General features: G+C 71.7%; 42 protein-coding genes, 4 tRNA genes and 1 pseudogene (1 of these 47 running past the window's edge). 10 read left to right on the top strand and 37 right to left on the bottom strand.

From position 1 onward, the window contains the following. The 4 genes in view from AACH11_RS17900 to ribD are tightly spaced (each overlapping or abutting the next) and all read left to right on the top strand, a layout consistent with a single transcriptional unit that may run on beyond the window. A protein-coding gene (locus AACH11_RS17900) for a PilW family protein (protein ID WP_423228773.1) crosses the window boundary here: on the top strand, positions 1–508 show its 3' portion. The gene continues 254 nt to the left of window position 1, outside the view; 508 of the gene's 762 nt are visible here — the last part of the coding sequence; its start codon lies off the left edge, out of view; the stop codon is at positions 506–508. Continuing rightward, positions 502–1,902 carry a hypothetical protein gene (locus AACH11_RS17895; RefSeq protein ID WP_341375616.1) on the top strand — a complete coding sequence of 467 codons (1,401 nt, stop codon included), beginning with the start codon at positions 502–504 and terminating at the stop codon, positions 1,900–1,902. Before AACH11_RS17900 ends, AACH11_RS17895 begins: the two co-directional genes overlap by 7 nt. Beyond that, positions 1,899–3,287: a type IV pilus modification PilV family protein gene (locus AACH11_RS17890; protein WP_341375615.1), complete on the top strand. Its 1,389-nt coding sequence runs from the start codon at positions 1,899–1,901 to the stop codon at positions 3,285–3,287. Before AACH11_RS17895 ends, AACH11_RS17890 begins: the two co-directional genes overlap by 4 nt. Further along, positions 3,284–4,516 (top strand): bifunctional diaminohydroxyphosphoribosylaminopyrimidine deaminase/5-amino-6-(5-phosphoribosylamino)uracil reductase RibD, encoded by a 1,233-nt coding sequence (gene ribD, locus AACH11_RS17885; protein ID WP_341375614.1) that lies wholly within the window; start codon positions 3,284–3,286, stop codon positions 4,514–4,516. The genes AACH11_RS17890 and ribD overlap by 4 nt, the downstream gene beginning before the upstream one ends. Positions 4,517–4,598: 82 nt before the next feature. On the opposite strand, the gene AACH11_RS17880 is transcribed toward ribD, so the two are convergent. From AACH11_RS17880 to AACH11_RS17780, 21 genes are all read right to left on the bottom strand, one after another. Continuing rightward, the gene (locus AACH11_RS17880) at positions 4,599–4,865 is read right to left on the bottom strand and encodes a hypothetical protein (protein WP_341375613.1); all 267 of its coding nucleotides are present in this window, start codon (positions 4,863–4,865) and stop codon (positions 4,599–4,601) included. A 326-nt stretch (positions 4,866–5,191) separates the two neighbouring features. Then, positions 5,192–5,267 (bottom strand) — tRNA-Glu (locus AACH11_RS17875). Positions 5,268–5,320: 53 nt separating this feature from the next. After that, positions 5,321–5,396: transfer RNA gene (locus AACH11_RS17870), tRNA-Ala, on the bottom strand. A 123-nt stretch (positions 5,397–5,519) separates the two neighbouring features. Beyond that, positions 5,520–5,595, bottom strand: a tRNA-Glu gene (locus AACH11_RS17865). A 64-nt stretch (positions 5,596–5,659) separates the two neighbouring features. After that, positions 5,660–5,735: transfer RNA gene (locus AACH11_RS17860), tRNA-Ala, on the bottom strand. 126 nt (positions 5,736–5,861) lie between these two features. Next, a complete protein-coding gene (gene gltX, locus AACH11_RS17855) occupies positions 5,862–7,277 on the bottom strand; it encodes a glutamate--tRNA ligase (RefSeq protein WP_341375612.1) in 1,416 nt (471 codons plus the stop codon). Between the two features lie 225 nt (positions 7,278–7,502). After that, complete coding sequence (gene purF / locus AACH11_RS17850) at positions 7,503–9,026, bottom strand: amidophosphoribosyltransferase (protein ID WP_341375611.1); 1,524 nt, start codon at positions 9,024–9,026, stop codon at positions 7,503–7,505. A gap of 138 nt (positions 9,027–9,164) precedes the next feature. After that, complete coding sequence (locus AACH11_RS17845) at positions 9,165–9,632, bottom strand: CvpA family protein (RefSeq protein ID WP_341375610.1); 468 nt, start codon at positions 9,630–9,632, stop codon at positions 9,165–9,167. Positions 9,633–9,686: 54 nt separating this feature from the next. Next, positions 9,687–10,538, bottom strand: a complete 852-nt coding sequence (locus AACH11_RS17840; RefSeq protein ID WP_341375609.1) for an SPOR domain-containing protein — start codon at positions 10,536–10,538, stop codon at positions 9,687–9,689. An 85-nt stretch (positions 10,539–10,623) separates the two neighbouring features. Beyond that, positions 10,624–11,949, bottom strand: a complete 1,326-nt coding sequence (gene folC, locus AACH11_RS17835; RefSeq protein ID WP_341375608.1) for a bifunctional tetrahydrofolate synthase/dihydrofolate synthase — start codon at positions 11,947–11,949, stop codon at positions 10,624–10,626. 134 nt (positions 11,950–12,083) lie between these two features. Continuing rightward, positions 12,084–12,956 (bottom strand): acetyl-CoA carboxylase, carboxyltransferase subunit beta, encoded by an 873-nt coding sequence (accD, locus tag AACH11_RS17830; RefSeq protein ID WP_341375607.1) that lies wholly within the window; start codon positions 12,954–12,956, stop codon positions 12,084–12,086. 77 nt (positions 12,957–13,033) lie between these two features. Beyond that, complete coding sequence (gene trpA, locus AACH11_RS17825; protein ID WP_341375606.1) at positions 13,034–13,846, bottom strand: tryptophan synthase subunit alpha; 813 nt, start codon at positions 13,844–13,846, stop codon at positions 13,034–13,036. Next, the gene (gene trpB / locus AACH11_RS17820; RefSeq protein WP_341375605.1) at positions 13,843–15,144 is read right to left on the bottom strand and encodes a tryptophan synthase subunit beta; all 1,302 of its coding nucleotides are present in this window, start codon (positions 15,142–15,144) and stop codon (positions 13,843–13,845) included. Before trpB ends, trpA begins: the two co-directional genes overlap by 4 nt. A gap of 69 nt (positions 15,145–15,213) precedes the next feature. Beyond that, on the bottom strand, positions 15,214–15,942 hold the full coding sequence (locus AACH11_RS17815; protein ID WP_423228774.1) for a phosphoribosylanthranilate isomerase: 729 nt from the start codon (positions 15,940–15,942) through the stop codon (positions 15,214–15,216). Then, positions 15,896–16,672, bottom strand: coding sequence for a tRNA pseudouridine(38-40) synthase TruA (truA, locus tag AACH11_RS17810; RefSeq protein ID WP_341375603.1), 777 nt, complete (start codon positions 16,670–16,672; stop codon positions 15,896–15,898). The genes AACH11_RS17815 and truA overlap by 47 nt, the downstream gene beginning before the upstream one ends. Before the next feature lie 47 nt (positions 16,673–16,719). Further along, positions 16,720–19,383, bottom strand: a complete 2,664-nt coding sequence (locus AACH11_RS17805) for a motility hub landmark protein FimV (protein ID WP_341375602.1) — start codon at positions 19,381–19,383, stop codon at positions 16,720–16,722. A gap of 385 nt (positions 19,384–19,768) precedes the next feature. Beyond that, a complete protein-coding gene (gene asd / locus AACH11_RS17800; protein ID WP_341375601.1) occupies positions 19,769–20,911 on the bottom strand; it encodes an aspartate-semialdehyde dehydrogenase in 1,143 nt (380 codons plus the stop codon). Between the two features lie 99 nt (positions 20,912–21,010). Next, positions 21,011–22,102, bottom strand: a complete 1,092-nt coding sequence (leuB, locus tag AACH11_RS17795; protein WP_341375600.1) for a 3-isopropylmalate dehydrogenase — start codon at positions 22,100–22,102, stop codon at positions 21,011–21,013. Between the two features lie 592 nt (positions 22,103–22,694). Next, positions 22,695–23,342, bottom strand: a complete 648-nt coding sequence (gene leuD, locus AACH11_RS17790) for a 3-isopropylmalate dehydratase small subunit (RefSeq protein ID WP_341375599.1) — start codon at positions 23,340–23,342, stop codon at positions 22,695–22,697. Positions 23,343–23,366: 24 nt separating this feature from the next. Further along, positions 23,367–24,821 (bottom strand): 3-isopropylmalate dehydratase large subunit, encoded by a 1,455-nt coding sequence (leuC, locus tag AACH11_RS17785; protein ID WP_341375598.1) that lies wholly within the window; start codon positions 24,819–24,821, stop codon positions 23,367–23,369. Further along, positions 24,818–25,864, bottom strand: coding sequence for a LysR substrate-binding domain-containing protein (locus AACH11_RS17780; protein ID WP_341375597.1), 1,047 nt, complete (start codon positions 25,862–25,864; stop codon positions 24,818–24,820). Before AACH11_RS17780 ends, leuC begins: the two co-directional genes overlap by 4 nt. Positions 25,865–26,169: 305 nt before the next feature. Here AACH11_RS17780 and AACH11_RS17775 point away from each other — a divergent pair, with 305 nt between their 5' ends. The 3 genes from AACH11_RS17775 (at position 26,170) to nadC (ending at position 33,124) form a co-directional block, all read left to right on the top strand. Next, a complete protein-coding gene (locus AACH11_RS17775) occupies positions 26,170–30,846 on the top strand; it encodes an SNF2-related protein (RefSeq protein WP_341375596.1) in 4,677 nt (1,558 codons plus the stop codon). A 203-nt stretch (positions 30,847–31,049) separates the two neighbouring features. Further along, on the top strand, positions 31,050–32,147 hold the full coding sequence (gene nadA, locus AACH11_RS17770; RefSeq protein ID WP_341375595.1) for a quinolinate synthase NadA: 1,098 nt from the start codon (positions 31,050–31,052) through the stop codon (positions 32,145–32,147). Between the two features lie 89 nt (positions 32,148–32,236). Further along, positions 32,237–33,124 carry a carboxylating nicotinate-nucleotide diphosphorylase gene (gene nadC, locus AACH11_RS17765; RefSeq protein WP_341375594.1) on the top strand — a complete coding sequence of 296 codons (888 nt, stop codon included), beginning with the start codon at positions 32,237–32,239 and terminating at the stop codon, positions 33,122–33,124. 22 nt (positions 33,125–33,146) lie between these two features. Here nadC and AACH11_RS17760 read toward each other — a convergent pair whose 3' ends face one another. Both AACH11_RS17760 and AACH11_RS17755 read right to left on the bottom strand, forming a co-directional pair. Further along, a complete protein-coding gene (locus AACH11_RS17760; RefSeq protein ID WP_341375719.1) occupies positions 33,147–33,932 on the bottom strand; it encodes a response regulator in 786 nt (261 codons plus the stop codon). 300 nt (positions 33,933–34,232) lie between these two features. Further along, positions 34,233–35,156 carry a BON domain-containing protein gene (locus AACH11_RS17755; protein WP_341375593.1) on the bottom strand — a complete coding sequence of 308 codons (924 nt, stop codon included), beginning with the start codon at positions 35,154–35,156 and terminating at the stop codon, positions 34,233–34,235. Positions 35,157–35,410: 254 nt separating this feature from the next. On the opposite strand from AACH11_RS17755, the gene AACH11_RS17750 reads away from it, so the two are divergent. Next, positions 35,411–37,942 carry an ATP-binding protein gene (locus tag AACH11_RS17750; RefSeq protein ID WP_341375592.1) on the top strand — a complete coding sequence of 844 codons (2,532 nt, stop codon included), beginning with the start codon at positions 35,411–35,413 and terminating at the stop codon, positions 37,940–37,942. Positions 37,943–38,002: 60 nt separating this feature from the next. On the opposite strand, the gene nadB is transcribed toward AACH11_RS17750, so the two are convergent. The 14 genes and pseudogenes from nadB to scpA all read right to left on the bottom strand — a co-directional run bounded on the left by nadB (position 38,003) and on the right by scpA (position 56,403). Further along, on the bottom strand, positions 38,003–39,763 hold the full coding sequence (gene nadB / locus AACH11_RS17745) for an L-aspartate oxidase (protein WP_341375591.1): 1,761 nt from the start codon (positions 39,761–39,763) through the stop codon (positions 38,003–38,005). A 43-nt stretch (positions 39,764–39,806) separates the two neighbouring features. Then, a complete protein-coding gene (panC, locus tag AACH11_RS17740) occupies positions 39,807–40,664 on the bottom strand; it encodes a pantoate--beta-alanine ligase (protein ID WP_341375590.1) in 858 nt (285 codons plus the stop codon). A 57-nt stretch (positions 40,665–40,721) separates the two neighbouring features. Beyond that, the gene (panB, locus tag AACH11_RS17735) at positions 40,722–41,537 is read right to left on the bottom strand and encodes a 3-methyl-2-oxobutanoate hydroxymethyltransferase (RefSeq protein WP_341375589.1); all 816 of its coding nucleotides are present in this window, start codon (positions 41,535–41,537) and stop codon (positions 40,722–40,724) included. A gap of 106 nt (positions 41,538–41,643) precedes the next feature. Beyond that, entirely contained in the window at positions 41,644–43,086 is a 1,443-nt protein-coding gene (locus AACH11_RS17730) for a cytochrome P450 (protein WP_341375588.1), read from the bottom strand. Beyond that, on the bottom strand, positions 43,083–43,970 hold the full coding sequence (bioD, locus tag AACH11_RS17725) for a dethiobiotin synthase (protein ID WP_341375587.1): 888 nt from the start codon (positions 43,968–43,970) through the stop codon (positions 43,083–43,085). Before bioD ends, AACH11_RS17730 begins: the two co-directional genes overlap by 4 nt. 98 nt (positions 43,971–44,068) lie before the next feature. Further along, positions 44,069–45,337, bottom strand: a pseudogene (locus tag AACH11_RS17720) (aminotransferase class I/II-fold pyridoxal phosphate-dependent enzyme); the annotation flags it as partial. After that, positions 45,303–46,820: an adenosylmethionine--8-amino-7-oxononanoate transaminase gene (gene bioA / locus AACH11_RS17715; RefSeq protein ID WP_341375586.1), complete on the bottom strand. Its 1,518-nt coding sequence runs from the start codon at positions 46,818–46,820 to the stop codon at positions 45,303–45,305. The pseudogene AACH11_RS17720 and the gene bioA, both read right to left, overlap by 35 nt. A gap of 54 nt (positions 46,821–46,874) precedes the next feature. Next, positions 46,875–47,336: a VOC family protein gene (locus AACH11_RS17710; RefSeq protein WP_341375585.1), complete on the bottom strand. Its 462-nt coding sequence runs from the start codon at positions 47,334–47,336 to the stop codon at positions 46,875–46,877. 47 nt (positions 47,337–47,383) lie between these two features. After that, complete coding sequence (bioB, locus tag AACH11_RS17705; RefSeq protein ID WP_423228772.1) at positions 47,384–48,460, bottom strand: biotin synthase BioB; 1,077 nt, start codon at positions 48,458–48,460, stop codon at positions 47,384–47,386. A 13-nt stretch (positions 48,461–48,473) separates the two neighbouring features. Further along, positions 48,474–50,549, bottom strand: coding sequence for an acetyl-CoA carboxylase biotin carboxylase subunit (locus tag AACH11_RS17700; RefSeq protein ID WP_341375584.1), 2,076 nt, complete (start codon positions 50,547–50,549; stop codon positions 48,474–48,476). 134 nt (positions 50,550–50,683) lie between these two features. Next, the gene (locus AACH11_RS17695) at positions 50,684–52,216 is read right to left on the bottom strand and encodes an acyl-CoA carboxylase subunit beta (RefSeq protein ID WP_341375583.1); all 1,533 of its coding nucleotides are present in this window, start codon (positions 52,214–52,216) and stop codon (positions 50,684–50,686) included. 106 nt (positions 52,217–52,322) lie between these two features. Further along, the gene (gene meaB / locus AACH11_RS17690) at positions 52,323–53,420 is read right to left on the bottom strand and encodes a methylmalonyl Co-A mutase-associated GTPase MeaB (protein ID WP_341375582.1); all 1,098 of its coding nucleotides are present in this window, start codon (positions 53,418–53,420) and stop codon (positions 52,323–52,325) included. After that, positions 53,389–53,922 carry a GNAT family N-acetyltransferase gene (locus tag AACH11_RS17685; protein WP_341375581.1) on the bottom strand — a complete coding sequence of 178 codons (534 nt, stop codon included), beginning with the start codon at positions 53,920–53,922 and terminating at the stop codon, positions 53,389–53,391. Before AACH11_RS17685 ends, meaB begins: the two co-directional genes overlap by 32 nt. A 285-nt stretch (positions 53,923–54,207) precedes the next feature. After that, positions 54,208–56,403: a methylmalonyl-CoA mutase gene (gene scpA, locus AACH11_RS17680; protein ID WP_341375580.1), complete on the bottom strand. Its 2,196-nt coding sequence runs from the start codon at positions 56,401–56,403 to the stop codon at positions 54,208–54,210. A gap of 274 nt (positions 56,404–56,677) precedes the next feature. Between scpA and AACH11_RS17675 the strand changes: the two genes are divergently transcribed. Together AACH11_RS17675 and AACH11_RS17670 are read left to right on the top strand one after the other, a co-directional pair. Then, positions 56,678–57,349, top strand: a complete 672-nt coding sequence (locus AACH11_RS17675) for a GntR family transcriptional regulator (protein ID WP_341375579.1) — start codon at positions 56,678–56,680, stop codon at positions 57,347–57,349. A 202-nt stretch (positions 57,350–57,551) separates the two neighbouring features. Further along, a partial coding sequence (locus AACH11_RS17670) for an ATP-grasp domain-containing protein (protein ID WP_341375717.1) occupies positions 57,552–57,671 on the top strand: 120 nt, incomplete at its 3' end.

The raw sequence follows: 57,671 nt of genomic DNA, 5'->3' as shown, positions 1-57,671 counted from the left end.
CCCATCAAGTAGCGAGTTGACCAACGTACTGGCCAATCCTTACGCCGCCGTCACCCTTGCGAACTCGACGGCTGATACATCCATCGAATATTCGTTCTCCCGTGACGAGGAGTATCCAGACCCGACCTACACCGAGAGCGGCACACAGGATCAAGACGAGCGCACCGGCTTCCGACGAATCAGCACGGGTGGAGTCGGTGTCATGCAGATGAAGCTCAATGACACGTGGCAGGCGTTGACTGATTCAGCAGTTATCGACGTACGAAGCTTCACGGTGGCAATAGAGACAGCAAATGGAGCAGATGGACTACCTGGAGTGGTCCTGCCGTGCGGATCCAACCTGGCGAACTGCCCTCCGCTAGGACCGGGAGGCGGCGCACTCAGACGTTGCCAACGAAGTGCGACCATTTCCATCACGGCCCAAGCCGTCCATGACGCGAGCGTGAAGCGCTCGATCGGGACCACCGTGCGCCTTCGCAACGACCTGATTCGGGAGGGCGCATGTTGAGGCGATCCGATCCAGACGTCGGACTGCGCCGCACGCACTGCCCGGAACAAGGGCTGGCCGCACTCGTGGTGATCATGGGCCTCTTCTTGGTTATGGCCTTGGTCGCTGCCTACGCCAACCGCAACATCATCATAGAGCAACGCATCTCCGCGGGCTCGGTGCGTTCGGAGCGAGCTGCACAAGCCGCGGACAGCGCGGTCGACTGGGTCACCGCAATGCTCAACAGCGGCAACATCGACACACGATGCCAGCCGACCTCCGACACATCTCTGGGAAACTTCCGCTCGCGTTACTTGCTGCGCAACAGTGAGACCAACGGCTACGACTACGTCACGCGATCAATCACCAGCCTGACCAACAAGTACTACGCAGGATGCAGGTTGGTATCCAGTGGTGAGCTCAGTTGTGTCTGCCCGAATTCTGGGAACCCGGGCCTGAATCCGCTGGCTGGCGATGACAACAGCGCAGCCTTCCGCATCAACTATGACGCACCCGTTGCAGCCGGGGGCGCCGAAACTCGCGCCGGAACCATCACGGTCCAGGTCCGCGGCTGCGCCAATGCAGGCACGGCGAGTCAAGGCTGTATTGCGAATGTCGATCATCCGGTGACAGATGCAATCGTCGACGTACGTGCCCACTTGGGGCTGGTCAAGGCACTGCCGGCCGTCCCCGCTGCGACCATCACCACCGGCCGCTATCTGGACGCGTCCAGTGCCACCGCGCTCCACATCGCCAATACTGACCCGACCACAGGCATCGGTATCCAGACGGGCGGCGCAGCAACTTGGCCTTCTGGCACGATGCCGACCGTATCGGGGCCGGCCGGCAGCACATCGACCAATGACGGCCGAGTTCTCGTCCCACCGGACACAGCAGCCTTGACTCAGCAGTACACCGAGAATCCGAGTGGCAGCGGTTGCGAATCCGGCAATTGCTTCTTCCGCCGCTTTTTCACGATGGACCAATCGTTGTACAAGCGACAGCCGGCGGTCGTCCGCCTGTCGTGCAGCGGTGGCTGCGACCTCTCGGACCTGACCACGGCGCAATGGACGGGGCAGAATGCGGGCCGGCCGATTTATATCGACGGCGATCTGACGCTGGCTGACAGCCCGACGGGTACCGTCGGCACGTCAGCCCAGCCAATGCTTTTGGTCGTCAGCGGCACGTTGACCATCTCCGCCGGCATGGATCTGGTGGGCTTGGCGTATGCCCATGACGTCGTGTGGTCTGCATCCAGCGGCAGCCTCCGTGGTGCCTTGGTCGCGGCACAGGACATCACGGTCAGCGGCACGATGACTGCCAGCTACGACAGTGACGTACTCAAGCTGATGAAGGACACGTACGGCTCCTTCGTTCGGATTCCAGCCGGATGGAACCGCGGAGGCAGAGAATGACGCGCCCATTGCCGCAAAACGACAGCATGCGTCGCATGCCTTTACCCGAAATTGGCAAGACCTTGGCGCGGCTTCGCCCGTCGACAGCACAAACACTCCATCGCTCCGGAGTTACGCTGATCGAAGCGCTGATCTGTCTTGTCGTGATGTCGCTGGGCGTCCTGGCGCTGATGGGGCTACAGACCAACCTGCGCTACAACGCGGACGTCGCCCGCCAGCGGGCAGAAGCCTCACGCATCGCGAGCCAAGAACTCGAGAAAGCCCGTGCCTTCGCCAGCATCTCGGGCACCGACTCATGGGACGCGATCAGCACCCGGACGGTCAGTTCCTACGAGCTGCCCGACAACCGCCAGAACACCACTTACACCCTGGTGAGGACGGTGACCACGCCCAGCGATGGCACGCCGCGCAAAGTCATCACCGTCACGGTGAGTTGGGCTGACCGGACAGCCGCAGTGCCAGCCGCAGGTCAAGCCCAGGCACAGAACCAGAGCATCCAACTGCAAGCCCTGGTGGCCGGCATAGATCCGACGTTGAGCGGCCAGTTGGCGGTCAGCCAGATCAGTCCACCCTCCAGTCAACGCAGCGGTCGACATGCGGCGATACCGTCCGAGGCCAAGGATCTGGGTGACGGCCGCAGCGCGTTCAAGCCGTTTAACCAAGGGACCAGCGTCTGGGTTTTCAACAACACGACTGGCACAGTCTCGTCGCTGTGCAGCGGCATCACTACCGACCAAGCGGCGATAACCACCAGTACGGTAGAGAACTGCCAGTCAATCAGCGGTCGACTGGTCAGTGGCAGCGTTCACTTCACGAATGTTGCAGAACCAGGCCTGAGCGAGGCCCGCGATCCAGGGCAACTCTCGCGCGGCGTCCGAATTCTTTCGGCGGACAGCCCGCTTCGAATCGCTTCAGATTCCGGCGTAAATGTTTCCGGAAATCCTCAGTGTGCATCCAATTCGCCGACATCCCGCGCAGGCGTACCCGCTGCCGTGCGACTTAACGACGCATACCTACCCATTCAATATTTCTGCCTTGTTGTACTGACGGATGGAAGTTCAGGCTGGGGCGGAAAGCTTGATTTGGTTCCTGGCAACTACACGGGCGAGACCGCTGAAGACTGGACCAATTCCGGCACCGGAAGCAACGCCTACAAGGTCTGCCGCTACACCCGCTACACCACAACAAACCCGGACTTCGTAGCCAACATTGATCACCCACTGACTTATTGCCGGACCAGTTACGCTGCAAATAGCACGATTTGCACAAACAAGGTCACCCAGAGCCTGACAGAACAGAACTATTTGCTGGTCAAGGCTTCTAGCACTTGCCCCACAGGCGACTCTATCTACAACACCCGGCAGCACCAGCCGGCGCCCCAGTGATCCCGAACGCCGTCTCAGGCGGTGACGGCTACGCAGCGCTCGACGGCCAACGGCTGGCGCAGGCGTTGGCCTTGGCAACGCAGGCGATCGGCCTGTCCGAGCCCAATCCGCGCGTGGGTTGCGTGATCGCCGATGCGCAGGGCCGCATGGTCGGAGAAGGCCACACCCAACGTGTCGGCGGCCCACACGCCGAGGTGATGGCTCTGCGCGCCGCGCGTGCCGCAGCGGGCGACACCGCACTGCGCGGCGGCACGGCCTGGGTCACGCTGGAACCCTGCGCCCACCATGGTCGTACGCCACCCTGCGCCGATGCCTTGATCGCCGCTGGCCTCGCCCGCGTGGTGATCGCGATGCGGGATCCCTTCCCACAGGTCGCCGGACGCGGCATCGCACGGCTGCGCGATGCCGGCATCACCGTCGTCGAGGCACCGCCCGACAGTGACCTGTGCCGCCAGGCCCAGGACCTCAACATCGGCTTCTTCTCCCGCATCGAACGCGGCCGCCCCTGGGTGCGGATGAAGATCGCCGGCAGTCTGGACGGCCACACCGCCTTGCCGGACGGCCGCAGCCAGTGGATCACCTCGATGGAGGCCCGCAACGACGGTCACGCCTGGCGGCGCAGGGCAACAGCTGTGCTGACCGGCCTGGGCACGGTGCTGGCCGACGATCCGCTGTTGGACGTGCGCGCTCTTGCAACCGACGTGCAGCCCTGGCCGCTGGTGCTCGACAGTCGCTGGCAATGCCCTCCTGGCGCTCGGCTGCTTGCGCGTGCGGACTGCTGCATCGCCGGCCTGGACGATGCCGCCCTCGCCGACGACGACGAGGCCCGTGTGCGACGCGAGAAGCTGCGTGCGGCCGGCGTGCGTCTGATCGAGCTGCCGGCAGCGGGGCAGCCCACCCGTGCACACGCCAGCGCGGCCATGCCCCACGCGCACCACACGGACCGACCACGGCCCGATCTGGGTGCGCTGATGCGCACACTGGCCGCATCGCCGGTCAACGAACTGCATGTGGAAGCAGGTGCCATGCTGAACGGCAGCCTGCTGGCCGGCGGTTGGGTCGATGAGCTGTTGATCTACATGGCGCCACGCTGGCTGGGCGAAGGCCGCGGTCTCGCCGCGCTGGCGCCGGATCCTCAGGCGCTGGCCGCGCAACCGGCATGGCACTGGGAAGCCATCGACCGCATCGGCAGTGATGTCCGCCTGAGGCTGCGGCGTACGCAGCCTTGAAACGCGGGTCGCGGACGCCACTCCGAGGCGCTCTGCAGTCACCCGCGTCTTCAGGACGCAGGCGTCAGGCCAGGGATGGCGCTCAGCTCCCCCTCGGCATCCGCGCTTCGCGCAGCACCCAGGGCGTCGCGTACTCACGACCGACGACCCGCTGTGCGCGCAGGTAGTTGTCACGGGCCCGCACACTGAGGCCGGACAGATCGACCTGCCCCGCCGCATCGCAGGGGAACATCAAGCCCCGCCCCTCGACGAACAAGGAATCGAAGCGCAGCAGATAGCGAGCGTCATTGCCTTCGCTCAGCCGGTGACCCCGGGCCGGATCGGTGAACCCACGATCGGAAGCATCCATCGACAACTCCAGTTGTGACCCACGGAAGGCGGGATGAGTTGGAGGGTAGATCGGCGACCAGCGATCGTCATTCAGGCTGCGTCCACGGCACAGCGTCACGGTGGACCATCGTGCTTGTCGGATCGCCGCCATCGGCTGTGGGGCGATCATGATGGGCAGAAGGACAAGTGGACAGCCACTTGGATCAGGGTGCTGAAAAGCAAAAAGCCCGTCGGCAATTCGCGCGACAGGCTCTTCGTTTTCAACACACCGGCCCGACATCATCGGGACCCATCCGCTTCAGCACCGTTGCAAGACACCGCTGACGACTTGACCTGTCAGCTTGTTGGCGTCCCCTAGGGGATTCGAACCCCTGTTACAACCGTGAAAGGGTCGTGTCCTAGGCCTCTAGACGAAGGGGACACGGCGCAAAACGGATGACACATCGATTGCTCAGACGGCCCGACCGGAGTCGGTGGTGGAGGTAAGCGGGATCGAACCGCTGACCTCTTGCATGCCATGCAAGCGCTCTCCCAGCTGAGCTATACCCCCGTAGATCCATGCACCCGCCTTTCGACGAATCCACGGACAGCTGTCAAAGCAATCCATGCTGCCGGCGCTTTCACACCGGACTTCTTTGCCTCTTGGCAAGCTTGCATGTACAAGCCTGCGATTTGGCGTCCCCTAGGGGATTCGAACCCCTGTTACAACCGTGAAAGGGTCGTGTCCTAGGCCTCTAGACGAAGGGGACTTGAAACTTTCAAGATCGGATCTTGCGATCTGATCATCTCCTGAACGACGCCGCAGGCCTGTAGTGGTGGAGGTAAGCGGGATCGAACCGCTGACCTCTTGCATGCCATGCAAGCGCTCTCCCAGCTGAGCTATACCCCCGGTTCGTGCTTTCGCACGCCCTTCAGGCGCCGCGCCACTCGGATTGCTTGGCTTTTCAGCCTTGCTTTCGTTGCGTCGCTTTGTTTGCGTTGCCGTTCAAGCGAGATATGGAGTATAGAACGGTTTTCAGAACGAACGCAAGCGGTCGACGACAATTTTTTTGTCGAACAGCGCGAGCACCGCGTCGACCGACGGCGTCTGCGCCCGGCCGCACACCAGCACGCGCACCGGCATCGCCAGTTGCGGCATCTTCAGACCGTGCTCGCCGATCGTCGCCTTGATCGCGGCGGCGATGGCGGCCTTGTCCCAGTCCGCGGTGTCCAGACGATCCGCCAGGGACTGCACCGCAGGGCGCACCGCATCGGTCAGGTGCTGCGCACGCTCCTCGGCCGAGCCCTCGACCGGCGCGTGGTACATCGCCAGCCAGTCAGCCAGCTCGACGGTGGTGCTGCAACGGTCCTTGAACAGCGCGCAGCGGGCCGCCAGACGCGGGTCCGCCGCATCGGCCGCGATGCCACGGCGCGCCAGCTGGGCCGCGACCAGTCCGGCCAGACGGGTGTCGTCCGCGGCCTTCAGGTACTGGGCGTTGACCCAGGCCAGCTTGGCCGGATCCCACTGGGCCGGGCTCTTCGCCAGATGACTGCCGTCGAACCACTGCACCATCTGCTCGCGGCTGAACAGTTCGTCATCGCCGTGGCTCCAGCCCAGGCGGGCCAGGTAGTTCAGCATCGCCTCGGGCAGGTAGCCGCCCTCGTCGTAGGCGGTGACGCTGACCGCGCCACGGCGCTTGGACAGCTTCAGGCCGTCGTCGCCCAGGATGATCGGGCAGTGGCCGTAGGCCGGATGTGGCGTGTCAGCCGCGATCGCGCGCCAGATGTTGATCTGCCAGGGCGTGTTGTTGATGTGCTCGTCGCCGCGGAAGACATGGCTGATGCGCATGTCGAAGTCGTCGACCACGACAGCGAAGTTGTAGGTCGGCACACCGTCCGGGCGCTGGATGATCAGGTCGTCGATCTCCTGGTTGTTGATGCTGATCGGACCCTTGACCAGATCGTCCCAGGTGACTGTGCCATCGACCGGGTTGGCGAAGCGCACCACCGGCTGCACGCCCGCGGGCACGGCCGGCAGCACCTTGCCCGGCGCGGGACGCCAGCGGCCGTCGTAGCGGGTCTTCTCGCCGCGGGCCTTCTGCGCCTCGCGCATCGCGTCCAGCTCCTCGGGGCTGGCATAGCAGCGGTAGGCGGTGCCGGCGGCGATCATCTCGTCGATCACCTGCTGGTAGCGGTCCAGGCGCTGCATCTGGTAGACCGGGCCTTCGTCATGCGCCAGGCCCAGCCAGCGCATCGAGGCCAGGATCTGGTCGACCGAGTCCTGCGTCGAGCGGGCGACGTCGGTGTCCTCGATGCGCAGGATGAACTCGCCGCCGAAGTGGCGGGCATAGGCCCAGCTGTAGAGGGCGGTACGGGCGGTTCCCAGATGCAGGAAGCCGGTGGGCGACGGGGCGATGCGGGTGCGCACCGGGCGGTTCTGTGCTTGGTTCATGGGATGACGGGGCAGCAGGACCCCGGAAACGGGGACGATGGAATCGGACAGGGCCCACGACGGGGCCCTGATGCTTCATGTCATGACAACGATGACGGTGACGGTGCGCGCCCTGCCCTTCTGCGTCAGGTCACCGGACGCCGGCCTGTGCGCCGGCCCGGGATGCGAGGCCAGGGGATGGCGGCTCATCGGACCTCCTCAGGGCACCGGCCCGGTCGTCGGGGCTCAGCCTTCCGCGCGGCTCTGCAGCGTCAGACGGGTGCGGGCCTCGCCATCCTCGTCGTCCTTGCGGGCTTCGGTGCGCTGGGTCTGGATGGCCTCGAAGTCGGCCGCGCTGACATCACCGGTGATGTACTGGCCATCGAAGCAGCTGGCCTCGAAGCCGACGATGGCGGGGTTCAGCTGGGAGACCACGCGCTTCATGGCGTCCACGTCCTGATAGATCAGCGCATCGGCACCGATGTAGGCGCGGATTTCCTCCTGCGTGCGGCCGTGGGCGATCAGCTCGGTCGAGGTCGGCATGTCGATGCCGTAGACGTTCGGGTAGCGCACCGGCGGCGCGGCGCTGGCCATGTAGACCTTGTTGGCCCCGGCCTCGCGCGCCATCTGCACGATCTCCTTGGAGGTCGTGCCGCGCACGATGGAGTCGTCGACCAGCAGCACGTTGCGGCCCTTGAACTCGGCGGCGATCGCGTTGAGCTTCTGGCGCACGCTCTTCTTGCGCTGGCCCTGGCCCGGCATGATGAAGGTGCGGCCGACGTAGCGGTTCTTGACGAAGCCCTCGCGGTAGGGCTTGCCGATCTTCTGCGCCAGCTGCATCGCCGCCGGCCGGCTGCTCTCGGGGATCGGGATGACGACGTCGATCTCGCTGGGCGGCATCTGGTTGATCACGCGCTGGGCCAGCGTCTCGCCCATGTTCAGGCGCGCCTGGTAGACCGAGATGCCGTCGATGACGGAGTCCGGACGGGCCAGGTAGACGTACTCGAACATGCACGGATGCAGTTGCGGGGCGGCCGCGCACTGCTCGGCATGCACCCGGCCTTCGAGGTCGATGAAGATCGCCTCGCCCGGCGCGACGTCACGCACGATGCGGTGGCCGGTGCCCTCCAGCGCGACGGTCTCGCTGGCCACCATCACCTCGGGACCGTCGGGCGTGTCGATCTGGCCGTAGACCAGGGGACGGATGCCGTAGGGATCACGGAAGGCCAGCAGGCCGTAGCCGGCGATCAGCGCGATCACGCCATACGAGCCCTTGATGCGCTGGTGCACCGCCTTGACGGCCTTGAAGATCAGCGCCGGGGTCAGCGGCACGTCACGCCCGGCCAGCTCCATCTCGTGGGCCAGGATGTTGATCAGCACCTCGGTGTCGCTGCCGGTGTTGATGTGGCGGCGGTCGACGTCGAACAGCTCCTGCTTGAGCGCGTGGGCGTTCGTCAGGTTGCCGTTGTGCACCAGCACGATGCCGTAGGGCGCGTTGACGTAGAAGGGCTGGGCCTCTTCCTCGTTGAACGCGTTGCCGGCGGTCGGGTAGCGCACCTGGCCCAGACCCACGTTGCCCGGCAGAGCCCTCATGTTGCGGGTACGGAACACGTCGCGCACCATGCCGCGGGCCTTGTGCATGAAGCACTTCGTGCCCTGCATGGTGACGATGCCGGCCGCATCCTGGCCCCGGTGCTGCAGCAGCAGCAGCGCGTCGTAGATCAGCTGATTGACCGGGGTGCGCGAGATGACGCCGACGATGCCGCACATGGTGGGGAGATCCTTGGGAGAAGACGGGAAGAAACGATCAGGAGAATTCAGAGCGGGCCGCCGTGACCGCGATCACGACGCGCCATGGACGCGGTGTCACGCGCCAGGGCGCAGCCGCGTCGTCAGTCAGCCAGCCAGTCAGTCCGGCAGGTGGCGCATCAGGGCCTCGGGCAACAGCGGGCGCAGACCATGCAGCACGGTGGCCAGCCAGACGGCGCCCCGCGACTGCTGCCAGGCTTCGGAGCGCGCCGCCGGAGTGGACCAGACCAGCACTGCCGCCAGCAACAGCAGCAGCAGCCCACGCACCAGGCCGAAGACGGCGCCGGCCGCGCGGTCGAGCACCGTCAGCGGCGTGGCCCGGATCACCAGCCGGACCAGCCGGGCGGCCAGCCCCCAGGCCAGCAAGGCCAGCATGAAGGCCGCGGCGAAGCTGGCGCCGACATGCAGCGGGCTGCCGGTCGCACCGACGGGCACCCAGGGCGCGATCGGCACCGTCAACCAGCGGGCCGCCAGCCAGGCCACCAGCCAGCCGACCAGGGACATCAGCTCGAACACCAGCCCACGCCACAGGCCCAGCGCAACCGAGCCTGCCAGCAGCAGCAGCATCAGGCCATCGATCCATCCGGTCCCCGCGGCGGTGTCCATCCTGGCCGGCCGGAATCACAGCTGGAGCAAGGCCGTGGCCAGCCCCGCGTCCTTGAGACGGGCGGCCGCCTTGTCGGCTTCGGCGCGGGTGGCGAAGGGGCCGACCCGCACGCGGGTCCGGGCCACACCATCGACCTCGATGACCTGGGTGTAGGTCTTCAGCCCCAGGCTCTCGACCTTGCGGCGGGCTTCACGCAGCTTGTCCGGATCGGTGAAGGCGCCGACCTGCACGACGATGCGCTGGGCCGCCGCCGAGGCGACGCGCTCCGCCTTCTCGGCGCGCTCCTTGTCCGCAGCACGTTCCTTCTCCGCACGGGCCTTGTCGGCCGCGACTTTCTCGGCCCGCTCGGCCTTCAGCGCCTTGTCGGCCGCGATCCGGTCCGCAGCCGCCTTCTGCGCGGCGGCCTCGTCATGGGCGGCCCGGGTGGAGGTGGCGACCATCTCTCGATCACGGCCATCGTCCTGCTCGACGATCTCGCGCGGTGCCGGTGCAGCCGGCTCGGGCGCAGCAGACGGACGCGGCGCCGTGGCAGGCGGCGTGGCGGCAGGCGCAGGGCCATCGGCCTCGACGGCCGGCATCGGCTCGGAGACCACGGCCGGCGCAGGCGCCAGCGGTGGCGGCGCGCTCTGGGCCTGCGGGGCGGCGTCCTGCCGTGCGATCTCGAAGGCGATGTCGCCCGCCACCGGGCGCGGCCGGGTCTCGAACAGCAGGGGAAAGGCGACCAGCCCGGCCAGCAGGAGCACGGTGGCGCCGATCAGGCGGCGGCGCGCCCGGGCGCGCGCCATCGCCACTGCATCGGGCGCCGGCACGGGCGGGGTGGACGCCGGCGAGCTGCGGCGCTTGAAGACGTTGGTCAGCAATCCCATGAAGGTCTGGACGGCGGCGGAAGAAGACCGCGGGCCACCGGCATCGCGGGGTCGGCCCGCGCGGCAGGCCGGCGCCAGGGCCGGCTCAGCCCAGGTGAGGGGCGCCCAGCCGGGGCAGGCCGTCGCGCAGCACGCCGCCGACGGTGTAGAACGATCCGAAGACCACGATTCTATCAGCCGGGTCCGCCGCCGCTGCCGCGGCCTGCAGGGCCTGGGCCGGCTGCGCATGGTGGTGGATCGCCGGCGGCGGCAGGCTGGCCGGACGCAGGGCCAGGGCCTCGTGCAGGGCGGCCTCGAGCTCGGCCGGCGTGGCCGCGCGCGCGGTCGGCAGCGCGGTCAGATGCCAGTGGTCGACCAGTGCGACCAGCGGCCGGAACAGCTCGACCAGCGCCTTGTCACGCATCGCACCGACCACCGCATGGTTGCGCGGATGGAAGCCCATCTGGTCCAGGTTGAGCGCCAGCGCGCCGACGGCCTGCGGGTTGTGGGCGACATCCAGCACCAGCGCCGGCTGGCCGGGCACGATCTGGAAGCGCCCCGGCAGTTCGACCAGGGCCAGACCGGTGCGCACCGCCTGGGCCGTGATCGGCAGGCGCTCGCGCAGCGCCTCCAGCGCGGCCAGCGCGCTGCCGGCGTTCAGCAGCTGATTGGCACCGCGCAGCGCCGGGTAGGCCAGGCCGCTCCAGCGCCGGCCCCGCCCTTCCCAGCGCCACTGTTGCGGATCACCGCTGACACTGAAATCCCGGCCCTGCTGCCAGACGTCGCAGCCGAGCGCGGCCGCATGGTCGAGCAGCGTGTGCGGCGGCTGCGGATCGCCGACGACCACCGGCCGGCCGGCGCGCAGGATGCCGGCCTTCTCGAAGCCGATCGCCTCGCGCGTGTCGCCCAGCCACTCGGTGTGGTCGAGCGCGATGCTGGTGATCACCGCCACGTCGGCATCGAAGGCGTTGACCGCATCGAAGCGGCCGCCGAGCCCGACCTCCAGGATCACCAGATCCAGCTCGGCCAGCGACAGCGCGCGGGCGATGGCCAGCGTGCTGAATTCGAACTGCGTCAGCGAGATCTCGCCGCGGGCGGCCTCGACGGCCGCGAAATGCGGGCTCAACGCCGCCGCCTCGATCGGCGTGCCGTCGATGCGGCAGCGCTCCTCGAAGCGCACCAGCTCGGGCTTCTGGTAGAGGCCGACGCGCCAGCCCGCCTGGCGGGCGATCGACTCCAGCATCGCGCAGGTGCTGCCCTTGCCGTTGGTGCCGGCCACGCTGATCAGCGGCACACGGAAGACGATGCCCAGGCGGCGCGCGACCTCGACCGTGCGCTCCAGCGACAGGTCCATCGAGGTCGGGTGCAGCGCGGCACAGTGCGCGAGCCAGTCGGCCAGCGGCGAGGTCGCGTTCAGGGGGGAGGCGGTCATGGCGGGCGGCGGCACGGCGGGTGCGGACGTCAAACGGCGACCGGGCCCCGCAGGGCCCGGCCAGGAGGAAGGGCTGAGCCGGTGGCACGGCCCGCGAACGGGACGGCCGCGCCGGCCGGACGCCGGTCCGTGGCTCAGGCCACCGAATCGGCGCTCTGGCGCTGCAGCATGGCCAGCAGGCGGGCGACGGTCGGGCGCAGCTCGCGACGGTCGACGATCTGGTCGACGGCGCCCTTCTGCACCAGGAACTCGGCGCGCTGGAAGCCCTCGGGCAGCTTCTCGCGCACGGTGTTCTCGATCACGCGCGGGCCGGCGAAGCCCACCAGGGCCTTGGGCTCGGCGATCACCACGTCACCGACGAAGGCGAAGCCGGCGGACACGCCGCCCATGGTCGGATCGGTCAGCACGCTGATGTAGGGCAGCTTCGCCTTGGCCAGGCGGGTCAGCGCGGCATTGGTCTTGGCCATCTGCATCAGCGACAGCAGACCTTCCTGCATGCGCGCACCACCGGTGGCGGTGAAGCACACGAAAGGCACCTTCTGCTCGAGCGCGGTGTGCACGCCGCGCACGAAGCGCTCACCCACCACGGAGCCCATCGAGCCGCCCATGAAGTCGAACTCGAAGCAGGCGGCGACCAGCGGCACGCTCATCACCGAGCCGCCGATGACGATCAGCGCGTCGGTCTCGCCGGTGGTCTCCAGCGCGTCCTTCAGGCGTTCGGGGTACTTGCGGCTGTCCTTGAACTTCAGCGGATCGACCGGCACCACCTCCTGGCCGATCTCGTAGCGGCCTTCGGCGTCGAGGAAGGCGTCGAGGCGGGCGCGCGCGCCGATGCGGTGGTGGTGACCGCACTTCGGGCAGACGTTGACGTTCTCGGCCAGGTCGGTGTTGTAGAGCACCGTCTCGCAGGCCGGGCACTTGACCCACAGGCCTTCCGGCACCGAGCGGCGCTCGGTCGGATCGGTCTGCTGGATCTTCGGCGGCAGCAGTTTTTCCAGCCAGCTCATCGGGGGCTCTCCTTCAGGTTCAAACGGATACGGCCCGGGGTGCCGACGGATCACGCCGACACCCCGGGCCTGGGGACTCACACGGCGTCGAGCGCCTGCCGGATCTCGGCCATGAACGCCCGTGCGACGCCGGCCTGGGCCGCGGGCTCGGCGGCATTGAGCAGCTGCACCAGACGCGAGCCGATGACGACCGCATCGGACACCCGGCCCACCGCCTGGGCGGTGGCCGCGTCGCGGATACCGAAGCCTACACCGACGGGCACCGGCACATGGCGGCGGATGCGCGGCACGGCCTCGGCCACGGCCCCGGTGTCCAGATGGCCGGCCCCGGTCACGCCCTTGAGCGAGACGTAGTAGACGTAGCCGCTGGCCACACGGCCGACCTGGGCCATGCGCTGCTCGGTGCTGGTGGGCGCCAGCAGGAAGATCAGATCCAGACCGGCCGCCTTGAGGTCGGCGGCGAAGGTCTCGCACTCCTCGGGCGGGTAGTCGACGATCAGCAGGCCGTCGACGCCGGCTTCAGCCGCATCGCGGATGAAGGCACCGGCGCCGTGCTTCTGGTCGTAGCGCTCGACGGGGTTGGCGTAGCCCATCAGCACGACCGGGGTGGTCGTGTTGTCACGGCGGAAGTCGCGCACGCAGTCCAGCACCTGGACGGTGCCGACGCCCCGTGCCAGCGCCCGCTCGGCGGCCTGCTGGATCACCGGGCCGTCGGCCATCGGATCGCTGAAGGGCACCCCCAGCTCGATGATGTCGGCGCCGCCGTCGGCCAGCGCCTGCATCACCGCCGGCGTGTTCTCGAGCGACGGATCACCGGCACAGATGTAGGGAATCAGCGCCTTGCGCCCCTGGGCCTTCAATGCGGCCAGTACACCGGCGATGCGGCTCATTGCTGCTCCTCCGCGGCCGACACGCCGCGCTTGATCGACTGCCCGGCGGCCGAGGGCTGCTGGTGCAGCCGGATGCCCGACAGGTCGGCCACGGTGCCGATGTCCTTGTCGCCACGGCCGCTGAGGTTGACCAGCAGGTGCTGGTCGGGGCGCATCGTGGCGGCCAGCTTCATCGCATGGGCCACGGCATGGCTGGATTCCAGCGCCGGGATGATGCCCTCGGTCAGGCACAGCCGATGGAAGGCCGCCAGCGCCTCGTCGTCGGTGATGCCGACGTACTCGGCACGGCCGATGTCCTTCAGGTAGGCGTGCTCGGGGCCGACACCGGGGTAGTCCAGGCCGGCCGAGATCGAGTGGGTCTCGATGATCTGGCCGTCGTCGCTCTGCAGCAGATAGGTGCGGTTGCCGTGCAGCACACCGGGGCTGCCGGCACTCAGGGACGCCGCATGCTTGCCGCTGGCCAGGCCATGGCCGGCGGCTTCGACACCGATCAGCCGCGTGCCCTCGTGCGGGATGTAGGGATAGAAGATGCCCATCGCGTTGCTGCCACCGCCGACGGCGGCGATCACCGCGTCCGGCTGCCGGCCGGCGGGGCCGCCGATGTCGGCGATCAGCTCGGGCATCTGCACCAGGCACTCGTCACCGATCACGCGCTGGAAGTCGCGCACCATCGCCGGATACGGGTGCGGGCCGGCCACGGTGCCGATGATGTAGAAGGTGTTCTCGACGTTCGTGACCCAGTCGCGCAGCGCCTCGTTGAGCGCATCCTTCAGCGTCTTGCTGCCGGACTCGACCGGCACCACCGTGGCACCCAGCAGGTGCATGCGGTAGACGTTCGGGCTCTGCCGCTTGACGTCCTCCGAGCCCATGTAGACCACGCACTCCAGGCCGTAGCGGGCGCAGATGGTGGCCGTGGCCACGCCGTGCTGACCCGCTCCGGTCTCGGCGATCACGCGCGGCTTGCCCATGCGCCGGGCGAGCAGGGCCTGACCGATGGTGTTGTTGATCTTGTGCGCGCCGGTGTGGTTCAGATCCTCGCGCTTGAGGTGGATCTGGGCGCCGCCGATCTCGCGGCTCAGCCGGGCCGCGTGGTAGACGGGGCTCGGACGGCCGACGAAGTGCTTGAGCTCACGCCGGAACTCGGCCTGGAACTCGGCATCGTGGCGGTAGTGCTCGTAGGCGGCCTTGAGCTCGTCGAGCGCATGGGTCAGCGTCTCGGCGACGAAGCTGCCGCCATAGGTCTGGCCGCCGACGGGGCCGAAGTGCCCGTTCGCATCGGGCTGGTCGTACTGGAACATGATCGGATCTCGTGCGGATGGACGGCCCGCAAGCGGGCCGCGTGGCATCGGATGGCGGCTGACGAGGTGTCAGCCAGCGGCGGCGATGCGGGCATCGGCCTCGCGCACCGCCGCACAGAACTCACGCATGCGTCCGGCGTCCTTCAGGCCCTTGTGGCCCGCTTCCTCGACACCGGAGCTGACGTCAACGGCCCAGGGCCGGACGCGCGTGATGCCATCGATCACGTTTGCAGCATGCAACCCACCAGACAAAACGACCGGAAGGGGCACGTCGACGGGGATGAGCGACCAATCGAAAGCCTTTCCACCACCGCCGTAGCCGTCCACGTGGGCATCGAGCAGGATGGCCGATGCACCCGACTGGCGGGAGGCGAAGTGTAGCAAGTCGAACCCGTCGTCCATGCGGGCGGCGCGGATCCAGGGCCGGCCCGGGGCCTGGCAGTCCTGCGGCGACTCGTCGCCGTGGAACTGCAGCAGCGCCTGCGGCACGGCCGCCACGCCCTGCTGGATCAGTGCCGGCGTGGCGTTGACGAACAGCAGCACCGGCATCACGAAGGGCGGCAGACGCCGGGCGAGCTCGGCCGCGCGCTGCGCGCTGACCGCGCGCGGACTCTTCGCGTAGAGCACGAAACCGATCGCGTCGGCGCCGGCCGCGACGGCGGCGTCGACATCGGCCTCGCGGGTCAGGCCACAGATCTTGATGCGGGTGCGGGCGTTCATCGATCCGGATTGTCGGTCATGCGACCGCGGATCAGACCGGCGCGTCCATCGCCGGCACCTGCTGCGGCAGGCCCAGATGCGCGTCGTAGTACGGGCCGCAGAAGTAGAGGCCGTCGGGGGCGAAGGTCGGCGCGGCCGCGTCACGGTCGCGGGCGGCCAGCACCTGTGCCATCCAGTCGGGCGACTGCCGACCACTGCCGACCGCGATCAGGCAGCCCATGAGGTTGCGCACCATGTGGTGCAGGAAGGCCGAACCGTCGAAGCCGAAGCGCCAGTAGGCGCCGTGGCGGCTGATCTCGATGGCGCGCATCTGCTTGACCGGACTGCGCGCCTGGCATTCCGACGAGCGGAAGCTGCTGAAGTCGTGCTCGCCGATCAGATGGGCCGCGGCCGCGCGCATGGCCTGCGCGTCGAGCGGCCGGAACACCCAGCCGACCCGCCCGGCCTCCAGCGCCGGGCGCACCGGCGACTCCAGCAGCAGGTAGCGGTACCGACGACCCCGGGCATGGTTGCGGGCGTGGAAGTCGGGCGGCACCGCGGCGGCCCACTGCACGGCGATGTCGGGCGGCAGGAAACGGTTGGTACCGCGCACCCAGGAGAAGGGCTCGCGCTCGACCGGGCTGTCCAGGTGCACGACCTGGTTGTAGGCATGGACGCCGGCATCGGTGCGGCCGGCGCACAGCGTGGACACCGGCTGGCCGATGAAGGCGGCCAGCGCCTGCTCCAGCGCGTCCTGTACCGTGCGACCGCCGGGCTGGCTCTGCCAGCCGAGGTAAGCGGTGCCCCGGTAGGCGACACCGAGGGCCACGCGCCCGCCGATGCGCGGGACGGCCGCGCCGGCCGGGCGCGCCGCGGTCAACCCAGCTGACCCAGCATCTGCACCGCGCGGGCCTTGAGCTCGCCGGTGCCACGGCTGGCGACTTCCTCCAGCAGATCGCGCGCACCTTCCAGGTCACCGATCTGGCGGAATTCCTCGGCCAGCTCCAGCTTGCGCGCCATCGGGTCGTTCGGGCCGTCGAGCATGCCGGCGGTGGTCGTCGGGATGTCGGTGGCCGCACCGAGGTCGGTCGGGTCGAAGTCGGGGAAGTCCAGCGTGCTGTCGCCGCCGGGACGCGACGGCGTCGGCAGACGGCTGTCGTCCAGGCCCATGCTCAGGCTGTGCGGCTGGAAATCCGTCGGGATGCCGCTCGGACCGAAATCGGCCGGCGCGTGGCCGCCGGCCGTCAGCTCAGGCTCGAGATCGAAGTCCAGGCCGTTCGGATCGTCTGCCGCACCCAGCGTCACCGTGCTGGCCGCGAGCGGCGTCGGCGCGGTCGGCGCATCCGTCGGCAGATCCAGATCCAGATCGACCTCGCTCGGCGCGAACGCCGAGGCGCCGGAAATGCCCGGCCCGTACAGCTGCTGGGTGGTCTGGGACAGGTTGGAGGCCGGCTGGGTCGGCGCGTTCAAGGGCTCGATCACCCGGTCACCCTCGACCAGCACGTCCGACGGACGGCCGCCCGGCTGGTAGAGCGGATTCTCAGGATCGATGCCCAGTCCGAGCTCCTGCGTGCGGGCCCAGTCCGGCCCCTGGCCGCGGGTCATCGCGTAGAGCTGGCGGGCCAGCATCTCGAAACCCTTGGTGTCGCGGCGCTTGGCGTAGACCTCGAGCAGCTTGGTGCGCACCGACAGACGGTCCGGCGTGGTGCGCAGCGCCTCCTTGAGGATCTCCTCGGCCTGCAGATCCCGGCCGTAGGCCAGGTAGACATCGGCCTCGGCCACCGGATCGACATCGCCGATGGCATCGAGCTGGCTCAGCGAGTAGCCCATCGAGCTGTTGCTGGCCTGGGCGTCGGCGGTGTCGACGCGCTGGCCGCCGCTGGCACCGAAGAACGAGTCCGGCTGCATCCGGCTCTCGAGGAAGCTGGTCTCCGAGGCGGTCTTGTTGAAACGTCCCCGCATGCGCCAGGCGGCGAAACCGGCCAGACCCAGCGCAGCGACGCCGAGCCCCGGCAGCAGGAAGGGGTTGCCCCCCAGGCTGTCGAGCCAGCCGCCGCCGTCGACGGAGGGCAGCGGGGCCGGCGCCATGACCGGCGCGCTGGCTGGCATCGGCGGGACCACCGGCGCAGGCGCCGGTGGCAGCGCGGCCGACGCCACCACCACGGGTGCGACGGCTGCCGGCACGCTGGCAGCCGCCACCGGCGGCATCACCGGCGCAGGCGGCACCACAGGCGCCGGCGCGGGTGCGGGTGCGGGTGCAGGCACCACCGGCGCGGGCGGGGGCACGGGCGTGCCGGCCGGCGCCTTGGCCGCTGCGGTGGTCTGCTGCAGCTGCTTGAGTTCCTCGAGGTTGCGCGTGAGCTCGGCCACACGGGCCTCGTCCTTGCGCGGTGCGGTGTCGGCGGCGCCCTTGCCCGCCGGCGCCGCCGGACTCAGCTTGAGCTTGTCCGGCGAGGTCTGGCCCGCGGCCTTGCGGTCATCGACCGCGGCGGTGACCTTGCCGGCCGACTGGCGTGCGCCTTCGGCCGCCGGCGCCGTCGGCACCTCACGGGCGAGCTTCTGGCGATAGGCACCGAAGTCCGCGCTCTGGGCGATGATCTGACGCGCCTCACCGGAGGACACCTGACGCATCGATTCGCTCGTGGGAACCTTCAGCACCGCCCCGGCGCGCAGACGGTTGATGTTCTGCCCCAGGAAGGCGTCGGGGTTGGCCCGGTACAGGCCGACCAGCATCTGGTCGAGCGACACGCCCTGCGGCGCGTTGCGGGCCGCCAGACGCGACAAGGAGTCACCCGGCCGCACCGGCAGACGATCGGCCGGCTCGCGCATCGGAGCGGCGGGGGCCGGTGCCGGGGCGGCCGGCGCGCGGGCGGGACGCTCGGGCGCGGCACGGGTGACCTTGCGCTCGGTGGCGGGCGCGGGGACCGGTGCCGCCGCGACCGGCGCCTCGGCCCGCGGCGCACGGGTGTTGACCACCGTACCGCGACCCGTGCCACCGTTGCCGGCGGACGACGCCGACGCGGTGTTGGGAATCACCGCCGGCATCGGTGCCGGAGCCGGGGCGGGCGGCGCGGCGCCCATCACCGGAGCGACCGGAGCAGCGACCGGCGCCGGCAGACGTTGGCCCGGAGGATCGAACAGCAGCGTGAACTCGCGCACCAGGCGGCCATTGGCCCAGCCCAGCTCGAGGATCACCTCGACGAAGGGCTCCTGCACCGCGCGATCGCTGATCAGCCGCACCTGGGCCCGGCCGTCGGTGCGTCGCACGATGATCGCGCGCGACGACGCGAGCACCGGGTTGTAGTCGACCCCGGCCGCACGGTAGGCCTCGGGTGAGGCGATGCGCACCTGCAGACTCGACGCTTCCTCGGCCGTGAGGTTGGACAGGTCGATGTCGGCCCGCATGCCCTCGCCGAGCGCCGACTGCACGTTGAGTCGGCCCAGGCCGACGGCGCTGGCCGTCTGCGGCAAGCCGGACAGCGCCGCCAGGGCCGCCATGGCCAGGGCAGTGCGCGCGAGGAAATTGGGGCTGGTGTTCAATTCGACTCCACGCCCGCCCTGCGCTCGGTCCACGGACAGGGTGACGCGCACCACCGGAAATCCGGGGGTGGCGGGCCGTGGCCCCACCGGACAAGGCAGGGGCACGGTCCGCGACACGGCATCCGTCCATGGCCGTCCACAACAGCGGGCAGGCCTACAGGCAAGCAAAATCCACGATAGCACAGGCAGATACACGGACGATCCCGCATACCGCCTGACCTCCGCACGGATCACGGACCCGTGCGATTCGCACAACCCGCTATGTTGCCACGTCGCAACGCAGCCGGACGCGTCCGTCGCATGTCAGGACTGGGGAGGAACCGGGCGCGGCCCGCCCACCCCTGTCCGGGAAGGACCGCAGCCACAGGCCGCGGCCCCCGACGCATCAACCCTCGATCAGGATGCGCAGCATGCGGCGCAGCGGCTCGGCCGCGCCCCACAGCAGCTGGTCACCGATGGTGAAGGCGCCGACGTACTCGGGGCCCATCGCCAGCTTGCGCACGCGGCCGACCGGAATCGTCAGCGTGCCGGTGGTGGCGACCGGGGTCAGGTCACGGATGGTGGCCTCGCGGGTGTTCGGCACGAGCTTCACCCACGCGTTGTCAGCGGCGATCATGGCCTCGATGTCGGCCACCGGCACGTCCTTCTTGAGCTTGAAGGTCAGGGCCTGCGAGTGGCAGCGCATCGCGCCGACGCGCACGCAGAAACCGTCGACCGGGATCGGCGCCGAGCCGAAGCCCTCGCCCAGACCCAGGATCTTGTTGGTCTCGGACATGCCTTTCCACTCTTCCTTGGATTGGCCGTTGCCCAGGTCCTTGTCGATCCAGGGGATCAGCGAGCCGCCCAGCGGCACGCCGAAGTTGGCGGTCTCGGCCGCGGTCAGCGAACGCTGCTTGGCGATGACCTGGCGGTCGATCTCGAGGATGGCGCTCTTCGGATCGTCCAGCAGCGCGCGCACCTCGGCGTTGAGCGTGCCGTACTGGGTCAGCAGCTCGCGCATGTGCTGCGCGCCGCCGCCCGAGGCCGCCTGGTAGGTCTGGGTCGACATCCACTCGACCAGGCCGGCCTTGTAGAGCGCGCCCACGCCCATCAGCATGCAGCTGACGGTGCAGTTGCCGCCGATCCAGTCACGGCCGCCCTTGGACAGCGCGTCCTTGATGACGGGCATGTTGACCGGGTCGAGGACGATGACGGCATCGTCCTTCATGCGCAGCGACGAGGCCGCGTCGATCCAGTGGCCGGTCCAGCCGGCGGCACGCAGCTTGGGATAGACCTCGTTGGTGTAGTCGCCACCCTGGGCGGTCAGGATGACGGCGCAGCGCTTGAGGGCCTCGATGTCGTAGGCGTCGCGCAGCGTGGTCTCGTTCTTGGCCATGGCCGGGGCGGTGCCGCCGGCGTTGCTGGTCGAGAAGAACAGGGGTTCGAAGTGGGCGAAATCGCCCTCGGCCTGCATGCGGTCCATCAGGACCGAGCCGACCATGCCACGCCAGCCTACCAGGCCGACCAGGGGGTTCTTGGCGAGTGCCATGTCAGATCACCTTTGTGATGTGCTGCTCCGGACCCAGGTTTCCCGGCTCGTTCGCCGGGTCCGGAGTCGGGGTGTACGGGCGAGACGAACCGAGAGCGATCAGCTCTGGGTAATGGTTTTGCCGGTAATCGCCGCGACGACGGCATCGCCCATGGCGGCCGTGCCGACGCGGGTCGTGCCCTCGGACCAGATGTCGCCGGTGCGCAGACCGGCGGACAGCACGGCCTGCACCGCCGCTTCAATGCGGTCGGCGGCTTCGGCCTGGTCGAGGGTGTAGCGGAGCATCATGGCAGCGGACAGGATTGTAGCCAGCGGATTGGCCACGCCCTTGCCGGCGATGTCGGGGGCGCTGCCGTGGCTGGGCTCGTACAGGCCCTTGTTGTTCTTGTCGAGCGAGGCCGAGGGCAGCATGCCGATGGAGCCGGTGAGCATGGCGGCCTCGTCGGACAGGATGTCGCCGAACATGTTGCCGGTGACGACGACGTCGAGTGCCTTGGGCGCCTTGACCAGCTGCATGGCGGCGTTGTCGACGTACATGTGCTGCAGTTCGACGTCCGGGTAGTCCTTGTGGACTTCGGTGACGACGTCCTTCCAGAACTGGAAGGTCTCGAGGACGTTGGCCTTGTCGACGGAGGTGACCTTCTTGCCGCGCTTGCGGGCGGCCTGGAAGGCGAGGTGGGCGATGCGTTCGATCTCGGGGCGCGAGTAGCGCATCGTGTCGAAGGCTTCTTCGGCGCCGGGGAAGTGGCCGTCGGTGGCGATGCGGCGGCCGCGGGGCTGGCCGAAGTAGATGTCGCCGGTGAGCTCGCGGATGATGAGCAGGTCGAGTCCGGCGACGAGTTCGGGCTTGAGCGAGGAGGCGTGGGTCAGCTGCGGGTAGCAGATGGCGGGGCGGAAGTTGGCGAAGAGGCCGAGGTGCTTGCGCAGGCCGAGGATGGCCTGTTCGGGGCGGAACTGGCGCTCCAGCTTGTCGTACTTCCAGTCGCCGACGGCGCCGAAGAGGATGGCGTCGGCGGCCTTGGCGAGGTGGAGGGTGCTGTCGGGCAGGGGGTGGCCGTGGGCGTCGTAGGCGGCGCCGCCGACGAGGGCGGATTCCATCTCGAACGGCAGTTCGAGGACGTTCAGGACCTTGACGGCTTCGGCGACGATCTCGGTGCCGATGCCGTCACCGGGGAGGATGGCGATCTTCATGGTGCGGGTTCCTTGGGATGCGGATGCGGGAGAGGCTGGGAGTGTGCGGCTGGCTGGCGGGCTGATGCGGGGACTGGCGGGTGGCGGGCGGCTGGTCCGCGGCGGGTGCAGGCTGGCGGCGGGGTACTGGCAGGCGGCGGGGTGCTGGCAGGCGGCGGGTGGTGCGAGGCGAGGTCACCGGCGGGCCGGATGACTCCGTGTCCCCCGGGCCTTCGGCCCTCCTCCTTGACCTGCGTCATCCGGCCCGCCGGCGCCCTCGCCCTGCGGCATGTCCGCAGGGGACGAAAAAGCGGCTGCGGCTGCGGCTGCGGCTGCGGCGCCATCATGCCGCGCACCGGGGTGGTGATCGAGCGTCGGGACGGGGTGGCGTGCTTGACGCAGGTAAAGGAGGAGGGCCGCAGGCCCGGGGGACACGGAGTCAAGCACGCCACCCCGGCCCGACGCGGTCGCACAGACCGACACACGCCAAACCACGCCAATCCCACCCACCGTCAAGCCACCCACCGGGCCGCGCCTGATCACACACACACCCGACGCTCCGAAGGACACCGACGGCCGCGATCACGCGCCCACCCGAGCCGCCGACCAGCGATCAGCCCAGCGTGTGCGCCAGCCAGGGCATCTTCGCCAGACGCTCGGCCTCGTAGGCCTTGATCTTGTCGGCATGGCGCAGGGTCAGGCCGATGTCGTCGAAGCCGTTGGTCAGGCAGTACTTGCGGAAGGCCTGGACATCGAACGGGATCTCGGTGCCGTCGCCCTGCACGATGACCTGACGCGGCAGGTCGATCGTCAGGCTGAAGCCCGGGAACGCATGCACGGCGTCGAACAACCGCGCCACCACCGACTCCGGCAACACGATCGGCAGCAGGCCGTTCTTGAAGCAGTTGTTGAAGAAGATGTCGGCGAAGCTCGGCGCGATGATGCAGCGGAAGCCGTACTGCTCCAGCGCCCACGGCGCGTGCTCACGGCTGGAGCCACAGCCGAAGTTGTCGCGCGCCAGCAGCACGCTCGCGCCCTGGTAGCGCGGCTGGTTCAGCACGAAGTCCGGATTGGGCTTGCGGTCGGCCGGGTTCTGGCCCGGCTCGCCCTTGTCCAGATAGCGCCACTCGTCGAACAGGTTCGGGCCGAAGCCCGAACGGTGGATGCTCTTGAGGAACTGCTTGGGGATGATCGCGTCGGTGTCGACGTTGGCGCGGTCCATCGGGGCCACCAGACCCCGGTGCACGGTGAAGGCTTGCATGTCGTGTGCTCCTCGGGTGTGACGTCAGGCGATGCGGCGGACATCGACGAAATGGCCGGCCAGCGCGGCAGCGGCAGCCATCGCCGGGCTCACCAGGTGGGTGCGGCCCCCATTGCCCTGACGCCCCTCGAAATTGCGGTTGCTGGTGCTGGCGCAGCGCTCACCCGGCTCCAGCCGGTCGGCGTTCATCGCCAGACACATGCTGCAGCCCGGCTCGCGCCACTCGAAGCCGGCGGCCTTGAACACCTCGTGCAGCCCTTCCGCCTCGGCCTGGGCCTTGACCTGGCCCGAACCCGGCACGGCCAGCGCCAGCTTGACGTTCGGCGCCACCTTGCCGCCGACGCGGCGGATCACGGCCGCAGCCTCGCGCATGTCCTCGATGCGGCTGTTGGTGCAGCTGCCGATGAACACCTTGTCGATGGTGATGTCGGTCAGCAGCTTGTTCGGCTGCAGGCCCATGTAGGTCAGCGCACGTTCGATGGCGCTGCGCTTGACGTCGTCCTTCTCCTGGTCCGGATCGGGCACGCGACCGTCGACCGGCAGCACCATCTCGGGGCTGGTGCCCCAGGTGACCTGCGGCAGGATCTGCGCGGCATCGAGCTCGACCAGACGGTCGAAGTGCGCGCCCTCGTCCGAGTGCAGCGTGCGCCAGTGGGCGACGGCCCGGTCCCACTCCGGACCGCCGACGAAGCGGCCGCTGGCCGCGTCGGTGCCGGGGGCGAAGGGGCGGCCCTTGACGTACTCCAGCGTGGTGTCGTCGACCGCCACCAGACCGGCGCGGGCACCGGCCTCGATGGCCATGTTGCACACCGTCATGCGGCCTTCCATGCTCAGTGCACGGATGGCGCTGCCGCCGAACTCGATCGTGTAGCCGGTGCCGCCGGCGGTGCCGATGCGGCCGATGATGGCCAGCACGATGTCCTTGGCCGTCACGCCGGGGGCCACGCGGCCCTCGACCTTGACCAGCATGTTCTTCGCCTTCTTGGCCAGCAGCGTCTGGGTGGCCATCACGTGCTCGACCTCGGAGGTGCCGATGCCGTGGGCCAGCGCGCCGAAGGCGCCGTGGGTCGAGGTGTGGCTGTCACCGCAGACCACCGTCATGCCCGGCAGCGTGGCGCCGTTCTCCGGGCCGATCACGTGGACGATGCCCTGGCGGCGGTCCATGAACGGGAAGTAGGCGGCGGCGCCGAAGGCCTTGATGTTGGCGTCCAGCGTGACGACCTGCTGCTTGCTGGTCGGATCGGTGATGCCGTCCAGGCCCAGCTCCCAGCCGGTGGTCGGCGTGTTGTGGTCGGCGGTGGCGACGATGGAGCTGACGCGCCAGACCTTGCGGCCGGCCAGGCGCAGGCCCTCGAAGGCCTGCGGGCTGGTCACCTCGTGCACCAGATGGCGGTCGATGTAGAGGACGGCGGTGCCGTCGTCCTCGGTGTGGACGACGTGGTCGTCCCAGAGCTTGTCGTAGAGCGTGCGGGCGGTCATGGGCTGGCCTTTCGACGGGGGCGGGAGGGTCGCGCCGCGGTGGCGGCGGGGGAAGTCGCCGACGCGCCGTGCCCGGGGCACAGCGCATCGAGGAAACGTTGGACGACGGCCGGCTGCGCGTCCTGGGCGCGCACGGCCAGCAGGTAGTCGCGGCGGGCCCAGGGCTCGTCGAGATCGAGCGGCTGCACCGCGAACACGCGGGCGAAGCGCCGGGCGACGACCTTGGGCAGCACGGCCACGCCGAGGCCGGCCTCGACCAGCTGGGCGATGGCGTCGAAGCCGCGCACCTGGACCCGCACGTTGAGCGTGCGGCCCGAGGCCTGCGCGCGCTCGCGCATCTGCTCGTGCACGGCCGCGCCCAGGTGCAGGCCGACGATGTCGTAGTCCAGCAGGGCGTCGAAGCGCACGCCGGACGGGCGGGGGCTGCTGGGGGTGTCGGTATCGGCGTCGTCGGCGTCGGCGTCGGCGTCGGGGGCCGCATCGCCCACGGCCGGGCCGGCGGCCGGCCGCGCCAGCGCATGGCCCAGCGGCACCAGCACCGCCAGCTCCCCCTGGCGGTAGGGCAGACCGTGCAGACGGCTGTCGTGCTGCGGCGGCACGAAGACGCCGACGTCGGCGCGGCCGTCGGCCACGGCGGCCTGCACCTCGGCGCTGGTCAGGTCTTCCAGGCTGATGCGGATGCCCTGGTGGGCACGGCTGAAATCGGCCAGATCGGCGGGCAGGCATTCGGCGATCGCGCTGGCGTTGGCGGCGATGCGCAGATGGCCCTTGATGCCGTGGGCGAACTCCATCACCTCGCTCTCGAGCGCGTGCAGGCCGGCATGCAGCGCACGCACATGGCGCACCAGGGCGCGGCCGGCCTCGGTCGGCTCCACACCGCGGGCGCGGCGCTCGAACAGGGCCACGCCCAGGCGGGTCTCCAGATCCGACAGGCGTTTGCTGGCGGCGGCCAGCGCCAGGTGCTCGCGCTCGGCGCCACGCGTGATCGACCGCGTCTGCGCGATCGCGAGCACGAGGTTGAGCGTGGTGAGGTCGAAGCGCATGGCGGCGGCGTGCGGTACCGGAACGCTCCGGCGGGCGGGTGACGCGGCGGACCGTTCGCCGCCACGGCGACGGCCGGCGGACGCGGCCCCGGCCGGCATGATGCACGAAGCCTGAGGCTGACGCATACCCGATGCGCCAATCCACTCTTCGCCCATCACGAAGGCTCTTGATGCGGACCCCGGCCGGTGATCGCCCACACCGCGCCGCGCCACGCTCAGCCGGCGTCCGGACCGCCGCCGCGAGGACGGTCCGTACACTGCCGGCCACGCGGAGCCCGTCGGCATCCGCCCTCGAGCGTTTGCCCATGGCCCTGTTTCCTCGCCGGACTCCCTCATCCCCCGCCGCACCGCGCACCGACGGCCCCCTGCCCCTGGGGCCCGAGGACGACGCCGACCTGCACAGGGTCTGGGACGCGCTGTGCTTCCTGCAGCATGCCGCCTATGTCGCCAAGCTGTCCGAGCTGCTCCAGGCCGGCAGCTGGCGCACGCAGCGCGGCACGGCCTTCAACCCGCAGACGGTGCGCGACCTGCTGCGCCAGCTGGAGCAGCGCGATCTCGTGCGCAGCGACGACCAGGGCCGCTGGCATCCGCAGCCGGCGCTGGCCTGGGCCCGCTTCACCGCCCTGGTGCTCGACGATGCGGCGCAGCGCCAGCGTTGGTGGGACGCCTGGCGCGCCCACCTGCGCTTCGAGCAGACCTGGCATCTGGAGGTGCTCAGCGATGCCGCGCTGGTCGGCGTGCTGCGCGTGGTGCTGCTGGCCGGCGGCCGCTGGCAGGATGCCGAGCGGCTGGAGCAGGTGCTGCGCCGGCCGGTGGTCGACGATCCGGTGCTGCTGAGCCATGCGCTGCTGCACCCGTTCGAGCCGGCCCTGATCGAGCGCATCGACCCGGAGCTGCGCCTGCGGCTGCTGCTGCGCCTGACCGGCCTGCCGATGGGCGACACCTCGCCGGTCACCGCGCCGCTGTGGGCCTGGTTGTCGCGCTGCGCGCTGCGCGACGGGCCGCACAGCCTGCACGATCCGCTGCGCCATGCGCTGGCCCTGCACGCGCTGCTGTGTGGCAGCGCCGACGTGGTGCCGGTGCTGCTCGACGGCCTGGACGACGGCGAGGCCACCGCCCTGCGCGCCGGCGCGGCCATCGTGCAGGGCCGGTGGGAGGATGGCGCGCCGGCCTTCGAGGCGGCGCTCAAGCAGCGCGCGACCGAGCTCGGCCGCCGCAAGGACCTGCTGCCCGACGCCCTGCTGTGGCTGCACGCGCTGGCCCAGCTCGCGCGGCAGGAGCCCGCCCAGTGGACGGCCACGCGCAAGTGGCTGGTGGCCACCAGCGGCAAGCGCCAGGCGGACCGTCACACGCTGTGGGGCCTGTGGCATCTGGCCTATGACCAGCGCCTGGGCGATGCGCCGCGTGAGGCCAGCGCCTTCAGCCTGGAGCCGCCGCCGGCCGGTGCGGTGATGCGCCTGCATGCGCTGATGCAGCTGTCGCACCTGCTGCTGGCGGCCTGGCTGGGCCACACGCCCGCCCGGCCGGAGGCCACCCGCGCCCTCGCCCAGGCGCTGGCCGCCAACTGGCAGGCGATCGGCCTGGACTGGCTGGCCGGGCTGGCCATGGCCACCTGCGCCCGGCTGCTGGGCGAACCGCTCCCGGTCGATGCACCGGCCCTGCCGCTGCCGGCCCCGGTCGAACGCTGGCGCGAGGCGCTGCAGGCCATCATCGCCCTCGGCGGCGGGGCCGGCGCGGCCAGCACCAGCAGCGCGCCGGAGGCCGCCCCGCGCCTGATCTGGACGCTGCAGACCTCGCCCGCCGGGCGCATCCTGGCCATCGAGGCCCAGGAGCAGAAGCCCGGCGCGCGCGGCTGGGGACGGCCCAAGCCGATCAGCCTGCTGGCCCTCAGCCGCCGGCAGGACCTGCCGCCGCGCGATCTGGCCGTCCTGCGCGCGATGCGCAAGCAGGCCTGGGGCGGCAAGCTGGAGCTGGACCTGCTGCAGGCCGCACCGGCGCTGATCGGCCATCCCCATGTGGTCTGGGACGACGCGCCGGAGACCTTCGTCCAGGTCCAGGAGGCGCTGCCGCGGCTGGAGGTGCTCACGCGGGACGGCCAGCTGCAGTTCCAGCTGATCGACGCCGTGCATCCGGACGACGCCCTGGCCCGCGAACAGGCGGCCCGGCGGCCGGCACGCCCGGCCGGCACCGGCACCGACAACGGCCCCGACGACCCCGCCGCCAGCCTGGCCACCGCGCTGGCCGACGCCCGCGCCCGGTACCCCGATCTGGCCCCGGACAAGCAGCTGGGGCTCGCCCACGCGCTGCTGGAGGTGCGCGCCGAACGCCGCGCCCTGCGCGAGGCCGCCACCGGCCGCGCACCCGCCCCGTCGGCGGTGACGGCGGACGGCGGCACCGCCCCGGCGCTCACCGCCGACGCCTGGGCCGTGCGCCTGCTGCGTGACGCCCCCGACCAGGCCCGTCTGCTGCGCATCAACGCCGCCCAGCTGCGCGTGGCCGAGCTGGTGCGCCAGGGCTGGCAGGTGCCGGCCGCCGCACGCGACGAGATCACCGCGGCCCTGCGGGTGCTGGCCGGCCATTTCCAGCTGGCCAGCGATGCCGATGCCGGCCAGCAGGTGCCGGCCAGCGCCGTGCTGCGCGCCAGCCTGAGCCCGCAGGCCGACGGCCTGCGCCTGACGCTGCGGGCCCTGCCCTTCGGCGACTTCGGCCCGCGCCTGTCGCCCGGCCGCGGCCGCCCACGCGTGACCACGGTGCACCAGGGCGCGACGCTGTCGACCGAACGTCTGCTGGACGCCGAGGCCGCCGCCCGCGACCGCCTGCTGCAGGCCTGCCCCTGGCTGGACGACGGCGCCGACGACGACTGGCCGCTGGACGATCCGGAACAGGCCCTGGCCACCGTGCAGGCGCTCGCCAGCCTGGCGCCCGAGGTGATCGCCGACTGGCCCCAGGGCCGGCCGATGACCGTGCGCGACGCCCGTGCCGACCAGCTGCGCCTGACGCTGGGCCGCCCGCGTGGCCACGGCGCCGCCCAGGACTGGCTGAGCCTGGACGGCGAGCTGGCCCTCGACGGCGCGGAAGTGCTGAAGCTGGAGCGGCTGCTGGCGCTGGTCGCCGGCCAGCGCAGCCGCTACCTGCCGCTGGGCGACGGCCAGTTCCTGGCGCTGACCGAGCAGCTGCGCCAGCAGCTGGCCGACCTGCAGGCACTGGCCCAGTCCGGCGGCCGTGGGGCGGCTGCCGGCAGCCTGCGCATCGCCCCGGCCGCCGCGCTGGCCTGGGCCGCCCAGCCGGGCGCCCCGGGCCTGGCCGGTGACACCGCCTGGCGCGAGCGCCTGGCCGCCTGGGATGCCGCCGCGCAATGGCAGCAGGCCGAGCCCCCGCACGGCCTGCAGGCCGAGCTGCGCGACTACCAGCGCGCCGGCTGGCGCTGGCTGATGCGGCTGAGCGCGGCCGGCTTCGGCGCCGTGCTGGCCGACGACATGGGCCTGGGCAAGACCCTGCAGACGCTGGGCGTGCTGCTGGCGCGCGCCAGCGCAGGCCCGGCCCTGGTGGTGGCGCCGACCTCGGTGTGCGGCAACTGGCTGGCCGAGGCCCGCCGCTTCGCGCCGGGGCTGCGCGTGGCCGTGTACGGCCTGCACGACGAGGCCGGCGACGAGAGCACGGCAGTCGAGACCGAGACCGAGACCGAGACTGACACCGAAGCCGACGCCGGCCCCGCGGCGGCCCCGTCCGCCGCCGAGGAGCCGGCACGCCGTGCGGGCCGCCGCGCCCAGCTGCAGTCGCTCGGCGCGGGCGACCTGCTGATCTGCTCCTACGGCCTGCTGCAGCGCGATGCCGAGCTGCTGCACGGCCTGCACTGGCACACCGTGGTGCTCGACGAGGCGCAGGCGATCAAGAACGCCGTCACCGCCCGGGCCCGCGCCGCCCAGGGCCTGATGGCCCATGCCCGCATCGCGCTCAGCGGCACGCCGATCGAGAACCGGCTGTCGGAGCTGTGGTCGATCATGGCCTGCGTCAACCCGGGCCTGCTGGGCCCGCTGGAGGTGTTCAACCAGCGGTTCGCCGGACCGATCGAGCGCGATGGCGACGCCACCGCCGGCCGCCGCCTGCGGCGCCTGATCAGCCCCTTCCTGCTGCGCCGCACCAAGGCCGAGGTGCTCGACGACCTGCCGCCGCGCACCGAGATCGTCCAGCGCATCGTGCCCGGCGCCCGTGAGCGCGCCCTGCACGAGGCCCTGCGGCGCGAGGCCGAGGCCGATCTGCAGGCCCTGATCGACGGGGGCCCGGCGCCGGCCGCCGCCGCGGGCCGCCGCGCACGCGGCGCCGCGGCACCCACGGCAGGCGCGAGCGCCGGCCAGGCGCAGATGCACATCCTGGCCGCGCTGACCCGGCTGCGCCGCGCGGCCTGCGATCCGCGCCTGGTGCTGCCCGAGGCCGGGCTGATCGGCGCCAAGGTGCAGGCCTTCGAGCAGCTGGCGCGCGAGCTGTCGGCCGGCCGCCACAAGACGCTGGTGTTCAGCCAGTTCACCGACTTCCTCGCCCTGCTGCGCGAGCGGCTGGAGGCGGCCGGCCTGGGCTACCAGTACCTGGACGGCAGCACGCCGGCAGCCCAACGCAGCGAACGCGTGGCCGCCTTCCAGGGCGGCGAGGGCGGCGACTTCTTCCTGATCAGCCTGAAGGCCGGCGGCTTCGGCCTGAACCTGACGATCGCCGACTACGTCGTCATCGCCGACCCCTGGTGGAACCCGGCGGCCGAGGACCAGGCCAGCGGCCGCGCCCACCGCATCGGCCAGACGCGGCCGGTCACCGTCTACCGCCTGGTCACCCAGGGCACGGTCGAGGACCGCATCGTCGCGCTGCACCAGCACAAGCGGGGCCTGGCCGAGAGCGTGCTCGACGGCCAGGACGGCGGCGGCGCGCTGGCCGCCGACGACCTGCTGGCGCTGCTGCGGGACACGCCCGAGGCGGAGGGGCCGGCCACCTGAAGGCCTGTTGGCAGGATGGGCACGATGGCCCGGCAGCCCCACGGCCTCACGGCCTGACAACCCGGCAGCCCCGCGGCCCGGCGCCGCCCCGGCCGTCGGACAGGGGGGCCTTGCACGCCTGCCGTGGCCCCTCACCTGCCGAGCCGGCACAATGCCGGGCCCCGCTTCCTCCCGCCAACGCCATCGCCCGCCAGGTCGCCGTCATGAGCCTTGCTGACACCGTGATCCCCCTGCACTCCGCCACCGCGGGCCAGCCGCCCGCCGTGCCCGCAGGCCTGTCCCAGGTCGAGCTGACCGAGCTCGTCGCCGCCGAACTGAAGGCCCGCGACGCGGTGCTGGTCGCCCACTACTACGTCGACGGCGCGCTGCAGGACCTGGCCCAGGCCACCGGCGGCTTCGTCGCCGACTCGCTGGAGATGGCCCGCTTCGGCCGCCGCCATGCCGCCAAGACCCTGGTCGTGGCCGGCGTGCGCTTCATGGGCGAGACGGCCAAGATCCTGTCGCCGGACAAGCGGGTGCTGATGCCCGAGCTGGAGGCCACCTGCTCGCTCGACATCGGCTGCCCGGCCGACGCGTTCTCGGCCTTCTGCGACGCCCATCCGGACCGCACCGTCGTCGTCTACGCCAACACCAGCGCGGCGGTGAAGGCCCGTGCCGACTGGATGGTGACCAGCGCCTGCGCGCTGCCCATCGTCAAGCACCTGAAGGACCAGGGCCGCAAGATCCTGTGGGCGCCCGACAAGCACCTGGGCGGCTACATCCAGGAGCAGACCGGCGCCGACATGCTGATGTGGGACGGCAGCTGCATCGTCCACGAGGAATTCAAGGCCACCGAGCTGGTGCTGATGCGCGAGCAGCACCCGCAGGCCAAGGTGCTGGTGCATCCGGAAAGCCCGGCCGGCGTGGTCGCGCTGGCCGACGTGGTGGGCTCGACCTCGGCGCTGCTCAAGGCCGTCACCGACGATCCGACGGGCACCTTCATCGTCGCCACCGACAACGGCATGATGCACCGCATGCGCCAGCTGGCGCCGCAGGCCGTGCTGCTGGAAGCGCCCACCTCGGGCCGCAGCGCCACCTGCAAGAGCTGCGCGCACTGCCCGTGGATGGCGATGAACGCGCTCGAAGGCGTGCTGCACTGCCTGCGCACCGGCAGCGGCGAGATCCAGGTCGACGAGACCGTGCGCGTGAAGGCACTCGGCTGCATCGAGCGCATGCTGGACTTCACCGCCGCCAGCGCGGCCAACGCCGCCGCCACCACGCCGCCGGCCTCCGGCTTCGTGCCGAACATCGGCGCGGCCTGAGCGCCACGGATCGGCCCCGAAAGCCCGCCAACACCCGCCACCGCCGGCCCCACCGCCCGCCCCCGCCGCGTGCCGCAGACCTTCCCCCAATGACCGCCTTCGCCTTCGAGAACCCGGGCCACAACGAGACGCTGGAACAGGCCCGCCAGCGCAACATCCGCGAGGCGCTGGCCGAGGACATCGGCCTGTGCGACTGGACCGCCCAGCTGGCCCCGGCCGGCCAGCGCGTGCGTGCCGCGCTGCGCGTGCGCGAGGTCGCCGTGCTGGCCGGCCGCGACTGGTTCGACGGCAGCGTGCGCGCGCTCGATCCATCGGCCCGCCTGCAATGGTCGGTCGCCGAGGGCGCCGAGATGAGCGCCGACACGGTGATCTGCGAGATCGAGGCCGATGGCCGCGCGCTGCTGTCGGCCGAACGCCCGGCGCTGAACTTCCTGCAGATGCTGTCGGCCACGGCCACCCGCACGCGGGCCCATGTGGCGGCCATCGAGGGCGCCTCGCCCAACCCGCGCGGCTGCGCGATCCTGGACACCCGCAAGACCATCCCCGGCCTGCGCCAGGCGCAGAAGTACGCGGTGCGCGTGGGCGGCGGCCAGAACCAGCGCCTGGCGCTGTGGCACGGCATCCTGATCAAGGAAAACCACATCGCCGCGGCCGGCGGCATCCCCCAGGTGCTGGCCGCCGCCCAGGCGCTGGCGGCCGGCGTGCCGGTGCAGATCGAGGTCGAGTCGATCGCGCAGCTGCGCCAGGCGCTGGCGGCCGGCGCCACCAGCGTGCTGCTGGACAACTTCGACTTCGCGATGATGCGCGAGGCGGTGGCGGTCAACGCCGGCCGCGCGCTGCTGGAAGTCTCGGGCGGCGTCACGCTGGCGGTGCTGCGCGAGATCGCCGCCACCGGCGTCGACCGCATCTCGATCGGCGCGCTGACCAAGGACGTCAAGGCCGTCGACTACTCGCTGCGGGTGCTGGGCCCGGTCTGAGCACGGGCCCGGGCCCCGGGCCTCAGTACAGCGTCTCGACCCCGATGTCGAAGCAGTAGCCGGCGCCGCGTTCGGTGACGATCAGCGTCGGATGGAAGGGATCGGGCTCGATCTTGCGGCGCAGGCGCAGCACCTGCACGTCGACCGCGCGGTCATAGACCTCGGCCTGGTGCAGGCGTGAGAGGCCGAGCAGCTGGTCGCGGCTGAGCACGCGCCGCGGCGCGCTGCAGAAGGCCGACAGCAGCGCGAACTCCAGATTGCCCAGCTCGATGCGCCGGCCATCGGCCGCATGCAGACGCCGCGTGCGCAGGTTCAGCTCCCAGCCGGAGAAGCGGTAGGCGCGCGGGCCCTCGTCCAGCGGGGCGGCGCCCGGCCGCGCGGCGGCGGCGGCCTGCGACGTGACCTGGTAGCGCCGCAGCACCGCGCGGATGCGCGCCAGCAGCTCGCGGTTGCTGAAGGGCTTGGTGACGTAGTCGTCGGCGCCCAGCTCCAGGCCCATCACCCGGTCGGCCTCCTCGGCCTTGCCGGTCAGCATGACGATGGGCACCTGCGGCGCGCGCTCGCGCAGCGCGCGGCCCAGCATCAGGCCGTCCTCGCCGGGCAGGCGGCGGTCCAGCAGCACGAGGTCGATCGCCTCGGCATCGAAGGCCGCGTGCATGGCCGCGCCGTCGGCCACCGCGGTCACGCGCAGCTCGTTGGCGCCGAGGTAGTCGGTCAGGAGCGCGCGCAGGCCGGGATCGTCGTCGACCACCAGCACGTGCGGCCAGGTCGGATCGCCGGCGGGCGAGCCGACGCCGCCCGTGGCCACGGCGGTCGCCGGAGCCACGGAGACAGCCACGGCATCGACCGCGGGGTGGGAGGGACCATCGGCAGGACGGTCGGCGGAGGCATCGGCGGGGACAGACACGGCGGGCGGCAACGGAGCAGGCGGCATGGCCGGCGCGCACGCACGGGCGCGGCGCCAGGATGACGACGGGCCCGACCGGCGATCCGGTCGGGCCCGTCATGCCCGCACACTGTAGCCGCCCCGGCCGGCAGCCCCGGCCGATGCGGGGGCTTGTCCGGCGTGGCAGGGCCACGGGCCCGCGGACCCGTGGCCACAGCGCGCTCAGCGCGCGTCGCTGGACCAGCTGTGCAGACGGGTGCTCACCGCCTGCACGCCGGGCACCGCGGCCGCGGTGCGGCCGGCCAGCTGCACGTCATCGGCATAGGCCACCCAGCCGCCGAGCTGCACCTGGCCCTGGCGCACGGCCACCGTCAGCGAGGACGCGTTCTCCTGGAACGGCGCCGTGCGGGCCAGGGCCGCGCGCACCTCGGCGCCCAGCGCCAGGTCGGCCGGGCTGCTGGCGACGATGGCCGGGGCCGGCGGCGCCACCGGCGTCAGCGGACGGGCGATGGCCTGGCTGCCGGTCGACCACAGGTGGACATCGGCATCGACCGCCTGCACGCCCGGCACCTGGGCGGCGGCCTCGATCGCGGCGGCCTCGACATCGGCGTTCGGCAGCCAGCCGTTCAGCTGGACGACGCCCTGATCGGCGCTGACCCACACGTCGGTCGCACCGCTGGCCACGGCCAGGTTGTGGCGCAGGGCGTGGGCGACGCGGTGGGCGGTGGCGCCGTCCGGCGTGCCGGCCACGGCCTGGGCGACACGGATGCGCGGCGCCAGCTCGGCGTCGACCGGTGCGGCGGCGGCCCGCACGCCGGTCTCGGTCGACCAGACACGCGGCTGGCCGACGGCGCGGTCGACGCCCGGCGTGGCGGCGGCGATGCGCTGGGCCAGCACCACGTCCTGCGGCTGGGCGACCCAGCCGGCGAGGCGGACCTCGCCGCCCTGCACGCTGATGCGCAGGTCGGTGGCGGCGGCGTTCAGCGCCGGGGCGGCCTGCAGCACGCCGGCCACGCGCTCGGCCAGCACCACGTCATCGGTCTGGGCGACGGTGACGGCGGCCTGTGCGGCCCCCAGGCCACCGATCAGGGCGGCGGCCACGGCCGACAGACGCAGGAAACGGGTGTTCAGGGAAGGGGTACGCATGATCAGGTCCTTTCGAGTCGTCGTTGCCTGTCGCTGTGGCATCCGGTGGAGGCCCTGCAGTGCAGGTCGATGGATGGATGTTCGGGGCCCGGGGTTACCCCAGGGCTGCACCGGCGGCGGCCCAGGTTTCATCCGCAACACGGACACGCGACGGGGCGGCCTCTCACGTACGCTCGGGCCGCCCGGAAGCGCCGCAGCCGGTCCACCCGGCCATCCGGCCCCGCCCTGCCCTGCCCTGCCCCGTCCCCGATCCGATGCCGCCGTCCGCCTCCTCCCCATCCGCCGCCCCGGATCCGACGCCCCCCGCACCGCCCGCCGCGACCGGCACCGCCACCGCCCGGCCGACACCGGACCGCGTGGCCACGCCCTGGCGCGACCGCGGCTTCCGCCGGGTACTGGCGATCGCGCTGGGCGCCGGCGCGGTGGTCGCGGCCGCGCTGTGGGGCCTGCGCATGCAGACGCTGGACCAGGAATGGCGCCTGCTGCGTGCGATGGTGGCCGCCCAGGCCGGCCAGGCCGATGCCTCGCTGACCACCGTCGTCAGCCTGCTGCGCAGCACCGCCGGCGAGCTGCGTCGCGGCACGCTGAAGCCAGGGTCCGACGACGCCCGCCGCCTGCTGCAGGCGCGGCTGGGCGCGCAGCCGGCGCTGCGCGGCTTCTGGCTGCTCGATGCCCAGGGCCGGGTGCTGACGCATGCCGTGCGCGACGGCGTGCAACTGCCCGAACGGCCGCCTGCGGCCTGGCTGCAGGGCCCCGAGCGGCTCGACGACGAGGGGCGCCCCCTGGTGGCCATCGCCACGCCGGCCGCCGCCCCGGGTGACGCGCCGCCGCTGCTCGGCCTGCGCCTGCCCTGGCGGCCGGAAGCCGTCGGCCCCCGGGAGGACGCCGGCCCGGCCGGCGGCACGCTGCTGGTGGTGGCCGACGCCCGGCTGCTGGACGGCGCCTTCACCCGCAGCCGGCCCGACAGCGACGTCACGCTCGGCATCTACCGCGAGGATGCCGCGCTGCTGTCCGACGGCCAGGGCAGCGGCCGCCGCTCCGGCGACGAGGGGGGCGACCACACCCTGCTGTCGACCGATCAGGTGCAGCTGCTGCAGCGCCTGTGCGATGCCGGCGGCCCCGGCGCCCAGACCGCCGAGCTGCAGCGCCACGGCGGCCCGAGCCGGCTGCTGGTGGCCCAGCGGCTGGAGCAGCATCCGCTGCTGGTCGTGGTCAGCCGGGAGCGTTCACAGGTGCTGGAGGCCTGGCGCCGGCTGGCCACCGGCATCGGGCTGTTCGCGCTGCTGGCGCTCGGCGCCAGCGTCTGGATGGCCTGGCGCCAGGCCGGTGAGGCGATCCGCCGCCGCGCCAGCGAGGCCGCGCTGGCGGCCGAGCAGGCACGCCAGCAGCGCGCCGGCAAGCTGGAGGCCCTGGGCACGCTGGCCGGCGGCGTCGCGCACGACTTCAACAACATCCTGGCGGTGGTCATCGGCCATGCCGAGCTGGCGCGCGATGCGGCGCCGGCCGGCTCGGCCCAGGCGCGCTGGCTCGACCAGATCCTGCAGGCCGGCGCCCGCGGCCGCGCCATCGTCGAGCGCATCCTGGCCTTCAGCCGCGGGGGCGCCGGCGCACCGGCGCGCCGCTTCGCGCTGCAGACGGTGGCCGCGCAGGTGCTGCCGCTGCAGCGCACGACCTGGCCGGCCAGCGTGCAGGTGCACACCGTGCTGCAGGCGCCACAGGCCGAGCTGCTGGGTGACCCCGCCTGGACCGCCGAGGCGCTGACCAATCTGTGCCAGAACGCCGTGCAGGCCATGCCCGGCGGCGGCACGCTGACGGTGGCGCTGCACCTGCGCCCGGTCGAGCGCGCGCTGACCATCGGCGACCGCCAGCTGGCGCCGGGCCCGCACGTCGAGCTCAGCGTGTCCGACACCGGCTGCGGCATGAGCGAGGCGGTGCAGGCCCGCATCTTCGAGCCCTTCTTCACCACCAAGGGCCCGCGCCAGGGCACGGGCCTGGGGCTGGCCGTGGTCCATGGCTGGGTCGAGGCGATGGGCGGCGCGATCCGGGTCGACAGCGCACCGGGCCGCGGCACCCGCTTCGTGCTGCTGCTGCCCTGCCGGCTGGCCGACGGCGCGGCGGCGACGGACCTGGACGCACCAGCGCCGGCCGCGGCGGCGCCGGCACCGTCATCGCCGCCAGCAACGGGCACGACGGGCACGACGGGCACGACGGTCGCGACGGATGCGACGGGCACGACAGGCGCCACGCGGGCATCGGCCGCGCCGTACGCACCGGCCACGGTCGCCGGCACACCGCCGCCCGGTGACCACCGCCGCACGGACGACGACGAGGACAGCCCGCGGCTGCGCGCGGCCGCCGGTCTGCCGCAGGGCGAAGGCCAGTGCATCCTGGTCGTCGACGACGAACCGGCGCTGGTCGAGATGACCGAGGAGCTGCTGGCCGGCCTCGGCTACGAGGCCTACGGCCTGAGCGATCCGGTCGAGGCGCTGACGCGGCTGCGTGCGGACCCGCAGCGCTTCGACCTGGTGCTGACCGACGAGCTGATGCCCGAGCTGTGCGGCACCGCGCTGGCCGCCGAGGTGCGGGCGCTGCGACCGGATCTGCCGGTGCTGATGGCCAGTGGCTGGGGCGGCGCGCAGCTCAACGAGCGCGCCTGCGGCGCCGGCGTGTGCCGGGTGCTGGCCAAGCCGCTGGATCTGGCGACGCTGGCGCAGGCGGTGCATGCCGCGCTGCGGCCGCAGGGGGACGCCGCCGGGACGGCACCGCAGCCACGCGCAGGCGGCTGAACCCGCTGTCCCGGTCATGGACGACGCGCAGGGCCCTGGCCGGCCCGCGCGCCCCGGACCTCAACCGCCGGCCTGGCGGCGGCCCGACAGCACGGTGGGCAGGGCCACCGGATGGGTCTGCGGCCAGTCGCGGCTGCAGTGCAGGCCGCGGCTCTCGCGGCGCTGCAGCGCGCTGCGCACGACCAGCTCGGCGCAGTCGACCAGATTGCGCAGCTCCAGCATCTCGCGCGTGACGTGGAAGCTGGCGTAGTACTCGTCGATCTCGTGGCGCAGCAGCGCGATGCGGGCCTGGGCCCGCTGCAGCCGCCGCGTGCTGCGCACGATGCCGACGTAGTTCCACATCAGCAGGCGCAGCTCGTCCCAGTTGTGGCTGACGACGACCTGCTCGTCGGCATCGGCGACCTGGCTGTCGTCCCAGGCTGGCAGGGCCGGCACGGCCGGTGCCACGTCGGCCAGCAGGTGCTCGGCACAGGCGCGGCCGGTGACCACGCATTCCAGCAGGCTGTTGCTGGCCAGACGGTTGGCGCCGTGCAGGCCGGTGCAGGCGGCCTCGCCGACCGCGTACAGGCCCTGCAGATCCGTGCGACCGGCCAGGTCGGCGACGATGCCGCCGCAGGTGTAGTGCGCCGCCGGCACGACGGGGATCGGCTGCCGCGCGATGTCGATGCCCAGCGCCAGGCAACGGGCATGGATGGTCGGGAAGTGCTCTTTCAGGAAGGCTTCGCCGAGATGGGTGGCATCGAGATAGACGCACTCGACGCCGTGGCGCTTCATCTCGGCGTCGATCGCGCGGGCGACGATGTCGCGCGGCGCCAGCTCGGCCCGGGCGTCGTGCTCGGGCATGAAGCGGTGGCCGCGCGGATCGGCGTCCGGGCCGCCCACGCCCTGCGGCAGGCGCAGCACGCCGCCCTCGCCGCGCAAGGCCTCGGTGATCAGGAAGCGGCGGTCCAGCGGGTGGTACAGGCAGGTCGGGTGGAACTGGATGAACTCCATGTTCGCCACCCGGCAGCCGGCGCGCCAGGCCATCGCGATGCCGTCGCCGGTCGAGGTGTCGGGATTGCTGGTGTAGCGGTAGACCTTGCCGACACCGCCGGTGGCCAGCACCACGGCGCTGGCCGGCTGGGCCTGCACCTGGCCGGTGGCCACGTCCAGCACGTAGACGCCCCAGACCCGGCCGCCGCCGATGGACGGCGACAGCGTGCGGCCCTGGGCATCGCTGTCGGCCAGCGAGCCGCGGCCCAGCGCCAGGTGGCGGTCGGTGATCAGGTCGACCGCCATCGCCTCGGTGCGCACCTGGATGCGCGGATGGTCGAGCACGCGGCGCAGCAGCGCGGCGTGGATGGCCGCGCCGGTGGCGTCGGCCGCGTGGGCGATGCGGCGCACGCCGTGGCCGCCCTCGCGCGTCAGGTGCAGGCCCAGCGGACCGCCGGCCTCGGGCGTGAAGGGCACGCCCTGCTGCTGCAGCCAGGCCACGGCCTGGGCGCTGGCCGCCGAGATGCCACGCGCGGCGGCCTCGTCGACCAGACCGGCGCCGGCCTCCATCGTGTCCTGCACATGGGCCTCGATGCTGTCGTCGGCGCCCAGCACGCCGACGATGCCGCCCTGGGCCCAGGCGGTGGCCGCCTCTTCCAGTGGCCGCTTGGCCAGCACGACGACCGGACGCTGGTCGGCCAGGTGCAGCGCGGTGGTCAGCCCGGCCAGGCCGGCACCGACGATGACCACCGGCCGGTCCGTGGCCGTCCGCAAGGCGGCCGTCTCGGACTGCGGATCGGCGCGGCGGGCGCCACGGGCGGAGGAGGACGGAGCGCGGGAGGACGTCATGGCACGGCGGGAGGCCGTCAACGGGCAAGGTCGGCGGACGGGGTCAGGGACGGTCGAGTTCGAGATTGTCGATCAGCCGGGTGCGTCCGAGCCGCGCCGCGGCCAGCACCACCCGTGCATCACCGTCCTGCGGGACTGCCAGATCGCGCTGGCGGCGGATGGCCACATAGTCCGGCGCCCAGCCCCGGGCGCGCAGCGTGGCCATCGCCTGCTGTTCCAGCGCGGCCAGCCGCGCGGCGTCGGCCTGCGGCGCCTCGGCCAGGGCCTGGGCAATGCGGCGCAGCTCGGCCTGCAGCGCCGGCGCCTCGGCCCGCTCCATCGGACTGAGGTAGCCGTTGCGCGAGGACAGCGCCAGGCCGTCGACATCGCGCGCGGTCTCGCCGGCCAGGATCTCCACGCCGAGCGACAGCTGGCGCGTCATGTGGCGGATCACCATCAGCTGCTGGTAGTCCTTCTTGCCGAAGACCGCCAGCTGCGGGCGCACGGCGCCGAACAGCTTGGTCACCACGGTGCACACGCCGGTGAAGAAGCCGGGGCGGAACGCGCCTTCGAGCACGCCGGCCAGCGCGGCCGGCGGCTGCACCAGCACGTCCTGCGGCTCGGGGTAGAGCTCGGTCTCGTCGGGCGCGTAGACTAGGTCGCAACCGGCCTCGGCCAGCAGCTCGCAGTCACGCTGCAGCGTGCGCGGATAGCTGTCGAAGTCCTCGTGCGGCGCGAACTGCAGGCGGTTGACGAAGATGCTGGCGACCACCGGCGCGCCACGGGCCGCGGCGGCCTCACGGGCCTGGCGCACCAGCGCGAGATGGCCGGTGTGCAGATTGCCCATGGTCGGCACGAAGGCCGGTGGCGGTCGGCCGGACAGCGCGCTGCGCAGTTCCGCGGTACGGTGAAGGACGTCCATGATGAGGATCTTCGGGTGGGGGCGGGATCGGCGGCGTGTCTGCCAGCGTCGCCGACGTCAATAACCGTGGACTTCGGGATCCGGGAAGCTGCCGTCGCGCACCGCCTGCCCGTAGCGGCGCACCGCCTCGGCGATGCCGCCACCGGCGGCGGCGGCATCGGCCATGAAGTCCCGCACGAAACGGGCCGGATGCGGGTTCAGGCCCAGCAGATCGTGCAGCACCAGCACCTGACCAGCGGTGTCAGGCCCGGCACCGATGCCGATCAGCGGCACCGGCACGTCGGCGGCCAGCTGGCGGCTCAGCGCGGTGGGCACCAGCTCGATGACGATCATCGCCACGCCGGCCTCGGCCAGCGCCAGCGCGTCGGCGCGCAGGCGGGCGGCGCCGTCCTCGTCGCGGCCCTGCACGCGCCAGCCGCCCAGCGCATGCACCGATTGCGGCGTCAGGCCCAGATGGCCGCAGACCGGGATGCCGCGTTCGACCAGTGCGCGCACCAGCGGCACCACCCAGGCCCCGCCCTCGACCTTGACCATCTGCGCGCCGGCACGCATCAGCGCCACCGCGCTGGCGATGCCCTGCTCCAGGCTGTCGTGGTAGCTGCCGAAGGGCATGTCGGCGATCAGGAAGGCGCTGGTGCGCGCCGTGGCCACGCAGCGCGTGTGATAGGCCATCTCGTCGAGCGTGACCGGCAGCGTGGTCTCGCGGCCCTGCAGCACGTTGCCGAGCGAATCACCGACCAGCAGCAGGTCCACGCCGGCCGCGTCCAGCACGCGGGCGAAGGTGGCGTCGTAGCAGGTCAGCATCACCAGCTTCTCGCCGGCCGCGGCCATCGCGCGCAACCGGGGCAGGGTCAGGGGCTTTCGAGCATTCATCGTGCGTGGCGGGCCGGGCCGTGGCCGCAGGCCCCGGGGGGACGACTCGGGGGGACGAACTGTAGCAGCGGGTCCGGCGCGCTGCCCGGGACGGCCGGGGGAAACATCACCGGGCGGCGGGCTGCCGACCGGAGGCGCTGGACGCGCTGGGCGGCCCGGGCAGCGCCCCGGACATCACGCCCGGCAGCCAGACCGGCAGCCGCGACAGGCCGCGGTAGAGCGGGCCGTCGATCCAGGCCGGGCCGTCGTGCAGGGCACGGTCGGCCGCGCCCGCCACGGCCGGCGCGGGTACCCCCGCCGCATCGGCGGGCCGGTCATGCGGATCGTGCCGGCCGGGCCGGTGCGACGCCCCGGCCGGCCCCGCCACGCGCGGCGCCTGCGGCCAGCGCTGCAGCAGCACGCGCAGCACGGTCTCGGCCTCGATCTGCGTCAGCGCCGCCCCCAGGCAGACATGGGCACCGCTGCCGAAGGCCAGCGCCCAGCCGCTGCCGCGCTGCGGTCGCCAGTCCAGCGGCGCGTCGAACTGCCGCGGATCGCGCAGCGCCGACGACAGCAGCACCAGCAGCGGCTGGCCGCGGCGCAGGCGCTGGCCGTCCCATTCGAAGTCGCAGGCCACGCGCCGGGCCGTGTAGCGCACCGGGCAGTCGCGGCGCAGCGCCTCGCGCACGACGGCGGCCAGCGCGGCGCGGCCGGTGGCGGGGCCGTCGGCCGCCACGGCGCGGCCCAGCGCCTGCCAGCGCGCGGGATCCCGCCACAGCGTCAGCAGCAAGGAGCCCAGCAGGTGGCGCGTGGTCTCGTAGCCGGCGAACAGCAGCATGACCAGCTGGGCCAGCAGCTCCTGGCGGTCGTGCAGACGGCCGTCGTCGAGCGCGGCCTGCAGGCGCCCGGGCAGGCTGTCGGGCCGCTCGCGGGCGACACGCTCCAGCGGCTCGACCATCGCCAGCAGCGCACGCTGCGCCCGCAGCGCCAGCGCGCGCGACGGCTCGGGCGCGGCCAGGAACTGCGCCAGCTCCTCCGACCAGGCGAGGAACTCGGGGCCGTCACAGTCGCAGCCCACCAGCCCCAGACAGCGGCCGATCACGCGCGCCGGCAGCGGGCGCGTCAGCGTGGCCACCAGGTCGACGGGCGGATCCGCGTCGCCACCGGCCGGCAGCGCATCGAGCAGCGCCTGCACATCGGCCTCGATGCCGGCGGCCAGCGCCTGCAGCGCGGCCGGCGCGAAGGCCGGCGCCAGCAGCGCGCGCAGGCGGCCGTGGTCAGGCGCATCGACGAACAGCAGCGCACGCGCCATCAGCCCCTGCAGGCCGCGCAGCTGCTGGCGCGCGGCGTCGTCGCTCATCACCCAGGCGCCGGTGCGGCGCACCGACAGGCGCGGATCGCGCAGCGCGGCCTGGGCCTGCGCGTGGCGGGTGACGACCCAGGCGCCGCCGAAGAACTCGGGCCGCCAGACCAGCGCGCCCTCCTCCCGCCAGGCCTCGAAGGTCTGGCCCCAGGCATCGCCGCGGGCCAGCAGGCGGTCGTCGGTCCAGGGCTCGCGCGGGGCGTTCATGCGGCGGGGGCGGCCGCGGCCGCGTCCACGGCGGGGGCGGCAACCGGCACCCCGTCCCCCGACCAGACCGCGCCGCGCAGGGCCGCCTGCAGCGCCGCGGCATCGATGGCCGCCGCCGCGCGCACCGGGGCCTCGGGCGTGGCGTCATGCGGCAGCAGGCCCCAGCAGGCGGCGCCGAAACGGCGCTGCAGCCAGTGGCCGAGCGTGGCGACATTGGCCGCCTCGTGCGCCATGGGCTCGGCCAGCGGCCGGTTGGCGACCCAGCCGGCCAGGCGCAGGCCACGGGCGGTGATCGCCTCGGCCGTCAGCAGCGCATGGCTCAGGCAGCCCAGCCGCAGGCCGACCACCAGCACCACCGGCAGGCCGAGGGCTGCGGCCAGATCGGCGGTGTCCCAGGCCGGGGCATCGTCATCGGACAGCGGCACGACGAAGCCGCCGACGCCTTCGACCAGCAGCGCACGCGGCGCGGCGGAACCGCCGGCCGCCATCGCCTGCCAGGCCCGTCCGATGCCGGCCATCACCCGCTGCGGCGTGATGCGCTCGCCCACCAGGCGCGCCGCCACATGCGGCGCACAGGGCTCCGGCCAGCCGCAGGGCCCGACCAGGGCCGGATCGCGCAGCGCCTGGCCGTGGGCGGCCAGCAGCGCGACGTCCTCGTTGATGCCGTGGCCACCACCGGGCAAGGGCGGCAGGCCGGCGGCCAGCGGCTTCAGCCCGCCGGCCTGCCAGCCGGCGGCCGCCAGCGCGCGCAGCAGCGTGGCCGTCACGTGGCTCTTGCCGACACCCGTGTCGGTGCCGGTGATGAACAGGCCGTGCAGGGGCGCGGGCGCAGACGCAGGTCCGGGCGCGGCGGTGGCCGGGGAAGGCGAGCGGGGATTCAGCACGGTGACGGACCGCAGGCGGTGGACGGAACGGGGACGTCGAGGGGCTCGACCGGATCAACCGGGTCGATCGGATCGCGAGGCTCGACCGACGCCGACGCCTGCGCCGCCAGCACATCGAGGGCCGCCAGCAGGCGCGCGACATCGGCCTCGCCATGGGCGGCGCTCAGCGAGATGCGCAGCCGCGCCGTGCCCTCGGGCACCGTCGGCGGCCGGATGGCCGGCACCCACAGCCCCTGCGCCCGCAGCGCGGCCGCCAGCGACAGGGCCTGCAGATTGCCGCCGACGATCAGCGGCTGGATCGCGGTGCGGCTGTCGACCAGCTGCCAGCCGGTGTGCGGATGGCGCGCCAGCAGCGCCTGCAGGCCGGCGCGCAGCTGCGCGATGCGCGCCGCCAGCGCCGCCCGGCGCGCATCGCCCTCGGGCCCGGCGATGCGCTGCAGGCTGCCGAGCGTGGCATGGGCCAGTGCGGGCGAGCCGGCGGTGCTGTAGATGTGCGGCCGCGCGGTCTGGTGCAGCCAGCGCGCGATCGTCGGCTCGGCGGCGACGAAGGCGCCGGAGGTGCCGAGGGCCTTGCCCAGCGTGCCCATCAGGATCAGGCGCGGGCTGCACAGCCCGGCCTCGGCCAGGCTGCCGCGGCCCTGCGGACCGAGCACGCCCAGGCCGTGGGCATCGTCGACCACCAGCCAGGCGTCATGGGCCTCGGCCAGCGCCAGCAGGCCGGCCAGCGGCGCCAGATCGCCGTCCATGCTGAAGACCGCATCGGTGACGATCAGGCGCGGCGCCAGCGGCGCGCTGGCCTGCGCCTCGGCCAGCAGCGCCTGCACCCGGGACAGATCGTTGTGCGGATAACGCCGCACCTGCGCCCGCGCCAGCTGCGCGCCATCGATCAGCGAGGCATGGTTGAGCCTGTCGGTCAGCAGCACCGTCTCGCGCAGGTCGCCGAGGGCGGCCATCAGCGCCACGTTGGCCTGGAAGCCGCTCGGAAACAGCAGCACCTGCGCCTGCGGGATCACCGGCTGCAGCCATTGCGCCAGCGCGTGCTCCAGCGCCGCATGGGCGCTGCGCTGGCCGCAGACCATCGGCGAGGCGCCCGCACCCACGCCGTGCAGGCGTGCGCCCTCGGCCAGCGCCTCGGCCAGCTGCGCATCGCCGGCCAGGCCGAGGTAGTCGTTGCTGGCGAAGGCCAGGTGGTCGGCGGGCGGGCGGGCCGCGCCTTCAGGGGATGCGCGGCCTTCGGGGCCTGCGGCGGCATCCACCGGCCCCGTCGCGATGCGGGTGTGGTCGCGCCCGGCGACGACCGGCGGGCAACGCGTCAGGCCGGCGGCCTCACGCTCACGCAACCGGTGGTTCAGGAGTTCGATCAGCATGGTCGGGGCTCGCGGCGCCGCGCGGTGCGGCCAGGACATCGGAAGCAGGAGGAGACGCCGCTGCAGCGCCCGGGACACGGGCCGCGGCCGTGGCCGCCAGCACGTCCTGCACGGTGGCCTGCACGCGGCCGGCCAGCTCGTGCGCCAGCGCCTCATCCAGCAGGTAAGGCGGCATCAGGTAGACGGTGCCGCCGATCGGGCGGATCAGCAGCCCGTGCCGACGGCCGGCCAGGTGCATGCGCTCGGCGAAGCGCTCGCCGGCCGCCGCCGGTGCGATGTCCATCGCCCAGATCTGGCCGAGCTGGCGCACGTGGGCCGCGCGGCCGTCGGCCACCCACGGCGCGGCCACCTCGGCCATCGCCGCGCCCAGCCAGCCGGCGCGCCGCGCGTTGTCGGCCAGCAGCGGCGTGTCGGCGAAGCGCCGCAGCACCTCGCGCGCGGCCGCGCAGGCCAGCGGATTGCCGGTGTACGAGTGCGAGTGCAGGAAGCCGCGCGCGATGTCGTCGGGCGACCAGAAGGCGCGATGGATGTCGTCGGTGGTCAGCACCAGCGACAGCGGCACCCAGCCCCCGCTGATGCCCTTGGACAGGCAGATGAAGTCGGGCCAGATCGGCGGCAGGCCCGGCTGCGCCCCTGCGTGCGCATGCTCGAACGCGAAGAACGGGCCGGTGCGGCCGCAACCCACCGCGATCTCGTCGGCGATCAGGTGCACCTCGTAGGCATCGCACAGCGCGCGCACGCCGCGCAGGAAGGCCGCGTCGTGCATGGCCATGCCGGCCGCGCACTGCACCATGGGCTCCAGGATGACGGCGGCGACGGCATCGGCCTCGCGCACCAGCACGGCCTGCAGGTCGTCGAGCGCGCGCTGGGCAACGTCGGCCGCGCTCTCGCCGGGCGCGGCCTGGCGCGCGTCGGGCGACATCACGGCCTGCGAGCGCAGCAGCAGCGGGTCGTAGGCATCGCGGAAGACCTGCACGTCGGTCACGTGCAGCGCGCCCAGCGTCTCGCCGTGGTAGCCCTGGCGCAGGCTGACGAAGCCGCGCTTGGCCACCCGGCCGCGGTTGCGCCAGGCGTGGAAGCTCATCTTCAGCGCGATCTCGATGGCCGAGGCCCCGTCGCTGGCGAAGAAGACATGGCCGAGCGCACCTCCGGTGCGCGCCGACAGCGCCTCGGCCAGTTCGACCGCCGGCGCGTGGGTGCAGCCGGCCAGCAGCGTGTGCGGCAGGGTGTGCAGCTGCGCGCCGATGGCCGCGCGCAGGCCGGCATCGCTGTGGCCGAACAGGTTGACCCACCAGCTGCTGAAACTGTCGAAATGGGCGGCCCCGTCGGCGTCGTACAGCCAGGGGCCGTCACCGCGGACGATGGCCAGCGGCGGCACGGCATCGAGCCGGGCCATCTGCGTGCACGGGTGCCAGACGGCGGTGCGGCTGCGCGCGGCCCAGTCGGCGGCCGTGCCCGCGGGCGCGGAACTGTGGGAACTCATCGGGCGATTGTCTCCGGCGGCCGCGGGCTGCCACGGCAGGCCGCTGCGGGCCGTTCAGCCCAGCGCCGCGATGACGTCCTCAGGGGCCTGCACCAGCTCGATCAGCACCCCCTCGCCACCGAGCGGGAACTGCTCGTTGCCCTTGGGATGGATGAAGCAGATGTCGTGGCCGGCCGCGCCCTTGCGGATGCCGCCCGGCGCGAAGCGCACGCCGTGGGCCGTCATCCACTCGACGGCCAGCGGCAGGTCGTCGACCCACAGGCCGACATGGTTCAGCGGCGTGGTGTGCACCGCAGGCTTGCGGTCAGGATCCAGCGGCTGCATCAGGTCGACCTCGACTGCATGCGGGCCCTCGCCCAGCGCACAGATGTCCTCGTCGACGTTCTCGCGTTCGCTGACGAAGGTGGACTTGACGCTCAGGCCCAGCATGTCGACCCACAGCGCCTTCAGGCGTTGCTTGTCGGCGCCGCCGATGGCGATCTGCTGGAGGCCGAGGATGCGGAAAGGCTTGTTCATGGTGCGGCCGCCGGACGCGGATCCGGCATGTGGAGCCGGCCGGCCGTTCAGGCCGTGCCGGCGGGTTCGGACAGGGGCGCCGGGCCGGAGCCCGGCCGGGCCACCGGCAGGTCCAGACGCGCCATCAGCGCGCGGTCGCCGTCGGCCTCGGGGTTGCCGGTGACCAGCAGCTTGTCGCCGTAGAAGATCGAGTTGGCACCGGCCAGGAAGCACAGCGCCTGGATGCCGTCGCCCAGCTCGCGCCGGCCGGCCGACAGACGCACGCGCGAACGCGGCATCAGGATGCGCGCGGCGGCCACCACGCGCACGACCTCGAACGGGTCGACCGGCTCGGCCCCGGCCAGCGGCGTGCCCTCGACGCGCACCAGCTGGTTGATCGGCACCGATTCCGGCGGCGGGTTCAGGTTGGCCAGCTCGACCAGCAGGCCGGCGCGCTGCTCACGCGTCTCGCCCATGCCGACGATGCCGCCGCAGCACACCGAGATGCCGGCCTCGCGCACGTTGGACAGGGTGTCGAGCCGGTCCTGGTAGGTGCGCGTGCCGATGATCTCGTTGTAGAAGTCGGGCGCGCTGTCGAGGTTGTGGTTGTAGTAGTCGAGACCGGCCTCGCGCAGCGCCCGGGCCTGGTGCTTCTCCAGCATGCCGAGGGTCACGCAGGTCTGCAGGCCCAGGTCCTTCACGCCCTTGACGAGCGCGGCCACCTTCTCGATGTCACGGTCCTTGGGCGCACGCCAGGCCGCGCCCATGCAGAAGCGCGCGGCACCGGCGGCCTGGGCCGTGCGGGCGGCCTCCAGCACGCTGTCGAGCTCCATCAGCTTGCCGGCCTCGACGCCGGTGTCGTGATGGGCGCTCTGCGGGCAGTAGCCGCAGTCCTCCGGGCAGCCGCCGGTCTTGACCGACAGCAGCGAGGCCAGCTCGACATCGCCCTGCGGCCAGTGCTCGGCATGCACGGCCTGCGCACGCGCGACCAGCTGCATGAAGGGCATGGCCATCAGCTCGGCCACCGCCTGCACCGACCAGGGGCCGGCGGCCGGGGCGTGGGCCTGGGGCCGCGGCATCAGGCGCAGCGGCTGCTCGGCAGCGGGGGCGGGAGCGGCAGCGGGACGGGTCAGACAGTCGGACATGCGGGTAACGGCTTCACTCAAACGCGATGATGGGCTGGTCGACCGCCAGGCTTTCGCCTTGGCCGGCGCGGATCTCCTTGACCACGCCATCCTGGGATGCGACCAGGATATTTTCCATCTTCATCGCCTCGATCACCGCGAGGCGCTCACCGGCCAGCACCTTCTGTCCGACGCTGACGGCCACCTGCACCAGCAGACCCGGCATCGGCGAGAGCAGGAACTTGCTCAGATCGGGCGGCGCCTTGTAGGGCATCAGGCGGTGCAGCTCGGCCGCGCGCGGCAGCAGCACCAGCGTGTCGATGGCCGTGCCGCCCTGCGAGACGCGCAACGCCAGCGGCTGGCGCGCCGAGCCGGATTCGATCTGCGCGTGGAAGGGCCGGCCGTTGACGGTGCCGCTCATGCGCAGCTCGCCCAGGCGCGAGTCGCTGGCGATCGCGTAGCGGCGCCCGCCGACCGTCACCGCCAGCGTGCCGGCGGCCGCGTCGAACTCGCCCAGCGACACCGGATGATGGACGTGCTCGCCCAGCTTGCCGAGCTGCACGACGACCAGCTCGTTGCGGTGCGCGACCTCATGGCCCGGCAGCTGGCCGCTGATGCCGGCCGCCCGCTCGCGCGCCTTGCGCCGCACGAAGGCGGCCAGCGCGACCAGGAACAGGGGATCCTCATGCGGCACGTCAGCCGCATCGAAGCCCTGGCCGTAGTGCTCGGCGATGAAGCCGGTGTTGAAGGCGCCGCTGACGAACATCGGATGCGCGAGCAGCGCGGCCTGGAAGGGGATGTTCGAGCTGATGCCGCGGATCACGAAGGCATCGAGCGCCGCGCGCATCTTCGCGATCGCCTCGGCACGGTCACGGCCGTGCACGATCAGCTTGGCGATCATCGAGTCGTAGAACATCGGGATCTCGCCGCCCTCGGCCACGCCGGTGTCCACCCGCACGCCGCCGAAGCGGCCGTCGGCATAGGCCTCGCCCTGCAGCGTGGGCACGCCCTGCGCCAGATCGGCGGCCGGCGGCTGGTACTTCACCAGCCGGCCGGTGGACGGCAGGAAGTTGCGGAACGGGTCTTCCGCGTTGATGCGGCACTCGATCGCCCAGCCCTGGCGCGGGATCTGCGCCTGCGTGAAGCCCAGCTTCTCGCCGGCGGCCACGCGGATCATCTGCTCGACCAGATCGAGCCCGGTGATGCACTCGGTGACCGGGTGCTCGACCTGCAGCCGCGTGTTCATCTCCAGGAAGTAGAAGTCCTGGTCCTTGCCGACGACGAACTCCACCGTGCCGGCCGACTGGTACTTCACCGCCTGGGCCAGCGCCACCGCCTGCTCGCCCATCGCCTGGCGGGTGGCGTCGCTGATGAAGGGGCTCGGCGCCTCCTCGATCACCTTCTGGTGGCGGCGCTGGATCGAGCATTCGCGCTCGTGCAGGTAGACCACGTTGCCGTGGGCGTCGCCCAGGATCTGGATCTCGATGTGGCGCGGCTGCTCGACGAACTTCTCGATGAAGACGCGGTCGTCACCGAAGCTGTTGCGCGCCTCGTTGCGGCAGGAGGCGAAGCCCTCGAAGGCCTCCTTGTCGTTGAAGGCCACGCGCAGGCCCTTGCCGCCACCGCCGGCACTCGCCTTGATCATCACCGGGTAGCCGATGTCGCGTGCGATCTCGACCGCGCGCTCCGGCGATTCGATGGCGTCGTTCCAGCCCGGGATGGTGCTGACCTTGGCCTCGTTGGCCAGCTTCTTCGAGGCGATCTTGTCGCCCATGGCCGCGATGCTGTGGTGCTTGGGGCCGATGAAGACGATGCCTTCGGCCTCGCAGCGGCGGGCGAAGTCCTCGTTCTCGGACAGGAAGCCGTAGCCCGGGTGCAGCGCCTCGGCGCCGGTGGCCTTGGCGGCGGCGATGATCTTGTCGGCGACCAGATAACTCTCACGGCTGGGGGCCGGGCCCAGCAGCACGGCCTCGTCGGCCAGCGCGACATGGCGCGCATCCTTGTCGGCCTCCGAATACACCGCCACGGTGGCGATGCCCATCTTCTTGGCGGTGGCGATGACCCGGCAGGCGATCTCGCCCCGGTTCGCGATCAGGATCTTCTTGAACATGTCTCTTCGTCCTCGGCGCGCCAACGCGCCATCGAAGGGGAATTCAACCGAGCAGTCGCCGTGGAACCGGCTCCGCCGGGCCACTGGCGACGCCCCCTTGAGGGGGAGCGGCCTGGGCCGCTACGGGGGTGGGCTCACAACGGAATGTTGCCGTGCTTGCGCCAGGGGTTGTCGAGCTTCTTGTCCTTGAGCATCACCAGCGAGCGGCAGATGCGCTTGCGCGTCTCGTGCGGCTGGATCACGTCGTCGATGAAGCCGCGCGCGCCGGCCACGAAGGGGTTGGCGAAGCGGGCCTTGTACTCGGCCTCCCTGGCGGCCAGCTTGGCCGGATCACCCTTGTCCTCGCGGAAGATGATCTCGACCGCGCCCTTGGCCCCCATCACCGCGATCTCGGCGTTGGGCCAGGCGAAGTTGACGTCGCCGCGCAGGTGCTTGGAGCTCATCACGTCATAGGCGCCGCCATAGGCCTTGCGGGTGATGACGGTGATCTTGGGCACCGTGCACTCGGCATACGCGTACAGCAGCTTGGCGCCGTGCTTGATGATGCCGCCGTACTCCTGCGCGGTGCCGGGCATGAAGCCGGGCACGTCGACGAAGGTGATCACCGGGATGTTGAAGGCATCGCAGAAACGCACGAAGCGCGCGGCCTTGATCGAGCTCTTGATGTCCAGGCAGCCGGCCAGCACCAGCGGGTTGTTGGCGACGATGCCCACCGAGCGGCCTTCCATGCGCGCCATGCCGATGACGATGTTGGCCGCGTAGTCGGGCTGCAGCTCGAAGAAGTCGCCGTCGTCGACCACCTTGACGATCAGCTCCTTGATGTCATAGGGCTTGTTCGGGTTCTCCGGCACCAGCGTGTCCAGCGAGCGGTCCAGGCGCGCGGCCGGATCGCCCGAGGGCCGCACCGGCGGCTGATCGCGGTTGTTCAGCGGCAGGTAGTTGAAGAAGCGGCGCAGCATCAGCAGCGCCTCGACGTCGTTCTCGAAGGCCCGGTCGGCCACGCCGCTCTTGCTGGTGTGGGTGGAGGCGCCGCCGAGCTCCTCGGCGGTGACCTCCTCGTGCGTCACCGTCTTCACCACCTCGGGACCGGTGACGAACATGTAGCTGGAGTCCTTCACCATGAAGATGAAGTCGGTCATCGACGGCGAGTAGACCGCGCCGCCGGCGCACGGGCCCATGATCATCGAGATCTGCGGCACCACGCCCGAGGCCATCACGTTGCGCTGGAACACCTCGGCATAGCCGCCGAGCGACGCGACGCCTTCCTGGATGCGGGCACCGCCCGAGTCGTTCAGGCCGATGACCGGCGCACCGACCTTCATCGCCTGGTCCATCACCTTGCAGATCTTCTCGGCATGGGCCTCGGACAGCGCGCCACCGAAGACGGTGAAGTCCTGGCTGAAGGCGAAGGCGAGCCGCCCGTTGATCATGCCGTAGCCGGTGACCACGCCGTCGCCGGGGATCTTGGTGTCGGGCATGCCGAAGTCGGCACAGCGGTGCTCGACGAACATGTCCCACTCTTCGAAGGTGCCCTCGTCGAACAGCAGCTCCAGCCGCTCGCGGGCGGTCAGCTTGCCCTTGCTGTGCTGCGCGTCGATGCGCTTCTGGCCACCGCCCAGACGCGCCTTGGCGCGCTTGTCTTCGAGCTGCTGAAGGATGTCTTGCATGATCGGATCGGCTCCTGAGGATGAGCGTTCGGGTCGTCGTTCGTCGTCGGGATCCGCGGCAGGGCCCTCACCACCGCGGATCCGCTGGAAGGCGGCTGTGCGTCGTTCAGCCGTAGAGATCGAGCAGGCGGCGCGCGGCCACCGAGGCCGCCATGCGGCCTTCGCGCACCGCGCGGGCGTGGTCGGGCAGCGCGTCGCGCACCGCGGCCTGCGCCCGGAAGCGCTGCTTGAGGCCGGCGTCGATGCGTTCCCACATCCACGCCAGATCCTGCTGCTGGCGTCGGGCGGCGAGCTGGCCGTTGGCCCGCTGCGTCTGCTGGAAGCGGCGGACGACGGACCAGAAGTCCGTCAGCCCAGCCCCCTTGAGCGCGGACAGCTGCAGCACCTGGGGCTGCCACAGCGCGTCGAGCGGCGGCGTGGCCGTCGTGTCCTCGTCGCCGCGGTCGGGCGCGCGGGCCCGGCCGTGCAGGCCGATCAGGCGCAGCGCGCTGGTGATGTGGGCGCGGGCGCGGGTGGCGGCCGCCTCGTCGAGGTCGGCCTTGTTGATGACCACCAGGTCGGCCAGCTCCATCACGCCCTTCTTGATCGCCTGCAGGTCGTCGCCGGCGTTGGGCAGTTGCAGCAGGCAGAACAGGTCGCACATGCCGGCCACCGCGGTCTCGCTCTGGCCCACGCCGACCGTCTCGACCAGCACGATGTCGTGGCCGGCGGCCTCGCACACCAGCAGCGACTCGCGGGTCTTCTCGGCCACGCCGCCCAGCGTGCCGCTGGACGGGCTGGGCCGGATGTAGGCCTGGGGGTGGACCGACAGCTGCTCCATGCGGGTCTTGTCGCCCAGGATGGAGCCGCCGGAGACGGTCGAGGACGGGTCGACGGCCAGCACCGCGACCCGGTGGCCCAGGCCGCACAGATACAGGCCGAGGGCCTCGATGAAGGTGGACTTGCCGACGCCGGGCACGCCGCTGATGCCCAGGCGCAGGCTGCGGCCGGCGTGCGGCAGCAGCGCGTCGAGCAGCGCGTCGGCGCGCAGCCGGTGGTCGGCGCGCGTGCTCTCCAGCAGCGTGATGGTCTTGGCCACCGCGCGCCGCTGGGCCGGGCCCGGCGGGCCCAGCACGGCATCGCGCAAGGCGGCCTCGGCGGCCGGCAGCGGCGGGTGGACGACCGCGGCGGGATCAGCCGCCGGCAGCGCTCCGGCGCGGTTCATCGTCCGCCTCCGCAGCGGCGACCGGCGCCGCCAGCGCCCGTGGCGGCCGCCGGTAATGCAGGTCCCAGCCATCGTCGTGCCGCAGCTCGAAGCCGTGGCGACGCCAGAACTGGTCGGCCTCGCTGAGCTTGAGCGCCGAGACCTCGACGGGCAGCCCGTGCGCATCGGCCTCGGCCAGCACCTGGCGCATCACCCAGGCCCCGATGCCCATGCGCTGGGCGGACGGAGCGATGTAGAGATGGTCGAGCACCAGATGCCCGTCCTTGGGCAGCACCACGACCAGCCCCACCCGCTCGCCGGCACAGACGATGTGGCGCGTATGCGACGGCTCGAAGGCCCGGCTGAGCCGCTCGCGCGCGCGCTGCGGGTCGTAGCTGCCCAGCCGCTGCAGGCTTTCGCTCATCGCGGCGAGCCGCAGCGACAGCAGTGCCTCGAAGTCGTCGTCGCAGGCCGGCTGCAGGCTGAGGTCGGGCGGCGGGGGCAGATCGTGGCGTGCGGACATCGCGTGGGCGGACTGGCTGGACTGACGACGGGAACGGCAGCTCCGCCGCGACCACCGCCGCGTCGGCGCAGGTCCCATTCTCGTCGCGTGTCACCCCTGCCGGGGCATGGGCCACGACGGGAGAGGGTAAAGACGGAGTCAGCCGAGTGTGCATGATCGTCCGGCCACCCCGGCCGGCGGACCACCGGCGGGTGCCGGCGGCCACGCGGACCGTGGGGGCCCTGGGTGGGCAATGTCGTGAAGCGTCCGGGGACAAGCGCTGCGCCAGGCCGTGCAGATCGGGCGTCAGGCCGGCCGGGCCGGCGGGGCGACGACGGCCGCGTCGGTCAGGCCCTGGGCCTGGCGGATCTGCTCCAGCACGTCCTTGGCGCTGGCCGGAATCGGCGTGCCCGGGCCGTAGACGCCCTTGACGCCGGCCTCGAACAGGAAGCCGTAGTCCTGCTGCGGGATCACGCCGCCGACGAAGACGATGATGTCGTCGGCGCCCTGGCGCCGGAGCTCGGCGATGATGGCCGGCACCAGGGTCTTGTGGCCGGCGGCCAGGGTCGACACGCCCACCGCGTGCACGTCGTTCTCGATCGCCTGTCGCGCGCATTCCTCGGGCGTCTGGAACAGCGGGCCCATGTCGACGTCGAAGCCCAGATCGGCGAAGGCCGTGGCCACCACCTTGGCGCCGCGGTCATGGCCGTCCTGGCCCAGCTTGGCGATCATCACCCGAGGCCGACGGCCGGCGGCCTCGGCGAAGGCGGCGATCTCGGCCTGCAGCCTGGACCAGCCCTCGGCACTGTCATAGGCGGCGGCGTACACACCGGTCACCTTCTGGATGTCGGCGCGGTGGCGGCCGTAGACCGCCTCCAGCGCGTCGCTGACCTCGCCCACCGTGGCCCGCAGGCGGATGGCCTGGATGCTCAGGTCCAGCAGATTGCCCTGGCCGGACGTCGCCGCCTCGGTCAGCGCGGTGAGTGCGGCCCGCACCTGGCCGGCATCGCGCGTGGCCTTGATGCGCTGCAGGCGCTCGATCTGGGCCTCGCGCACCCGGACGTTGTCGACCTCCAGGATCTCCACCGGATCCTCCTTGGCCAGCTTGTACTTGTTGACGCCGACGATCACGTCCTTGCCGCTGTCGATGCGGGCCTGCTTCTCGGCCGCGCTGGCCTCGATCTTGAGCTTGGCCCAGCCCGAATCCACGGCCTGGGTCATGCCGCCCATGGCCTCGACCTCCTCGATGATGGCCCAGGCCTGGTCGGCCATCTGCTGGGTCAGCGTCTCCATCATGTAGCTGCCGGCCCAGGGGTCGACCACGTTCGTGATGTGGGTCTCTTCCTGGATGATCAGCTGGGTGTTGCGGGCGATGCGGGCGCTGAACTCGGTGGGCAGGGCGATCGCCTCATCCAGCGAGTTGGTGTGCAGGCTCTGCGTGCCGCCGAAGACCGCGGCCATGGCCTCGATCGTGGTGCGCACCACGTTGTTGTACGGGTCCTGCTCGGTCAGGCTCCAGCCCGAGGTCTGGCAGTGGGTGCGCAGCATCAGGCTCTTCGGGTTCTTCGCGTCGAAGCCCTTCATGATCCGGCACCACAGCAGGCGCGCGGCCCGCATCTTGGCGATCTCCAGATAGAAGTTCATCCCGATCGCCCAGAAGAAGCTCAGGCGACCGGCGAAGGCGTCGACGTCCAGGCCCTTGGCGATCGCCGTCTTCACGTACTCCTTGCCGTCGGCCAGCGTGAAGGCCAGCTCGAGGGCCTGGTTGGCGCCCGCTTCCTGCATGTGATAGCCGGAGATGCTGATCGAGTTGAACTTCGGCATCTTCTGCGCCGTGTACTCGATGATGTCGCCGATGATCTTCATCGACGGCGCCGGCGGGTAGATGTAGGTGTTGCGGACCATGAACTCCTTGAGGATGTCGTTCTGGATGGTCCCGCTGAGCTGCTCCTGGCGGACGCCCTGCTCCTCGGCCGCGACGACATAACCGGCCAGCACCGGCAACACCGCGCCGTTCATCGTCATCGACACGCTGACCTTGTCCAGCGGGATGCCGTCGAACAGGATCTTCATGTCCTCGACCGAGTCGATGGCCACGCCGGCCTTGCCGACGTCGCCGGTCACGCGCGGATGGTCCGAGTCATAGCCGCGGTGGGTGGCCAGGTCGAAGGCCACGCTGACGCCCTGCCCGCCGGCGGCCAGCGCCTTGCGGTAGAAGGCGTTGGACTCCTCGGCGGTCGAGAAGCCGGCGTACTGGCGGATGGTCCAGGGCCGCACCGCGTACATCGTGGCCTGGGGGCCGCGGATGAAGGGCTCGAAGCCCGGCAGCGTGTCGGCGTGGGGCAGGCCCGCGGTGTCGGCCGCGGTGTACAGCGGCTTGACCGTGAGGCCCTCGGGCGTCACCCAGTCCAGCGCCCGCAGGTCGCCGCCGGGGGCAGACTTGGCGGCGGCCTTGGCCCATTGCTCGAGGCTGGCCGGGGTGAAGGAATCAGGCTGCGACATCGACGGCTTCCAGGGGGAGACGAGGAGAGGAGTCCGCGGCACACGCTGCGGGTGGACAGCGGTGCGGCGCGGTCGCGGCGCCGGTCACGGAACCGGCACGGCGGCGATTGGAATTCATAATTATGAATAACGGACCTGACGTCAAGCTTGAATCAGGGCCATGCCGGTACGCGGTGGCGGGTCTTCTTCGCCCCCTGCGCTTCGGGCGCCATAATTATGAATTCATGATGCGTGGGTTGCCAAGCCCGTCACCCCGCCCCGAGAACCGCCACCGATGCCCCCGGAGACCTCCGCCACCGACCGCCCGGCCACCGCGCCGAAGCTCACGCCCCGCGCCCTGTACCAGGACGTGGCCGAGCGCCTGCGCGAGCAGATCTTCGCCCGCGAGCTGGAGCCCGGCAGCTGGATCGACGAGCAGAAGATCGCCGCCGACTACGGCATCAGCCGCACCCCGCTGCGCGAGGCGCTGAAGGTGCTGGCCGTCGAGGGCCTGGTGACGATGAAGCTGCGCCGCGGCGCCTACGTCACCGAGATGTCGCGCACCGACGTCGAGCAGGTCTACCACCTGATGGCGCTGCTGGAGAGCGATGCCGCCGCCCAGGTCGCGCGTCAGGCCGGCGCCGACGAGATCACCGAGCTGCAGGCCCTGCACGCCCGGCTGGAAAGCCAGTCCGGACAGCGCGACGCCTTCTTCGCCACCAACGAGCAGTTCCACCTGCGCCTGCTGGAGATCGCCGGCAACCGCTGGGCGCTGCAGTTCGTGCAGGACCTGCGCAAGGTGATGAAGCTCAACCGCCACCTGTCGCTGTTCAAGCAGGGCCGGCTGGCCGACGCACTGGCCGAGCACCGCGCGGTGATGGCGGCCATCGCCGCACGTGACGCGGCCGGTGCCGCCGAGCACATGCGCCGCCACTTCGAGAACGGCCTGGCCGCGACGACTCAGTGAAAACCCTCTCCCACGGATCGATGCACGGCCGCGACCACCGCGGCTGACGTTCAGCCCTCGGTCAGCCACGCCCCTTACCTTGCGCGCCGGATGCGCGACGCGGACACCCGGCGCGCCCGCCCGGCCCGTGCACCCACCGGCCGCGACGCCCCCATCCGGCCCCGCGCCACCTCCCCTCGTCATCCCACTGAAGGAGCCTCCCTTGAAGATCCACGAGTACCAGGGCAAAGAGATCCTGCGCCAGTTCAACGTGCCCGTGCCGCGCGGCATTCCCGCGTTCACCGTGCAAGAGGCCGTCGAGGCGGCGCAGAAGCTGGGCGGC

This window comes from Pseudaquabacterium rugosum, assembly GCF_038066575.1.
In the GTDB taxonomy this organism is placed as follows: Bacteria; Pseudomonadota; Gammaproteobacteria; order Burkholderiales; family Burkholderiaceae_C; genus Pseudaquabacterium; species Pseudaquabacterium rugosum.
This window is presented reverse-complemented; position numbering and strand designations above follow the sequence as displayed.

What these genes read in the sequence shown, in the direction of transcription:
- AACH11_RS17895 (WP_341375616.1), top strand. Translation starts at nt 502, where the DNA reads ATGTTGAGGCGATCCGATCCAGACGTCGGACTGCGCCGCACGCACTGC.
- AACH11_RS17890 (WP_341375615.1), top strand. Translation starts at nt 1,899, where the DNA reads ATGACGCGCCCATTGCCGCAAAACGACAGCATGCGTCGCATGCCTTTA.
- AACH11_RS17880 (WP_341375613.1), bottom strand. Translation starts at nt 4,865, where the DNA reads ATGGATGCTTCCGATCGTGGGTTCACCGATCCGGCCCGGGGTCACCGG.
- gltX (WP_341375612.1), bottom strand. Translation starts at nt 7,277, where the DNA reads ATGAACCAAGCACAGAACCGCCCGGTGCGCACCCGCATCGCCCCGTCG.
- purF (WP_341375611.1), bottom strand. Translation starts at nt 9,026, where the DNA reads ATGTGCGGCATCGTCGGCGTCATCTCGCGCACCCCGGTCAATCAGCTG.
- AACH11_RS17845 (WP_341375610.1), bottom strand. Translation starts at nt 9,632, where the DNA reads ATGCTGCTGCTGCTGGCAGGCTCGGTTGCGCTGGGCCTGTGGCGTGGG.
- AACH11_RS17840 (WP_341375609.1), bottom strand. Translation starts at nt 10,538, where the DNA reads ATGGGATTGCTGACCAACGTCTTCAAGCGCCGCAGCTCGCCGGCGTCC.
- folC (WP_341375608.1), bottom strand. Translation starts at nt 11,949, where the DNA reads ATGACCGCCTCCCCCCTGAACGCGACCTCGCCGCTGGCCGACTGGCTC.
- accD (WP_341375607.1), bottom strand. Translation starts at nt 12,956, where the DNA reads ATGAGCTGGCTGGAAAAACTGCTGCCGCCGAAGATCCAGCAGACCGAT.
- trpA (WP_341375606.1), bottom strand. Translation starts at nt 13,846, where the DNA reads ATGAGCCGCATCGCCGGTGTACTGGCCGCATTGAAGGCCCAGGGGCGC.
- trpB (WP_341375605.1), bottom strand. Translation starts at nt 15,144, where the DNA reads ATGTTCCAGTACGACCAGCCCGATGCGAACGGGCACTTCGGCCCCGTC.
- asd (WP_341375601.1), bottom strand. Translation starts at nt 20,911, where the DNA reads ATGGCACTCGCCAAGAACCCCCTGGTCGGCCTGGTAGGCTGGCGTGGC.
- leuB (WP_341375600.1), bottom strand. Translation starts at nt 22,102, where the DNA reads ATGAAGATCGCCATCCTCCCCGGTGACGGCATCGGCACCGAGATCGTC.
- leuD (WP_341375599.1), bottom strand. Translation starts at nt 23,342, where the DNA reads ATGCAAGCCTTCACCGTGCACCGGGGTCTGGTGGCCCCGATGGACCGC.
- leuC (WP_341375598.1), bottom strand. Translation starts at nt 24,821, where the DNA reads ATGACCGCCCGCACGCTCTACGACAAGCTCTGGGACGACCACGTCGTC.
- AACH11_RS17780 (WP_341375597.1), bottom strand. Translation starts at nt 25,864, where the DNA reads ATGCGCTTCGACCTCACCACGCTCAACCTCGTGCTCGCGATCGCGCAG.
- AACH11_RS17775 (WP_341375596.1), top strand. Translation starts at nt 26,170, where the DNA reads ATGGCCCTGTTTCCTCGCCGGACTCCCTCATCCCCCGCCGCACCGCGC.
- nadA (WP_341375595.1), top strand. Translation starts at nt 31,050, where the DNA reads ATGAGCCTTGCTGACACCGTGATCCCCCTGCACTCCGCCACCGCGGGC.
- nadC (WP_341375594.1), top strand. Translation starts at nt 32,237, where the DNA reads ATGACCGCCTTCGCCTTCGAGAACCCGGGCCACAACGAGACGCTGGAA.
- AACH11_RS17755 (WP_341375593.1), bottom strand. Translation starts at nt 35,156, where the DNA reads ATGCGTACCCCTTCCCTGAACACCCGTTTCCTGCGTCTGTCGGCCGTG.
- AACH11_RS17750 (WP_341375592.1), top strand. Translation starts at nt 35,411, where the DNA reads ATGCCGCCGTCCGCCTCCTCCCCATCCGCCGCCCCGGATCCGACGCCC.
- nadB (WP_341375591.1), bottom strand. Translation starts at nt 39,763, where the DNA reads ATGACGTCCTCCCGCGCTCCGTCCTCCTCCGCCCGTGGCGCCCGCCGC.
- panC (WP_341375590.1), bottom strand. Translation starts at nt 40,664, where the DNA reads ATGGACGTCCTTCACCGTACCGCGGAACTGCGCAGCGCGCTGTCCGGC.
- panB (WP_341375589.1), bottom strand. Translation starts at nt 41,537, where the DNA reads ATGAATGCTCGAAAGCCCCTGACCCTGCCCCGGTTGCGCGCGATGGCC.
- AACH11_RS17730 (WP_341375588.1), bottom strand. Translation starts at nt 43,086, where the DNA reads ATGAACGCCCCGCGCGAGCCCTGGACCGACGACCGCCTGCTGGCCCGC.
- bioA (WP_341375586.1), bottom strand. Translation starts at nt 46,820, where the DNA reads ATGAGTTCCCACAGTTCCGCGCCCGCGGGCACGGCCGCCGACTGGGCC.
- AACH11_RS17710 (WP_341375585.1), bottom strand. Translation starts at nt 47,336, where the DNA reads ATGAACAAGCCTTTCCGCATCCTCGGCCTCCAGCAGATCGCCATCGGC.
- bioB (WP_423228772.1), bottom strand. Translation starts at nt 48,460, where the DNA reads ATGTCCGACTGTCTGACCCGTCCCGCTGCCGCTCCCGCCCCCGCTGCC.
- AACH11_RS17700 (WP_341375584.1), bottom strand. Translation starts at nt 50,549, where the DNA reads ATGTTCAAGAAGATCCTGATCGCGAACCGGGGCGAGATCGCCTGCCGG.
- AACH11_RS17695 (WP_341375583.1), bottom strand. Translation starts at nt 52,216, where the DNA reads ATGCAAGACATCCTTCAGCAGCTCGAAGACAAGCGCGCCAAGGCGCGT.
- meaB (WP_341375582.1), bottom strand. Translation starts at nt 53,420, where the DNA reads ATGAACCGCGCCGGAGCGCTGCCGGCGGCTGATCCCGCCGCGGTCGTC.
- AACH11_RS17685 (WP_341375581.1), bottom strand. Translation starts at nt 53,922, where the DNA reads ATGTCCGCACGCCACGATCTGCCCCCGCCGCCCGACCTCAGCCTGCAG.
- scpA (WP_341375580.1), bottom strand. Translation starts at nt 56,403, where the DNA reads ATGTCGCAGCCTGATTCCTTCACCCCGGCCAGCCTCGAGCAATGGGCC.
- AACH11_RS17675 (WP_341375579.1), top strand. Translation starts at nt 56,678, where the DNA reads ATGCCCCCGGAGACCTCCGCCACCGACCGCCCGGCCACCGCGCCGAAG.